The following is a 54088-nucleotide window of genomic DNA, read 5'->3' on the forward strand; positions in this document are numbered from 1 at the left end:
GATCACCGCCGGACTCTACCAGATCGTCGGCGCGCTTGGCGGCTCGATCAGTGCCGAGCACGGTATCGGCCGCACCCGCCATCGCACTTTCTGGGCCGGCCTGGCGCCTGCCCATCGCCGGCTCATCACGGCCCTCAAAACGACGATCGACCCTCAGGGATCGATGAATCCCGGCTGCCTGCTGCCACCGACGGAGACCTTTCCATGAAGCAAAGACTGGCCGCTATCGGCACGGTGGAGGCGCTGCCGCATCGCGTCGCCGCATTCCTCAGCCGCGAGATCGAATCCGGCGAGCTCAATCCGGGCACGCGGCTGCCAACCGAGCAGCAGCTCTCGGAAAAATTCGGCGTCAGCCGCAACGTGGTGCGCGAGGCGATCGCTCAACTCAGGGCCGATGGCATGATCGAAGCCCGGCAAGGCGTCGGCGCCTTCGTGCTGGCGCCGGAGCAGCGCGCGTCGATCCGCATCGATGGCGAGGCGCTGAAAGCGACCGGGAATATGGAGCGGCTGTTTGAGCTGCGTTGCATACTGGAAGCCGAGTCAGCCGCGCTCGCCGCCGAGCGGCGTGGGCAGGAGCACCTCGATGCGATCAAGGCGGCGCTCGACCGGATGAGCGGCGAGGAGCGCTGGCAAGAGGGTAGCATCGACGCCGATCTTTTGTTCCATCGCGAAATCGCGCGGGCAACCGGCAACAATTACATCCACACCTTTATCTCTTTCGTTTGCGAGCAGATCCGCCGCTCGATCCACTACGCGCGTCTCACCAATCCGCTGCACGACCTGGTCGAAGTCAATGTCGGGGAGCATGTGCGCATCTACGAGGCGCTGGTCGCGGGCGATCCCACGGCCGCCGAGGCGGCGATGCGCGCCCACATCATCGGCGCCGCCGACCGCGTCGGCGTCAAGCTGCCGGCATCGCGCGCCGCGCACAGCACAGGGAGATAGCCATGCCGGTCGGAGGCGCATATGCGATTTCAGACGTCTGCCTGCTCGTCGAAAACATCGAGCGGACGGTTGAATTTTACGTCGAGAAACTCGGCTTTCGCCTGCGGCGTCGCGCCGAGGGCTTTGCCGACTTCCATGGCGAGGGCGTCACACTGGCGGCGTGGGAGATCGACCACATCAACCGGCACACCGGCGTCTCGAAATTGAGGTCGCCGCGCCAGGCGCACAAGGTCTGCGTGGCGGTCAGGCTAGACGCGCCCGGCGAGATCGACCGGCTCCATGGCGAACTGGCAGCCAAGGGCGTGCCCTTCTACGGCCCGCCGGAGGATTATGTCTGGAATGCGCGCTGCGCCTATTTCACCGATCCCGACGACACGCTTTGGGAACTATACGCCTGGCTCGACGGCGGCCCCGGCGACTACCACGACGAACAGCCGTAGACGACGCCGCGCCACGGGAACGGCGCGCAATGAAGAGACGAGAACGTCTTGCAACAGGAGCGAAAAATGAGTGGGAACAGAGACTACGACATGAACCGCCGCAGCTTCGTGAAAGCCGGCTTCGCCGCCGTCGCGGCAGCTTCGGCCGGAATGCAGCTCGTGCTGACGCCCGGCGCCAGGGCTGCCGGAAAGGTCGTCATCCAGTATGATTGGTTGATGTCCAACGGACAGATCGGCGACATCGCCGCCGTCGCCAACGGCTATTTCAAGGACGTGGGCCTCGAGGTGGAATTCAGCCCCGGCGGCCCCAATGCGGCGACGGTGCCGCCGGTGATTTCGGGCGCCGCACAACTCGGCCAGTTTTCCGAAACACCGCAGCTCTACGCGGCGCGTGCCAGCGGCGTGCCGGTGAAGATCATCGCCTGCGGTTTCCGCACCGGTCCCTATGCCTTCACCTCGAAGCCTGCCAAGCCGATCCGCGGCGTGGCCGATCTCAAGGGAAAGAAGATCGGCATCCAGCCGACGGCGCGCTTCGTCATCGATGAGATCCTGGCCAAGAACGGCATTGATCCGTCCGAGGTCACCGTCGTCAATGTCGGCTTCGACAAGGCACCGCTGATGCGCGGCGACGTCGACGCGATTGGCGGATGGATCACCAACACCCAGGCACTGAGCGTCGTCGGCGACGACAGGATCGATCTTCTGGTGCGCGATCTCGGGCTGAACTCCTATGCCGACGTCTATTTCGCTACCGACACGGCGATCGAACAGGATGCGGAAACGCTGGCGAAATTCATCGGCGCCGTCGCCAAGGGCTGGGGCTGGGTGCACGCCAATCCGCAGGAAGCAGTCAAGAAGATGGTCGAGGCCTATCCGGAAATGGACCTCGGCTGGGAGCAGAAGACGATCAATCTGGTGCTGAAACTTTCCTTCGACGGTGCAACCGCCAAGGACGGATGGGGAACCTTCGATCCCGCCTCGATCGAGGAGCAGCTGGCACTGCTGGACAAGGTCGGCCAATACCCGAACGGCCGGCCCGCGGCAGCCGATGTCTACACCACCAAGATACTCGAATTGTCGGCCGCCGACCGACCCAAGCTCGACGCGCCCGCCGCTTGATGGCGAACGCGATCGAAGCCCGCAGGCTGGATGTCGGCTATGGCGGCCGGCAGCCGATGGTGAAAGTGCTCTCCGGTCTCGACCTGTCGGTCGAGGTCGGCTCCTTCCTGTCGATCCTTGGGCCTTCGGGATGCGGCAAGTCGACCCTGCTCCGGGTAGTCGCGGACCTGCTCGATCCGCTCGGCGGCTCGATCAGCGTGCTTGGCGACACACCGCATGCGGTCCGTTCGCGGCGCGACGTCGGTTTCGTCTTCCAGGACTCGACCCTGCTGCCCTGGCGCACCGTGCGCGACAACGTCCGCCTGCCGCTCGATATCGGACAGGGACGCCTGACCCGGACAATCGACGACCGAACCGACGAGCTGCTTGATCTGATGGGGCTAGCCGGGTTCGGTGAGCGTCTGCCGCACCAATTGTCCGGCGGCCAGCGCCAGCGCGTGGCGATCGCCCGGGCGCTGCTCGGGCAACCCAGGCTGCTTTTGATGGACGAGCCTTTCGGCGCGCTGGACGAGATCACCCGCGACCGCCTCAACGACGAGCTTTTGTCGTTGTGGCGGCGCACCGGCACGACCATTCTTTTCGTTACTCATTCGATCGCCGAAGCCGCCTATCTCGGAGAACGGGTCATCGTTCTCGCCGCCAATCCGGGCCGCCTGGCCAGGGACCTGGACATGCTGCCGTTCAAGCAGGCGGGCAACCGCTGTTCGCGCGAGGATCCGGCGATCGTTGCCGCGATGGCCGAACTGCGCGGCGCGCTGGAACAGGCCTCATGAGGCAGGCGCCCTTGCCATCGGCGCTGGCCGTCGCCCTGCCCGTTTTTGGCGCGGCTTCGATCCTGCTCGCCTGGCAGTTCCTGCTGCCATGGCTCGGCGTGCCGGCCTATATCGTACCGACGCCGGCGGCCATATCAGGCGTGTTCCGGAAGAGTCTTGCTTTGCTGCTCAGCAATCTCTGGCCGACGCTGATCGAGGCGCTGGCGGGATTTGTCATCGGCAATCTTGCCGGTGTGCTGCTGGCGGTGCTGTTCGTGCACAACCGCATCCTGCAGGCCGCCTATTTTCCGATCGTGCTGTTCTTCAACACCATTCCCATCCTGGCGCTGTCGCCGATCATCATCCTGATCTTCGGGCTCGGCATGACGCCGAAGATCGTGATCGCTGCGGTGATCTGCTTCTTCCCGACGCTGGTCAACATGATCCGCGGGCTGGACTCGGCCAGCGACAACGAGCACGAACTGTTCCGGGTGCTATCGGCTACGCGCTGGGAGATCTTCTGGAGCCTGCGCCTGCCGAGAGCATTGCCGATGCTGTTCTCCTCGCTGAGAATTGCTTCGGCCACGGCCGTGATCGGCGCCATTGTCGGCGAGTGGATCGGGTCGGATAAGGGCCTCGGCGCGCTCATCATCCAGGCGACCTTCAACTATCAGTCGGACCGGCTCTATGCGGCGATCGTGCTGTCGTCGTCCTTGTCGATCGCGATGTTCTCTATCGTGGTTCTGCTGGAGCGACGTGCCATCCGCTATTGATCATGCCGTCGAGCGGCCATCCGCCAGGTTCGCTGTGCGCGGGCTGTAATTTATTTTTGAATTCCATTTGACTGAATAAATCTTCGGTGCCAGTCTGGCTTCTCTCGAGGGCGCAAGGCATGGCACTGCGGGGAACCAATCAGGAGTTCGGGCGGCCGTATAACCGGCGCATCGTGCTCGAATCGATCCGCCTTCATGGCCCGATCGCCCGTGGCGACATTGCCAGGCGGGTCGGGCTCACGGTGCAGACGGTGTCGACCATCGTTCGCGAGTTGGAAGAACACGGTTACGTGCTGTCGCTGCGCGAAGAGCCCAAGGGCCGCGGCCTGCCGCCGGCAACGCTGCGCATCAATCCGGAAGGCGGCTATGCGGTCGGCATCCATGTCACCCCGCTGGGCATCAATGCCGCCCTGATCAACCTGAGCGGCGACGTCATCGAGAGCACCTACCGCGAAGCCCCAAATGCAACGCCCGACCACGCTTTCGAGCTGATCGGCGCTATGGTGCTCGAATTGACCGCATTGCGGCCCGGTGGTCGCGTTCTTGGCATCGGCATGGCGCTGCCCGGACCGTTCGGCGTGGAGTCCATGAGCTTTGTCGGGCCGACCACCATGACCGGCTGGAAAGATGTGGCGCTGCGCGAACGACTGGCCGCCTCGACCGGGCTGCCGGCCTTTTTCGAAACCGACATGGCGGCGGCTGCTATCGGCGAGCGCCTCTACGGCCTCGGCACGGCATATTCCGAATATTACTACCTCTATTTCGGCGTTGGGCTCGGCGGCGTCATGGTGCATGACGGGGCCGCATTGCGCGGCGCCTGGGGAAACGCCGGTGAAATCGGCCACATTCCCGCGGTGCCGGGCGGCGAGCCCTGTCCGTGCGGCAATCGCGGCTGCCTCGAACGGTATCTCTCGCTCGAGGCGCTGCGGCGCCGCAACATCGCCGACGCCGACTGGGTGAGCGAGATCGCGCCGATCTTCCGCAACGCCGTCACCATCATCGAAAACCTGTTCGATCCCGAAACCATCATCCTCGGCGGGCTGGCGTCCACCGACCTGCTCGAAAGGCTTGCCGGCGCGGCTGCGCACCTGCCCAATTCGGTCTCGGCGCGAAGCGACCGCACGACGCCCCGCGTCAGCGTCGCGCGCGGCGGCCAGCATGCGGTCTTGCGCGGCGCCGCCGCGCTTGCCGTCTCAGGAGTGCTGTCGCCACGCTTCGGCCAGATCTTCACCGCCGAACGCGAACGCGGGCGAGATCTCCTGCATAACAAGGGGATCGCAGCATGAGCGAACCGCTGCTGGTGCTCGATAGCGTAGCCAAGAATTACGGCGCCATCGAAGCGCTGAAAGGCATCAGCTTTTCGATCGGCAAGGGCGAAGTGGTGGCGCTTCTGGGTGACAACGGCGCCGGCAAATCGACGCTGGTCAAGATCATTGCCGGCGGCCTGGAGCCGACCTCCGGCCGCATGCTGTTCGAGGGCAAGGAATTCCTCGCCAAATCTCCCGCCGAGGCCAAGGCTGCGGGGATCGAGACGGTCTACCAGGACCTGTCGCTTTGCACCAATGTCGACGTGGTCGCCAATTTCTTCATGGGCCGCGAGATCACCAGGAAGGTTCTCGGCATTCCGGTGCTCGACGAGCGCGCCATGGAGCAGGTGGTGCAAAAGGCGCTGGCCAGCGCCGGCACCCGCATTCCCTCGCTTCGCACCAATGTCGAGCATCTTTCCGGCGGCCAGCGGCAGGCCATCGAGCTTAACCGGTTCGTGCATTTTGGCGGCAAGCTAGTGCTTCTCGACGAGCCGTTCGCGGCGCTCGGTGTCGAGCAAACGCGGCGCGGCCTCGACATGATCCGCCAGGTGGCGAGCCAGGGCATCGGCGTCGTCATCATCACCCATATCATGCAGCAGGCCTTCCAGGTCGCCGACCGGATCGTGGTGATCCGGCAAGGCGTCGTGGCTGGCGATGTCGCACGCAACAAAACAAGTCCCGACGCGGTGATCAACATGATCACCGGAGAGACGCTCGCCGGTGCCGGACCGGCGAGCTGAGGGACAAATGAGGGGTCCGGCGCAAGAGGAGCGAACGACATGAAGAAAATACTTCTTTCCGTCTTCGGTATCCTGGCACTGGCCTTTGCCACGCTCACGCCGGCATTCGCCCAGTCCAAGGGCACCGTCTACTACATGGTGCCGACATTGCTCGATGAGTTCCAGACCGGCTCGGTGAGCGCGCTGGAATTGTTCCTGAAGCAGGTCGGCTACGAGATGAAGACGCTGAACGCCGACAACAAGACCGACGCGCAGCAATCGCAGATGAACGACGTCATCGCGCTGAAGCCGGCGGCCATCATCCTTGCCGCCGTCGATTTCAATGCGCTGAAACCGTCGATCGAGGCGGCCCGTGCCGCCGGCATCCCGGTCGTCGAGTTCGACCGCCAGATCACCTCGACCCCGTCCGACTTCACCTCGGTGGCCGGAACCGTCGAGATCGGCTACGTCGCCGCCGATCAGGCGCAAAAACTCCTGACCGCGAAGAACGGCTCGGTGAAGGGCAAGATCCTGCAGGTGCTCGGCGATCCGGGCGATCCCTATACGCTCGACATCCAGAAGGGTTTCGAGGAGAAAATGAAGGCGTTCCCGGACGTCAAGATCATCTCGCTGCCGGCCATGCAATGGGCAGCGGATGCAGCCGGGACCATCGTGAACGACCAGCTGCTCGCCAACCCCGACATCGATCTGATCTTCAGCCATGCCGCGCATCTTTCGGTCGCCGCCGTCGCCTCGCTCGAGGCCGCCGGCAAGAAACCGGGCGACGTCATGCTGATGAGCTCGAACGGCGCTCCGGTCGGCCTCGACCTGATCCGCAAGGGCTGGCTCAATGTCGAAGTCGAGCAGCCGCTCTACGCCCAGGCCGCGGCGGTCGCCATGTTCATGGACAAGGTGGTCAACAAGCAGGAGATCAAGCCCGGCGAATACGACGTGCTTGGCCTGAAATCGACCCTGACCAAGGAAGCGTGGGGGCCGAACATCAAGATCCCCGGCGCTGCGATCACCAAGGAAAATGTCGATAACCCGGCCTTCTGGGGCAACATGAAGCCGCCGACCGAAACCATAAAGCCGGTCGAATAGCGAACTCGCCGGAAGCTCCGGGCCATGCCGGCCCGGAGCCCAGCCCTGCAGCCCCGGCGCGTTCAAACGGACGCGCACGGGAACGTTGCAGCAATTTTCAACCGCGCCTGATAGTCCGAAGACCGAGTGGTTTTTTCGGGGCCATGCGCCAACCGGATCCGCAGATGAACCCCCGCACGCGCCAAACCCTCGAGTTCATCCTCGACAATCTCGTCTGGTTCATGCTGGTCTTCGTGCTGGTGGTCTTTTCCATCCTCATCCCGAACTATTTTCAGCTCGGCATCTTCGCCAACATCATCGAGGCGTCGAGCGTGCTCGGCGTGATGTCGATCGGCTTGGCGCTGGTCATCATCGCCGGCCATATGGACCTGTCGGTCGAATCGGTGGCGGCGCTCAGCGCCATGGCGGTCGGCATCCTGTTCTGCTCGTCGGGCATCGGCCTTGGCATCCAGTTGCAGCCGCAATGGCTGATGGTTCCGGTTTCGCTGCTCATCGCGCTTGCCGTCGGCGGCCTCATCGGCGCCTTCAACGGCTATCTGGTGGTCAGGGTGAAGATGAGCGCCTTCATCATCACACTGGCCTCCTACATCTGGGTGCGCGGCCTGGTGCTGGTCATCTCCGGCGGCCGCTCGGCGCAGGACCTTGCGCCGGCGATCCGCTGGTTCGGCATCCAGCGCCTGGGCGGCCTGCCGCTGACTGCCTGGATCGCCATTGCGTGTTTCGTGGTGTTCTCGCTGATCATGGCCAAGACGCCCTTCGGCAGGCACCTGGTCATGATCGGCGGCAACGAGACGGCGACCTTTCGCGCCGGCATCCGCGTCAACCGCAACCTTGTCATAGCCTTCGTTCTCGCCGGCGCCATCGCCGGCCTTGCCGGCTGGCTGCTGGCGATCCGCACCTCCGGCGCAACCGCCAATCTCGGCGTCGGCCTGTTGTTCAATGCCTTCGCCGCGGTCGTCATCGGCGGCGTCAGCCTGAAAGGCGGCGTCGGCACCTTACCCGGCGTCTATGCCGGCGTGCTGCTGCTCTCCGCCATCAACACGGCGATCAATCTGATGGGCCTGCCGGCCAACTTCACCCAGGTGATCCACGGCCTGCTGGTGCTCGCCGCCGTGCTGCTCGACGCGTTCAAGCAAACAATCCGCCAGAGGCTCGCATGAGCAGCCTACCGCAAACCGGGAGACTTTTTGGCAAGGTGGCGCTGGTCATCGGCGCCGCCCGCGGCATTGGAAAGGCGATCGCGCAGCGCTTTGCCGAGGAAGACGCAAAGGTGGTGCTGGCCGATACCGAGACCGAAGCCGGACAAGCAACGGCAGATGAGGTCGGCGCCCACTTCATTCGCACCGACATTTCGCAGATGGCCGATGCGGAAGCCGCCGTGGCGCTGGCCCTCGACCGTCACGGCCGGCTCGACATCATGGTGCAGAATGCCGGCATCTATCCCTGGCAATTGCTGGAAAACACCAGTCCCGACGACTGGGACCGGGTCATGGCAGTGAACTTGCGCGGCAGCTTCATCGCCGCGCGCGCCGCACTGGTGCCGATGAAGGCGCAGCACTTTGGCCGCATGCTGTTCACCTCCTCGATCACCGGCCCGCATGTCACCAGCCCCGGCCACGGCCATTATTCTGCGACCAAGGCCGGCATCAACGGGCTGATCCGTTCGGCTGCGCTCGAATTTTCGGGCTACGGCATTACAGTCAACGGCGTCGAGCCCGGCAACATCCTCACCGAAGGCATAGAGCAGCATCGCGGTGCGGCCTTCATCAAGAACATGGAAGACGCCATCCCGCTCGGCCGCCTCGGCAGCCCGCGCGACGTGGCCAACGCCTTCCTGTTCCTGGCCTCGGATGACGCCAGCTACATCACCGGCACGACCATCATCGTCGACGGCGGGCAGCTTTTGCCCGAGGGCAAGGATTTCCGGCTGCTGCCGCCATGATCCTCGATTTCGGCGGCGGTTTCTTCCTGCGCCGGGCGACCGCCGCCGATCATGCAGCGCTTGCGATGATCTGTCTCAAGACCGGCGATGCCGGCAAGGACGCCAGCGGCCGCGAGGACGACCCGGACCTGCTCGGCCTCCTCTACACCATTCCCTATCAGGTCCTCGAACCCGAGCTGGCCTTCATTGTCGATAGTCCCGCAGGTGCGGCCGGCTATCTGCTTGGTGCAGTCGAAACAGCCGCTTTCAATGCCAGCCTGGCATCAGACTGGTATCCCGACCTGCAGCGACGTGTCGCCGACCCGGGATCCGACAGCTCACACTGGCGCGGCAGCGATTGGGCGCGGCACAGGATCCATCATCCCGCTTTCGCTGTCCCGCCTGCACTGGCGGCCTACCCGTCGCACGGCCACATCGACCTGTTGCCGCAAGCGCGCGGGAAAGGCATCGGCAGGCGCGCGATGGCCTTCCTCGAGCAGCGCCTTGCCGCGAGAGGCTCGACCGGCATCCACCTCGAAGTCATGCCGGAGAACGATGATGCGGTAAGGTTCTACAAGGCGATCGGATTTGAGGTGGTGCAGGTGCCGAAGCGTTGTGTTTATGTGGCGAAACGGCTTGCTCATGCTCCGGCGATTGCAGGCTGAGCTGCGGCAAGCAATCGCTCAGGTTACCGGGAGGCTTATAGAACTACGATGCTGCCGTTCTGCAGCAGCCAGCTGCCCCGCGTGAACACCTTTGCCGCGGGAACGAAACCTTCGTCGGGACCACGTGTTCCACCACCAAAAAAGTCCGCAGCATCAACACGGTGCGGGCTAATTCGAGTGTTAGCGGAGCGTCTACTAGTCCAGCGGGAGCGGAAGGGGAACATCCGTAACCGTTCCCCCGGCCACAATCGAGAGCACATAAAGCAGATAAATGGCTAACACCAACAGCGCAAGGAATGAACCGCTGGCAAAGACTCCCGCAACCGTGGCGTCGGGATAAGGTTCAACTTTTTCTTTCTTGAAGATTTCTTCTTCGTTACGGGTTGTCACAACCCGTTCGCCTGGAAGCCGGTTTTTTTCAGCCTCCTTCGATATCTTATCCGCGAGATCTCCTGCGATCACAGGATCATTCGGAAGATGACTCGTAAGCCACCCAGGAATATTTTCGCTTCCGCCCATGCCCATATGCAAGTAAGATTTAGCTTTCTTTTGTGCTCCCTTAAATTACTGTAAGTTTTAACTTTCGGCAATCGTTTGCCGCATAGCGAGGCATCAGACCAGACTTAAGTCCCAACAGAAAGACCGTTTGAATCAGACTAAAGTCCTAGTAGACTCATCCGCGTCACCCGAACCGTGAAGCATTTGCGAGCGGAGATACGGTAACGACAACGAAACCATTGGTTGTGTTGAGGCTGGTGCTTGCCTGCGGACAACTCAGTATCGAGGGTCCATGTGCACTACGGGGGACCTTAGCGTCGACAAACCACGTGCGTGTTAGCCAATCTCGATACCATCACCCTCGACACGCCTGCCTTGGCTCTGCGACCTCTTCAGCAGTGAATGTGACGCCTCGATCAGCCGGCGCGATAAGGGCGATCGTGTAGCGAAGTTCCTCAATCAGCGCGGTTCCGTGTTCAGTGGTCTGACGAGCATGTGCTACTGGGATGTTATCGGGCTCCCGAGGGAATTCTTTCACGTCCGACCTCCAGGCCGTGCCGACATTATCGCGAAGGGTCAACGCCCGGCATTGACTCTGTATCCGGGCAACCAAAGAAGCCTGCCGCGTCTTTTCGATGCGGCCGGGCGATCAGAGATTGCGCCGGACGGGTCAGCTTTGGGGCGATGGAGTGTAGCCCGGTGCATGCAGATTGGCGAAATGATAAAGGATACCAGATGGTTGCGTCTACCAATCGCCAGTTGGACGAGTCGCCTGCAGTGCAGGCGTATGAGCCTGACGTGGCACGAACATGCCTGGTTGAAACACGTGGCGGAAAATGGTGGGCGATGACGGGCTCGAACCGCCGACATCTTCGGTGTAAACGAAGCGCTCTACCAACTGAGCTAATCGCCCGCTCCGGGCCGGACCTTTAAGCAGTTAGGACCGGCTTCGCAAGGCCAAATGAGCGGCCAGCGGCTTGGCCGGGAGCCGGTTTCGGCAACAAAGTTCTGCTTGTCAAAAAACCTTCTGCTGTTTGCTGTTATGCTGTCCGGGTCCGCTTGACACCCGGTGGCTTACCCCTTATCCACCGCCCCAACGACGAACACGGCTGACACGTGCTCGTCCATGCGCGGGTGTAGCTCAGTTGGTTAGAGTGCCGGCCTGTCACGCCGGAGGTCGCGGGTTCGAGCCCCGTCACTCGCGCCATTTCTCCTTGGGGTCACGTCCCCTTGATGTCGGAGAAATGTCGACGTTGATTTGTCAAAACCATCTTCTTTCGTGACCCAGTCCAGGTTCATTGCTTCGAATGGCATCGATCCTTATCCATCGACCTGCCAGCCTGTTGTGGTCCAGCCTGAAGACGATAATCTCTCGGACAGGCGCCGAGTCTAACCCATTCGCTGCCGCTTACAGTCTCATCCCGCAGCGACGGGCTCACCCCCTCGCCAGCAGCGCCTCGACTTCCGGCAGCGTCGGCATGGACGGGGCGGTGCCTGGACGCGTCACCGAGATGCCGGCGACGGCGCAGGCGAAGCGCACCGCCTGCAAGGGTTCCATCCCTCTCGACAGCGCGGCAGCCAGGCCGCCATTGAAGGCGTCGCCCGCGCCGGTGGTCTCGATGACCGGGCCGGCGGCGACCGCCGCGACATGCTCGGAACGATCGGCCGCATGCAGCAGCGCACCCTTTTCGCCGAGCGTCACGATGACCGCGCCAACGCCTTTCTCCAGCAGGCTGTCGGCAGCACGGCGGGCATCGTCGATGGAGGACACCTTTATGCCGGTCAGTTCCTCGGCCTCAGTCTCGTTCGGCGTGACATAGTCGCAAAGCGTGTAGATACGGTCCGGAAGCTTAGCCGCCGGCGCCGGGTTGAGGATGGTGGTCACCCCTGCCCCGCGCGCGATCTCCAGCGCCCGCAGCGCCGCCTCGATCGGCTGTTCGAGCTGGGTGACGAAGACGCCGGCCGCGCGGATCAGGCCGGCATTTGCCTCGATATCGACGGGCGAGATCAGCATCGCCGCACCGGGGCTGACGATGATGGCGTTGTTGCCGCTCGTCTCCTCGATGAAGATGTAGGCGGCACCGGTGTAGCTTTCCGGCGTGTCGATGACGGCGCTCTTTACGCCTGCATGCGCCCAAGTCTGCCTCGCCATGTCAGCGAAAGGGTCGACGCCGAGCCGGGTCAGGAAGGTGACGTCGGCGCCGAGCCGGCCGGCCGCCACTGCCTGGTTCGAGCCCTTGCCGCCAGGGCCGAGCGTAAAGGACGTGCCCAGGATCGTCTCGCCCATGCGCGGCTGGCGGGCGGCGCGGTAGGCGGTGTCGGCGACGAAGACGCCTAATATGACAACCGGCTTCGTGACGATCGGTTTCGCCGGCATGCCGCTACTCCGCATCCGGCGGCACGATACCCTTTCGGAAGCCAAAACAGCCATAGAAGCGGCGCTCGCCGGTCTGGATGACGCAATAGGCCTTCTTGGCGCGTTCGTAGAAGGCGTAGCGCTCGACCGAGATCATCGGCCAGGCCTTGCCCTCGGCGGCATCGATCTCTTTTTGCACTTCCTGCTGCACGGCGGGAATGTCGTCCGGCTTGCCGACGATCTCCATGCGCGCGGCCGCGTCATCGACGAAGGTGTCCAGCGGATAGAGCGAAAGCACCGCCTTGACCACGTCGGCCGCCGATGCATCGATGCGCAGCAGCCGCCCAAGCACAGTCTGGCGCGCCACCGAATCGGACGGGAAATTGGTGTCGGCGATAATCAGATCGTCGCCGTGGCCCATCGCCCGCAGCGCCTGCAGCACATCGGCATTGAGCAGGGGATTGATTCCTTTGAGCATGGTATTCCTCGCGAAGTTTGCTGGGGCGAAATCAGAGACGCTTGCCGGTCTCTGCGTCGAAGAGATGCACCTGGTCGAGCCGCGGTTTCAGGTGCAGTGTGTCGCCCGGCTTGAAGTCGTGGCGTTCACGGAACAGCGCCACCATCTCGCCCTCGCCGAAGCGCAGGAACACCAAAGTCTCGGAACCGGTCGGCTCGACCACCGAAATCTTCGCCGGAACACCATCGGGATGGATTTCGAGATGCTCGGGCCGCACGCCGTAGACGACATTGCGGCCATCTTCCACGGCACTGTTCGCCGCAATCGGGAACCGCGTCCCGGCGATCTCGACGACGGGCTTGTCGCCCTTGCGCACGACGCCCTTGAGCAGGTTCATCGAGGGCGAGCCGATGAAGCCGGCGACAAACAGGTTGGCCGGCCGGTCGAACAATTCCAGCGGCGCGCCGACCTGTTCGATGCGACCGTCGCGCATCACCACGATCTTGTCGGCCATGGTCATGGCCTCGATCTGGTCGTGGGTGACGTAGATGGTGGTGGTCTTCAGCCGCTGGTGCAGTTCCTTGATCTCGGTGCGCATCTGGACACGCAGCTTGGCATCGAGATTGGAGAGCGGCTCGTCGAACAGGAACACCTGCGGGTTACGCACGATGGCGCGGCCCATGGCGACGCGCTGGCGCTGGCCGCCGGAGAGCTGGCGCGGATAGCGCTTGAGGTAGGGGTTGAGGTCGAGGATGTCGGCGGCGCGCTTGACCCGCTCAGTGACCACCGCCGGGTCGGTTTTGCGCAGCTTGAGAGCAAAGGCCATGTTCTGCTCGACCGTCTTGTGCGGATAGAGCGCGTAGTTCTGGAACACCATGGCGATGTCGCGCTTGGCCGGCGGCAGATGGTTGACGACGCGCTCGCCGATGGCAATGGTGCCGCCGGAGACGGTTTCCAGCCCAGCCACCATCCTCAGCAGCGTGGACTTGCCGCAGCCGGAAGGCCCGACCAGCACCACGAACTGCCCGTCGGCGATGTCGACGCTGACATCGTGCAGAACCTTGACGGTTCCGAACGCCTTGGCAACATTGCGGATCGCGACTTGAGCCATTATTCCCCCTTCAGTTGCCGTGAAGCTAAACAACGCAAACGGCGAGGGCAAGTCAGTCTCTTATAGATAAAAAACCCATTCACGTTGACACCGCACTTCGTTGTGCGAATAGTGACAATTGCCCGGCTTATGACCCTGTTCCGGGCGCACCGGTACGCTTGTCCGGTACTGAATGCCAAGCGTCGCGGGAGGGAGAATTCGGGCCGCTATTTACGGGAGTCGCTGTCGTTGGGAACATAATCGGCGCTCCACCATCTGAACCAATTCACAATTGACCTTCTGGGAGGAACGAGATGAAAGTCAGCCTTTATAACCAACTTGTCCGCGCCGGGGCCACCCGCCGCGACGTGCTGAAGGGAGCGGCCAGCATGGCCGCCCTCGCCACGGCCTCAAGCGCCGGACTTGGTGCCCTGTCGCGCCCGGCTGCGGCCGCCGACGATCTGCGCGCGCAGATCCTGCAGATCCCGGGCGTCGGCAAGGGTCAGCCGACCGATGCCGACTTCCAGCAGGTCGGCGAGCTTTGCCTGGGAGCCACCAAGGCCAATGTCAAGGAAGGCGAATTCGCCGGTGTCGAACTCACCTTCATGGGCCTCAACAATCAGAACCTGCACAATGTGCTGTTTCGCGGTTTCCTGAAGCCGTGGGAGACCTATACCGGCGCCAAGATCAACTGGATCGACCTGGCGCAGGCTGACTACAACGCCCGCCTGCAGCAGTCGATTGCGACCGGCACCGTCGATTTCGACATCATCGAAATGGGAGCACCGTTCGAAGGCGACGTCTGCGGCAAGGGTCTCACCTCCGAGATGCCGGACTGGGTCAAGGACCAGATCGACATGAAGGATGTCGTGGCCTATCTGCAGCCGCCGGTGGGCACATGGGACGGCAAGCAATATCGCGTGACCGTTGACGGCGACGCACATAATTTCAACTACCGCACCGACGTGTTCGCCGATGCCGACCTCGCCAAGGCCTGGAAGGACGGCGGCGGAGAAGGCGAATGGGGCGTGCCGAAGACCTGGCAGCAGGTGCAGGCGGTGACGAAATTCCTCAAGGGCAAGCAGGTGAAGGGCCAGGATGTCTTTGGCTATCTCGATGCGCCCAAGCCCTGGGGCGGTTTCGGCTTTTATTTCCTCGGCAGCCGCGCCAGCGCCTACGCCAAGCATCCCGATGACAAGGCCTGGCTGTTCGATGCCGACACGATGAAGCCGCGTGTCAACAATCCGGCATGGGTGCGGGCGATCCAGGACGTCATCGATGCCCTGCCCTCCGAACCTGCCGACCAGATCAACGCCGACCCGAACACCACCGCCTTCCAGCAATTCCTGGCAGGCACCGGTTCGATGGTCACCTGGTGGGGCGACGTCGGTTCGAACGTCAAGACCAACGATTCCTCGGTGGTCGGCGACATCACCGGCTTCTCGATCCTGCCGGGCTCGGACGATGTCTACAACTCCAAGACCGGCCAGTGGGACAAGCTCGCCAGCGGTCCGAACCATGCGCCGAACTGCGCCTATCTCGGCTGGGGCGTCTATGTCATGGCCCGCGTCGACAGCGACGAAAAGAAGAAGAAGGCGGCATGGTCTGCCGCTGCCCATCTCGGCGGCAAGGACCTGTCGCTCTGGTGCGCGGCCTATCCGTCGGGTTTCCAGCCCTATCGCAACTCGCATTTCAACATTCCGGAATGGGTGGCGGCGGGCTACGACGAGGCGTTCATCACCTCGTATCTGAAGTCGGAAGCCGACAGCTACAACCATCCCAACGCGGCGATCGAGCCGCGCATCCCCGGCATCTTCCAATACTACAGCGCCGCCGAGGACATTTTGGCCAACACCTTTGCCGGCAAGATGAAGGCGCAGGAAGGCGCCGACGCCATCGCAGCCGCCTGGGAGAAGCTGACCGACCAGATCGGCCGCGACAACCAGATCAAGCTCTACAAGGCCTCGCTCGGCATGTAGGCTGAGATCGTGAAACTTGGTCCGGCGGCGCACAGCCGCCGGACCTCCCCGTGACCGACTTGGCCTCGACCGGCTCGGCCGGTCATCGAGCCTCCTGTGAACGGGCAAGACGCGTGGCTGACCGGACCCTGGCTGACCAGACTTTGTCGACAAGTGAATGGCCGGCAGGCGCCGTGCCATCCGACCTGATACCGCGGAGCCGCAAACGGCTTGGCTGGGCGCTGATGGCTGCTGCAACGCTCGGCCTTCTGGCGGTGATTGCGCTGCAGATCCTTTACAAGAGCGATGTCGACGCTATCGGCTTCGAGACTTGGCGGCCGGTGGTCTACGCCTATGTGCTGTGGGGTGTCGCGCTTGGCATCGGCCAGGTGCTGACGCGCGGCGAGGACGGCCAGCGCGCGCTGTTCCTGCTGCCGGCGCTGCTGTTCACCATTGCCATGGTGATCTTCCCGACGCTGTTCGGCTTCTACATCGCGCTGACCGACTGGAACCTCAGTTCCTTCAGCGGAAGGCAGTTCAACGGGCTCGACAATTTCTGGCAGATGCTGAACGACGCCTATTATCGCAACGCGCTGTTCAATATGGTGCTCTACGTGCTGGCGGTGTTCGTCGAATATGTCATCGCCTTCGGCCTGGCGCTGCTGCTCAACGCGCAGATTAGGGCACGAAAATTCTTCCGCGTCGTGTTTCTCATGCCCCTGATGCTGTCGCCGGTCGCGGTTTCGTGGATGATCGGCAAGTCGCTGATGGAATACCGCTTCGGGCCCGCCGCGACGCTGGCGCGGCATCTCGGCTGGGAAAACCCGGCCTTCTTCTCCAACCCGATCACCGCCCGCATCTCGATCATGGTGCTCGATGCCTGGACTTTCATCCCGTTCATGATGATCATGCTGCTCGCCGGCCTGCAGGCGATGTCGCGCGAGGTGCTCGAGGCGGCGCGTGTCGATGGCGCCACCGCCTGGCAGACTTTCTGGCAAGTCACCTTCCCGCTGATGCTGCCGGTGTCGGTGACGGCGGTCATCCTGCGCATCATCTTCAAGCTGAAGCTTGCCGACATCATCATCACCGTCACCTCCGGCGGCCCGGGCGGCGCGACCGATTCGGTGTCCAGTTTCATCTACCGCGAATATCGCGACCGCTCGAACGTCGGCTACGGCACGATGCTGGCGATGGCCTATTTGATCATCATCATCGTGTTCGTGACCTGGCTGCTGAAATTCGCCACCCGCTTCGTGCGCAACGTCAACTGATCGGGCCGGCAAGATGAGCGTTCAAACCACCGACTATGCCGCCTCCGAAATCCGCTCGCCGGCGAGCTTCGTCGCCAACCGCGTCTTCATCTACGGCGCCCTCATCTTCTGGGCTTTCATCTGCCTGTTCCCGATTTATTGGACGATAACCACCTCGTTCAAGACCGCGGTCGACGTCACCCAGGGCCATCTGATCCCGTTCGTCGATTTCCAGCCCGATTGGAAAGGCTGGCGTTCGCTCGGCCTGTCGCCGGACTCGATCTTTCGGACGTCGACGGTGCGCGACGAATTCATCAAGCGCTTCATGAATTCGGTCATCACCTCGGTCGGCGCGTCGACCCTCGCCATCGTCATCGGCAGCCTCGCCGCCTACGGGCTGACCCGCTACCGCTACAAATTCGCCTGGTTCAGGAACGAGGACATCTCCTTCTTCTTCCTGTCGCAGCTGATCCTGCCGCCGGTGGTGCTGGCCCTGCCGTTCCTCGTGCTCTACCGGGAAGTCGGCCTGCTCGACACACGCGTCGGGCTGATCCTGCTCTACACGCTGATGGTGCTGCCGATCGTCATCTGGATCATGCGCGACCAGTTCAACTCCATCCCGGTGGAGTTGGAGGAGGCAGCACTCGTCGACGGCCTATCGATCTGGGGCGCCTTCTTGCGCATCGTCATGCCGATCGCGCTGCCCGGCATGGTCGCGGCCTTCATCCTGGCGATGGTGCTGTGCTGGAACGAGTATTTCTTCGCCGCGCTCCTGACCTCGACCGATGCCAAGACCATTCCTGTCATGGTGGCGAGCCAGACCGGCTCACAAGGCATCAACTGGTGGTCGATGGCAGCGCTTGCCACCGCCGCCATCACACCGCTCGCCGTCATCGGCATCGCGCTCGAGCGCTACCTGATCATGGGCATGACAGCGGGCGCGGTGAAATAACTGCGCCAGCTCTCCCTTCTCCCCTTGTTTGTGGGAGAAGGGAAAACCGCGCTAACCCGAAAGTGTTGCCCGCAAATGCTCGAGGATCATGGCAACCCCTTTTTGCCCCAATTCCGCCGAGGCTTCGGGCGCACTTGCCGTGTACCAGCCGGTGTTGTCGGCGAAGCGGCCGGCATCCACCGCTTCCGGGCACAACGCCAGCATCAGTGACGTCTCGCCGATGCCGGCATGGTCGAACGGATACTGGCTGTGCATTGAGGCCGGCATCAGCGGATGCACCTGCACCCAGTTGAAGAAATTGATGCCCTCGGCGTGCTCGGCATAATAGTCGGCCATCGCCGCAGAGCCCCACCAGCCTTCGCCGCGTTCTTTCTCCAGGAAGCGGAAGATCGCCTGCCGGCCGGCGGCCTTGAAGGCGAGATCGGTTGGCATGCCGGCGGCAAAATTTTCGGTCTGGTGGTGAATGATGGCATGGATGTTGCGGAAGCCAATGCGCAGCAGGCTGTAGAACAGTTCTTCCGCAAATGGCGCCAGCACATTGCCGCCGACCTGCACCGAGCCGCTGCCTTCCGGCGCTGCAACCGTATAGCTCGCCGCGCCGTAATAGAAGGGCGGCAGCATGACGATGTCGGCTTCTTTTTCAAACAGTTCCAGGCTCTTGACCACCGCCAGCGTGTCCATGCCGACGGCCATGTGCTCGCCATGATATTCGAGCACACCGAGCGGCAACACGACCGGCCGGTTCTCGGCGATCGCCTTGCGGATCTGGTGCGGCAGCATCAATTCGTAGCGCATGACACCTACTCCATATTGGTGTGGCGAGCGCGCATCGCTTCCGGCGAGACGCCGGTCAGATCCCTGAGCTTCAGCACCATCACTTCGAAGAGGACGAACAGCGCGCCTTCGAAAACCGAGCCCATCGGCAGGACGGATGTCTTTTCCGGGCCCTGGTCGTCGGCCATGGTCTGAGCAGGAATAAGCAGTGTGACGTCGGCCAGCTTTGCGGCAGTGCTGTCGGCTTGCGCGGTGAGCAGCAGGACGGCGGCACCGGCCTCGCGCGCGACCCGCATCAAGGTCAGCACGGTCGAGGTCTCGCCCGGGCCGGAGCTGGCGAGGAAGACATCGCCCGCGCCCAGCGGCGGCGTGGTCATGTCGCCGACGACCGACACCGGCAAGCCGAGATGATAGAGCCGCATGGTAAAACCCTTGACCTGCAGCGCCTCGCGGCCGCAGCCATAGGTGACGATCTTTTTAGCGCCGGCCAAGCTGGCGCAAGCCGCGTCGATGCGGCTTTCGTCGATGCGCTCCAGCACGGTGCCAAGTTCGTTCAGCGCAATCCCAAACAGGTTTTCGCCGGCGTCCGTCATGACATTTGCACCAGCTTGCAGGTGCCGGAGAACCACTTGAATATCTCAGTCACATCTGCCCCGAACGGCTTGTTTTCACTCATGCTATCACCGCGAAAATCGGTGTCCAACGACACGCAGTGCTTTTGATGCGCCGCAGCCGTGATAGTGTCATGGCAAATCGCAAAAACGAGGAAACGGCAGCATATGAAGACACGGCATTTCGACCGCATCGGCAATGGCGGCATCAACTTCACCGAGCTCGGCTTCGGCACCGCGCCGCTCGGCAATCTCTACCGCGCCGTCTCCGACGAGGATGCCAATGCCACTCTGGAGACGGCATGGCGGGTCGGCTGCCGCTACTTCGACACCGCGCCGCTTTATGGGCTGGGCCTTGCCGAAACGCGGCTCAATCCGTTCCTGCGTTCGAAGAAGCGCGACGACTACGTGCTGTCCAGCAAAATCGGGCGCATCATGCGCGCCTGCCCGCCGGAACAGCGCACCGGCATCGGCAAATTCTTCGACACCCCATCGCGCCGCGAGGTCTACGATTACAGCTATGACGGCGTCATGCGCTCCTTCGAAGCCTCGCTGGAACGGCTCGGCGTCGACCGCATCGACATCCTCTTCGTGCACGATGTCGACATCTTCACCCATGGCAGCAAGGAAGCCTCGGACCAGCGCATCCAGGAATTCATGAGCTCCGGCTACTACGGATTGCTGGCATTGCGCGACCAGGGCGTGATCAAGGCGTTCGGCGGCGGCATCAACGAGTGGCCGGTTGCCCAGACGCTGGCCGAGCGCGGCGATTTCGATCTGTTCCTGCTTGCCGGGCGTTACACGCTGCTGGAGCAGGAAGCGCTGCAGTCTTTCCTGCCGCTATGCCAGCAACGCGGCATCGGCATCGTTCTCGGCGGGCCGTACAATTCCGGCATCCTGGCAACCGGGCCGAAGCCCGGCGCCTACTACAATTATTCGGAGGCGCCGCAGGACATCATCGACCGCGTTACCCGCATCGAGGCCGTCTGCAAGCGCCACGGCGTGCGCCTGATCGAGGCGGCGCTGCAGTTCCCGCTGCTGCATCCTTCCGTCGTCTCGGTAATCCCCGGCGGCCAGCGGCCGGGCGAAGTCGAAAGCAATCGCTCGCTGCTCGACGCGAAGCTGCCATCGGCGCTGTGGGCCGATCTCAAGAACGAAGGCTTGATGCGCACTGACGCGCCGACGGCATAGCGCCGCCCTTTCCAACAGAAAAGAAAAACCGGATATGCCGGCTTTTCTTTTCTCTGAAAGACTTAAGGAGGCGCTTAGTTGACAGCGTCCTTGAGGCCCTTGCCGGCCGAGAACTTCGGCACGGTGCGCGCCGGGATCTTCACTTCCGCACCGGTCTGCGGATTGCGGCCGGTCGACGCGGCGCGTTTTGACACGGTGAAATTTCCGAAGCCGACAAGCCGGACATCGCCGCCCTTTTTCAGTTCGCCGGTGATGACGGAAAACACCGCATCAACCGCCGACTGCGCGTCACCCTTCGAAATACTCGCGGCATCGGCGACAGCGGATACCAGTTCGTTCTTGTTCATAAAAATTCCCTTCCATGAGAAAACCGGAACACTCGACTCAATCCGGCAGGAAACGGACTTTAGAAAGAAGCGCTCCGGCAACCAAGTCGAAAAGCGTCAAGAAAGTCGAAAAAAGCCCGGAAATCCGGGGTTCTTCACATGAAAAAGCCGGGCTCAAGGCCCGGCTCTCTCTTTGTGCATTGCAACTTTAGCAAGAGCTAATGCGCTAGCGATTTACCAGCCTCGTCTCCGACATCGACCACGGCCGGCGCATTAACGGGTTCGACCCACTGGATGGGTTCCGGCATGCGCACCAGCGCATGGCGCAACACTTCGCCAACGCGTGAGACCGGAATGATTTCCATGCCGCTCTTCACGTTTTCCGGAATCTCCGCCAGATCCTTGGCGTTCTCTTCCGGGATCAGCACCTTCTTGATGCCGCCGCGGAGTGCGGCAAGCAGCTTTTCCTTAAGGCCGCCGATCGGCAGCACCCTGCCGCGCAGCGTGATCTCGCCGGTCATCGCCACATCGGCCCTGACCGGGATACCGGTCAGCACCGAGACAATCGCCGTCGCCATCGCCACGCCAGCCGACGGTCCGTCCTTCGGGGTTGCACCCTCTGGCACGTGGACGTGGATATCGCGCTTGTCGAACAGCGGCGGCTCGACGCCGAAATCGATGGCCCGCGAGCGGACGTAAGAGGCCGCCGCAGAGATCGATTCCTTCATCACGTCGCGCAGATTGCCGGTCACGGTCATGCGGCCCTTGCCGGGCATCATGACGCCTTCCACCGTCAACAGCTCGCCGCCGACTTCCGTCCAGGCGAGCCCGGTGACCACGCCGACCTGATCGTCGCTCTCGACCTGGCCGAAGCGGAAGCGCGGAACACCAAGGTAATCGGCAAGATTGTCCGCCGTGATGTTGATCGTCTTCTTCTTCGTCTTCAGGATCTCGGTCACCGCCTTGCGCCCGAGCTTCATCAGCTCGCGCTCCAGGCTCCTGACGCCCGCTTCACGGGTGTAGGTCTGGATGATGCCGCGGATCGCGTCCTCGCCGACGGAGAACTCCTTCGGCTGCAACGCGTGGTCGCGGATCACCTTGGGCATCAGGTGACGCTTGGCGATTTCGATCTTCTCGTCCTCGGTGTAGCCGGCGATACGGATGATCTCCATGCGGTCCATCAAGGGCGCAGGGATGTTCAGCGTGTTCGCCGTCGTCACGAACATCACGCTCGACAGGTCGTATTCGACCTCGAGGTAATGGTCCATGAACGTCGAGTTCTGCTCGGGATCGAGCACCTCGAGCAAAGCCGATGACGGATCGCCGCGGAAATCCTGGCCCATCTTGTCGATCTCGTCGAGCAGGAAGAGCGGGTTGGATTTCTTCGCCTTCTTCATCGACTGGATGACCTTGCCGGGCATCGAGCCGATATAGGTGCGGCGGTGACCACGGATCTCGGCTTCGTCGCGCACGCCGCCCAGCGCCATGCGGATGAACTCGCGGCCGGTCGCCTTGGCGATCGACTTGCCGAGCGACGTCTTGCCGACGCCGGGAGGTCCGACGAGGCACAGGATCGGCCCCTTCAGCTTCTTCTGGCGGCTTTGCACGGCGAGGTATTCGACGATGCGGTCCTTGACCTTGTCGAGGCCGAAATGATCCGTATCGAGCACGTTCTGGGCAAAGGCCAGATCCTGCTTGACCTTGGAGTTCCTGCCCCACGGGATCGACAGCAGCCAGTCGAGATAGTTGCGCACGACGGTCGATTCAGCCGACATCGGCGACATCGTCCGCAGCTTCTTCAGTTCGGCTTCCGCCTTTTCGCGGGCCTCCTTGGAGAGCTTGGTCTTCTTGATGCGCGCCTCGATCTCGGCGGCCTCGTCGCGGCCGTCCTCGCCCTCGCCGAGCTCCTTCTGGATCGCCTTCATCTGCTCGTTGAGGTAGTATTCACGCTGCGTCTTCTCCATCTGGCGCTTGACGCGCGAGCGGATGCGCTTCTCCACCTGGAGCACCGAGATTTCGGCTTCCATGAAGCCCATCGCCTTCTCCAGCCGTTCCTTGACGGACAGCGTGGCGAGCATCTCCTGCTTCTCGGGGATCTTGATGGCAAGATGCGAAGCGACCGTGTCGGCGAGCTTGGAATAGTCGTCGATCTGGCTGGCGGCACCTACCACTTCGGGCGAGATCTTCTTGTTCAGCTTGACGTAGTTCTCGAAGTCGGTGACCACGGAACGCGCCAGCGCCTCGACCTCGACCTCTTCCTCATCCGGTTCGACCAGCGCAGCAGCACGGGCCTCATGGAAGTCGGGACGGTCGGTGAACGCGACGATTTTCGCGCGCGAGGCGCCTTCGACCAGCACCTTCACGGTGCCGTCCGGCAGTTTCAGCAATTGCAGCACATTGGCGAGCGTGCCGATGTCAAAGATGGCATCGGGCTCCGGATCGTCGTCGGCGGCATTCATCTGGGTCGCGAGCAGGATCTGCTTTTCCTGACCCATCACTTCTTCCAGCGCTTTGATCGACTTTTCACGCCCGACAAAGAGCGGAACGATCATGTGCGGGAACACCACGATGTCGCGCAGTGGGAGGACTGCAAAGACGCCGTCGCTGGGAGCCTTGGATAATTTGGCCATTGTCCAACCTTTCATGTCGCGGCCGTCAATCGGCCAACCGCGAATCTCATATTAACGACCGGGGATCGTTCCGCCTACCACCGTTTGTGACGGGAGTTTTACAGCACAGAATTCGGCACCACGGCCTTCTGCCATTAGTTGGAGGCACAGGGGGTAAAGATCAAGGGTCAACACGGTCCGTCCCTCCAATCCGCGGCCATTACGCGGCGCCATACGCGGTGTGCGACAGCAAAACGGCGCCCTGCGGCGCCGTTTCAGAAAAATCCATTGCCGGCTCACGTCAGGCGCTGACGTTGCCCTTCTTTTCCTTCTGCTCGGAATAGATGTAGAGCGGCCTGGCGTTGCCTGACACCACCTCTTCCGAAATAACCACTTCGCGCACGCCTTCTAGTGCCGGCAGCTCGAACATGGTGTCCAGCAGGATCGCTTCCATGATCGAACGCAGGCCGCGTGCGCCGGTCTTGCGCTCGATGGCGCGCTTGGCGATCGCCGAGAGCGCGTTCTCGTGGAAGGTCAGGTCGACATTTTCCATCTCGAACAGCCGCTGATACTGCTTGACCAGCGCGTTCTTCGGCTCGGTCAGGATCTGGATCAGTGCCGGCTCGTCGAGATCCTCCAGCGTGGCCAAGACAGGCAGACGGCCGACGAACTCGGGAATGAGGCCGAACTTCAAGAGATCCTCAGGCTCGACCAGGCGGAAAACATCGCCGGTGCGGCGATCCTCGGGCGAAGCGACGATGGCGCCGAAACCGATCGAGGTCTTCCTGCCGCGATCCGAGATGATCTTGTCCAGGCCGGCGAAAGCGCCGCCGCAGATGAACAGGATGTTGGCGGTGTCGACCTGCAGAAATTCCTGCTGCGGATGCTTCCTGCCGCCCTGCGGCGGCACGGAGGCAACGGTGCCTTCCATGATCTTCAAAAGTGCCTGCTGCACGCCCTCGCCCGACACGTCGCGGGTGATCGAGGGATTGTCCGACTTGCGCGAGATCTTGTCGATCTCGTCGATATAGACGATGCCGCGCTGGGCGCGCTCGACATTGTAGTCGGCCGACTGCAACAGCTTCAGGATGATGTTCTCGACATCCTCGCCGACATAGCCGGCCTCGGTCAGCGTCGTCGCGTCGGCCATGGTGAAGGGGACGTCGATGATACGGGCCAGCGTCTGCGCCAGCAGCGTCTTGCCGCAACCGGTCGGGCCGATGAGCAGGATGTTCGACTTCGCCAGCTCGACGTCGTTGTTCTTGCCGGCATGGGCGAGGCGCTTGTAGTGGTTGTGGACGGCCACCGACAGTACGCGCTTGGCGTAGGGCTGGCCGATGACGTAGTCGTCGAGAACTTTTAGGATTTCCTGCGGGGTCGGCACGCCCTCGCGCGACTTCACCATCGAGGTCTTGTTCTCCTCGCGGATGATGTCCATGCACAGTTCGACGCATTCGTCGCAGATGAACACCGTCGGCCCGGCGATCAGCTTGCGCACTTCGTGCTGGCTTTTGCCGCAAAACGAGCAATAAAGCGTGTTCTTGGAATCACCGCTGTTGTTGCCGACCTTGCTCATTTTCCTGTCCTTTCATGGCCGCCCGCCGATGGTCTGGTTGAAAGGGCGTATATTCAATCTATCGCGGGAATCCGCTGCCGCCAGTGCCCCGGCTCCCGCAACGCATTCCGTACGAAACACAAATCGGAAAACGGGGCAATGATTCGAACAACCCCACGCGCAAAGCTAAGCCGTCGAAAATCAACATAGCCTTAACGTAGGCAATTGCACCCGTCGAGGGAACAGCCAATTGTGGCCGAAATGCCGCAAGCTGCGCCAAAAGCGCGTGATCCCGCCACTCATTGCCACCGCGGGGCCACCGCGGACCTATAAGGCAATACCTTCGACCGGCTCACGTGACGAAATGACCTTGTCGATGAGGCCGAAATCCCTGGCCTCGTCGGCAGTCATGAAATGGTCACGGTCGAGCGTTTTTTCAATCTCATCGTAGCTCTTGCCGGTGTGCTTGACGTAAACCTCATTGAGGCGGCGCTTCAGCTTGATGATGTCCTGGGCATGACGCTCGATGTCGGAGGCCTGGCCCTGGAAGCCGCCGGAAGGCTGGTGGACCATGATGCGGGCGTTCGGCGTGGCAAAGCGCATGCCCTTCTCGCCTGCGGTGAGAAGCAGCGAGCCCATCGATGCGGCCTGGCCGATGCACAGCGTCGACACAGCGGGCTTGATGAACTGCATGGTGTCGTAGATCGCCATGCCGGAGGTGACGACGCCGCCGGGTGAGTTGATATAGAGGTTGATTTCCTTCTTCGGATTCTCCGCCTCGAGGAACAGCAGCTGCGCGCAGACCAGCGTCGCCATGCCGTCCTCGACCGGACCGGTGATGAAAATGATGCGCTCCTTGAGGAGCCGCGAGAAAATGTCGTAGGCCCGCTCGCCGCGATTGGTCTGTTCGACCACCATCGGAACGAGGTTCATGTAGGTTTCGACGGGGTTCTTCATGGACTATCCCTTTTTGAGGATGGGATTCCGGCGCCGGAGATTTGCAATCGGGCAGAATCGGTTCTGGATCGTTATTGTGTAAATAGGATGCCGGCTCACCCTAGCGCAAGGCCGCCTCTCCTAGCCATCCGGTTAAGTCGAATCAAGGTTTCCAAACCAGTTTCGCCTGTCGCCGTGCCGGCAGCCCCTCTCCTGCGGTGGGAAGGGGCGCTCATGTCTGGCCGTTGTTTAGCAGTTTCTTAACCGCATCGCTTAACGAAAAGTGGTGAAACCGCTTTTTCCGGCCGCGGCTTGCCCTACAATCCAACGTTGAACCCGCTTCACGCAGTTCAAATAAGGGGGAGTGCGATGATCAGGAAAACTGCTTCCTTGGCCCTTACCGGCATCACCGTTCTCGGCATGGCGTCCGAGGCGGCTGCCGGCGGACGCGCGGTCGAATGCTACGAGCAGGTCAACCGGCCGGCCGTCTACGACACGCTCTACGAGGACGTGCTCGTCAGCCCAGCCGGCCAGCAGGTGGAATACGAGGCGCCAATCTACGGGACGCGCGAGCGCGTGGTCCAGATCGCGCCGGCGCGCGTCAGCTACGAGATCGTGCCCGCCATCACCCGCACCATCCACCGCTCCGTGAGGGTCGATAACAGCGGCTATTCCTGGGAATGGCGCATCATCAATGGCCGCAAGGTGCTGTGCAAGGTCAGGCACAGGGCGCGCTATGAACGCGTGGCCGAAATCGTCGTGGTTGAGCCGGAACGCCGGCGGCGCGTTGTCCTCCCCGCCGAATACGAGAGCGTCGCCGGAGAGGTGCTGGTGCGGCCGGAGCAGCGGCGCATCATCGACATTCCGGCGTCCTACCAGACAGTGGCTCGCCGCGTGGTGGTCAGGGAGGGCTCGTCGAGCTGGCGGCGCGTGCATATTCCGAGGCATTGCCGATACTAGGCGCTCAGGCCGCCTCGGCCCTGAGCCATTTCTTCAGGCCGTCGACATCGCCATTGCCGACGCAGGCCGCAACCCTTCTGCCAACTGCCGCGCCGAACTTGTAGCCGTGGCCGGAGCAGGCCGAGATAACCAGGCATTTGCCTTTCCGGTGGGCCAGGAACTTCTCGTCGGCGGTGAAGGTGTAGGCGCAGGTGACCACTTCGGTGACCTTGTATTCCGCGATGCGGGCAATCGGCGGCGAAAACAGGTTGCGGATCGCCTCACCCTCGCCCGGCACCGGCTGGCGGTTCCAGTCGGCATCGCTGGTCGGCACCCTGTGCAGGCCCGAGCCGAATTTCATGCTGGCGCCACCTGTCGGCGGGATTGCATAGCCGTCGACGCTGCCGCCGATGTCGAGGACAACGGGTGCAGCCTGCCAAGCTGCTTTCAGATCCGCCGGCGGTTCGACATAGGCGAGCGCGGTGCGCCAGGTTTTCAGTTGGCCATCCAGCTCCGGGAACAGTTTTAGCACCCAGGCGCCGGCAGCGACGATGATCCGGTCGGCCTGCATCGTTTCGCCGCTCGCAAGCACGACATGTCCGGCGTCGGCGTCGATCTCGACCACCTTGCTGTTTTCGTAGACATTGGCGCCATTCGCGCGCAGCCACGTGGCGAGGCCCCAGGCGATCTTGCGGCAGTGCAACGCGCCACCGTCCGGCGAAAAATACGCATAGCGGAACGAACCGGGCTGCGGGAACGGCCAGCGTTCGACCGCGGCGTCCGGTTCGAACAATTCGAACGGATAATTCCCGGCTTCCATGCCTTCGCGGTATTCCTCCGCCTCATCTCCCGGCTCCCGCGAAATACAGATGAAGCCGCGCGGATCGAGATGGCTTTCGCCGAGATCGGCCCACATCTCGTCCCATGCTTCGTAGGCTTCGGTGATCAGCCGGCCGTAGCCCGTTCCGGCCCGGTAGGCGCGGCGGATAATGCGATGATGGTCGCCCGACGCTGCAAGCGGATTGGGAATCGGTCCCTGCTCGACGATCGAGACGAGGTGACCGGCCTTGACCAGAGACCACGCTGTGGAAAGCCCGGCAATGCCCGCACCGACCACGATCACATTCATGAAACCGTCCTTCCGCAACCGCTTCGGCGGCTCACCTCTCGGGAGGGCCAACATACGGTCTGGCACCAGACTGGCAAGCCGCGCTAATGATCTGGCATGACCGAATTGAAGCCGCCCTACCTTGCCTTTGATCCAGCCACGCGTCGCCTGCGGCTCGATCCGCACGAGCCGGCTTTTTTCCAGGACCCTTACGAAGCTTACACCTTCCTGCACGGCGCATCGAACGCCTTCGTCTGGGAAGAATTTGGTTTCTGGTGCTTTGGCGGCTTCGACGACGTCAACCGTCTGTTGCGCGATCGCCGCTTCGGCCGGCAGAACCCGGCCGGCATTCCGGACAGCCGGGGCATCGGCCAGGACCGCACGCATCTCAGCGCCTTCGACGGCGTCGAGGCCAATTCGATGCTGGAGCTGGAGCCGCCCGTCCACACACGGCTCAGAACGCTGGTCAACCGCGCCTTCGTCTCGCGCCAGGTTGAGCGGCTCAGGCCGCGCGTCGAGGCGCTGGCCAACGAACTGATTGACCGTTTCGAACCAGGAGGAGTCGACCTGCTGCCGGCGTTCGCCGCTCCCTTGCCGATTACCATCATTGCGGAAATGCTCGGCGTGCCGGTCGACATGGGGCCGCAGCTGCTCGACTGGTCGCATCGGATGGTCGCCATGTATATGCATGGCCGCACCCGCGAGACCGAAGAGACGGCCAATCGCGCCGCGCGCGACTTTTCCGATTTTCTGCGCGGCTACGTCGCCGAGCGGCGAAAGAGGCCGGGCGAGGATCTTCTGTCGCTGCTGATTGCGGCACAGGAGGACGGCCAGAAACTGTCGGAGGACGAACTGGTGTCCTCGGCAATCCTTTTGCTCAATGCCGGTCATGAGGCAACTGTCCACCAGACCGGCAATGCGGTGCGCTCGATCCTTGCGCAAGGCGGCGACCCGCGCCGCTTCTTCGCCTCACTGGAAGCAACAGCCGCGACGGTCGAAGAGTGCCTGCGCTTCGACGCGCCGCTGCACATGTTCACGCGCTACGCCTATCAGGAGGTCGAGGCCGGGCCGGGGATCATCGTCCAGCCGGGCGAGACGATCGGGATGTTGCTCGGCATGGCCAATCGCGACCCTACTGCGTTTGCCGAGCCCCTCGCCTTCAGGCCGGACCGTGCCGACCAGAAGAACGTATCGTTCGGCGCCGGCATCCATTTCTGCATCGGCGCGCCGCTCGCCCGGCTCGAACTGCAGGTGTCGCTGAAAACCCTGTTCGAGCGCTTGCCGCGGCTCCATCTCGCCGAACAGCCACGCTTCCGCGACAGCTATCATTTCCACGGGCTGGAAACGCTCGCGGTACGCTTTTGAGCATTCGATCCGGCAGGCTCAGCCGCAGGGTGATCAAAGCTTGATCACATACTCCTTGCGAGTCGTTTCAAGCACTTCCCAGCTGCCCTTGAAGCCCGGCCTCAGCACGAAACTATCGCCGGCCCCGACAGTGCGCGCATCGCCGCCGTCTTCGGCGATCACCGAGACCCCTGAAAGGATGTGGCAGAACTCCCACTCATCATATTCGATGCGCCATTTGCCTGGCGTCGCTTCCCATATGCCGGCATAGAGGCCGCCGTCCTGCTCCTCAACATTCCAGGTGCGGAATTTCGGATCGCCCGAAATCAGGCGATCCGGCGCCGGTGCGCCAAGCTCCGGTTCGACCTTGTCGACGCCGACGGAAAGAAATTTCGGCCTGGTCATGGCGATCAAACCTTGGCGAGAGCCTGTTCCAGATCGGCGACGATGTCGTCGACATCCTCGATACCGACCGAAAGCCTGACCGTGTCCGGCCCTGCCCCGGCGTTGATCTTCTGCTCGTCGGAAAGCTGGCGATGCGTGGTCGATGCCGGGTGGATGACCAGCGACTTGGTGTCGCCAACATTGGCCAGGTGCGAGAACAGTTCGAGCGCTTCGACGAATTTGATGCCCGCCGCGTAGCCGCCCTTCAACCCGAAGGTGAACACCGCGCCGGCGCCAAGCGGCGAGTACTTCTTCTGCAACGCGTTGTTCTTGTCACTGGGCAGGCCGGGATAGGACACCCAGGCGACCTTGGGGTGGTTGGAGAGCCATCCGGCGACCGCCGCCGCGTTGTCGCAATGGCGCTGCATCCTGAGCGGCAAGGTTTCCAGGCCAGTCAGGATCAGGAACGCGTTGAACGGCGAAATCGCGGCGCCGATATCGCGCAGGCCGAGCACGCGGGCGGCAATGGCGAAAGCGAAATTGCCGAAGGTTTCGTGCAGGACGAGGCCGCCATATTCAGGGCGCGGCTCCGAAAGCATCGGATATTTGCCCGACTTCGACCAGTCGAAGGTGCCGCCGTCGACGATGGCGCCGCCGATCGAATTGCCGTGGCCGCCGATGAACTTGGTCAGCGAATGCACGACGATGTCGGCGCCATGTTCGATCGGCCGCAGCAGATAGGGCGAGGCTAGCGTGTTGTCGACGATCAGCGGCAGGCCGTGCTTACGGGCAATGTCGCCGATCTTCTCGATATCGACGAAGACGCCGCCCGGATTGGCCAGGCTTTCGATGAAGATCGCCTTGGTCCTGTCGTCGATCTGGCTCTCGAAGGTCGACATGTCATTGGTGTCGGCCCAGCGCACCTGCCAACCGAAATTCTTGAAGGCGTGGCCGAACTGGTTGATCGAGCCGCCGTAAAGCTTTGTCGCTGAAACGAAATTGTCGCCGGGCTGCATCAGGTTGTGGAAGACCAGCACCTGCGCGGCATGGCCGGAGGCGACGGCAAGGCCTGCCGTGCCGCCTTCGAGTGCCGCGATGCGCTCTTCCAGCACCGCTTGGGTCGGGTTCATGATGCGGGTGTAGATGTTGCCGAACGCCTTCAGCCCGAACAGCGAGGCGGCATGGTCGGCATCGTCGAAGACGAAGGAGGTCGTCTGGTAGATCGGCGTCGCTCGCGCCCCTGTCGCCGGATCCGGCTTAGCGCCGGCATGGACGGCGAGCGTATTGAAACCGGGCGTGCGGGCCATCGAAAACCTCCCTCAATGGTGAATGGTGAATGGTGAATGGTGAATGGCAAAGTCGGCCAGCCCCACCCTCATTGCAAGCGGCTCATATGCCGCCTTGCCCGCCTTTCAGAAAAATCCTTCTATTCACCATTCACCATTCACCATTCACTACCTACTTCTGGCGAACGCCGAAACTCTGGAACCCCGGGCGCATCAGCGGCTTCTTCGAGGACAGCACGCCTGAATTGACGCCGGTCCAGCCGATCTCGCCGGACAGCTTGCCATATTCGATCTTGGGGCAACGGTTCATCACCACCTTAATGCCGGCGGCTTCGGCGCGCGCGGCCGCCTCGTCATGGCGTATGCCAAGCTGCATCCAGATGACCTTCGGCAGCGGATCGAGCCGCAACACCTCGTCGACAATGCCCGGCACGGCAACGGAAGCGCGAAAGACGTCGACCATATCGACCGGCTCGGGAACATCAGCAAGCCTGGCATAGGTCATCCGGCCGAGGATTTCCTTGCCGGCCTGGCCGGGATTGATCGGGAACACCGAAAACCCCTTGCCGAGCAGATATTTCAGCACGAAATAGCTCGGCCGAACGTCATTGGCCGACGCGCCGACCATGGCGATGGTCTTCACCGAATTGAGGATGCCGGCGATATAGGCGTTGTCGTAGGCGTCGTGGTTCATGCCTCGTCCTCATACAGCGCTTCGGCGAGAAAACCATCTGGATCGTTGCAAAAATTGCGCATCATGCGGAAATGGTCGGTATCGCTAAAATCGGTGGGGTCGAGCCCGGACCGGCTGATGCGGAACAGCCGCGCGCCGGGACAGGCCATCAGCAGCGGCGAATGCGTCGCCATGATCACCTGTGCCGTGCCGGACTGGTCCATCCGCCGCAGCATCTTGAGAAGTTCGATCTGCCGCGTCGGCGACAAGGCGCTTTCGGGCTCGTCCAGGATGTAAATGCCTTGCCGGCGGCAGCGCTCCTCGAAGAACCTGATGAAGCCCTCGCCATGCGACCAGGACAGGAAGTCGGGCGGCGCCTCATGTGCGTCGATGGCAGCCTGATCGAGATAGCGGGCGACCGAATAGAAGGATTCGGCGCGAAAGAACCAGCCTGCGGTGACCTTCGGCAGCCAGTGGCCACGCAACGTTGCCGCCAGCGCCGCGCCGCTCTTGTCGATGGCTCGGGAGTGGTCGACCGGCATGTAGCCCTTGCCGCCGCCAGCTTCATCGTAGCCGGCCAGCGCGCCGATCGCTTCGAGCAATGTCGATTTGCCGGTGCCGTTCTCGCCGACGATGATGGTGATCGGCGTGGTGAATTCGAGCTCGAATTCGTGGCCGTGAAAGATCGGCAGGTTCCAGGGATATTTTTCCCAATCGACGACCCGGCCGGGCTCGATCAGGATACGCTTGAGATAGGGCGCCTTCAGCCGCGTCAGTTGCTTGCGATGAGCCAGAGGGAACCTCGTCAAGCCGGCAGCGAAATCGATCCGTCTTCCGCGATCGGAAAAGCCGGATTGTGCGCCACTTCCCAGACATGCCCGTCGGCATCGGCGAAATAGCCATACCAGCCGCCCCAGAAGGCGCGTTGCGCCGGCTTGACGATACGGCCGCCGGCCGTCTCGGCCAGCGCCAGCACTGCATCGACCTCGGCGTCGGAGCGGGTGTTGTAGGCAAGGTAAACGGCCGACGGCGCTTTGCCGAAGGTCACGCCTGAATCCTCCTCGGCGCTTGGGCGCGGAAACAGGGCAAGGATGGCGCCGCCCATCTGGAAGAAGGCAACGCCGTCGGTGATCCCAGCGCGGCGGGTCAGGCCCATCGCCTCATAAAAGCGCGTGGCGCGGTCGAGATCGTCCGTGGCGATGGTGATGATGGAGATGCGCGGTTCCATATCCGCCTCCTATTCCTCCGGCCATTCCGGCTTGCGCTTGCCGATGAAGGCGCCAATGCCCTCTTCCGCATCGCGCGCCAGCATGTTCTCGACCATGACGCGCCCAGTGTAATCATAGGCCTCGGCCAGCCCCATTTCCGCCTGCTCGTAGAAGGCTTCCTTGCCGATCTTGACGACCAAGGAGGATTTGGACGCAATGGTTTGCGCGTATTTGGTGACGATCTGATTCAGATATTCGCGCGGCACGACGCGGTTGACCAAGCCGAATTCCTTGGCGGTTGCCGCATCGATCGTCTCGCCGGTCAAAAGCATCTCCATGGCGTGCTTGCGCGAGACATTGCGCGACAGCGCCACCATCGGTGTCGAACAGAACAGTCCGATATTGACGCCAGGCGTGCAGAAGGTCGCCTCGTGCGAGGCGATGGCGAGGTCGCAGCTGGCGACCAGCTGCGACCCGGCCGCCGTCGCCAGTCCGTCGACTTCGGCGATCACCGGCTTGGGATGGCGAACGATCGCCTGCATCAGTGAAGCGCAGGCGGAAAACGTCTTTTCGAAGAAGGCCCTGCCGCGATCGGCATCGGCGCGATGCGTGCTCAACTCCTTGAGGTCGTGCCCGGCGCAGAACACTTTGCCGGCCGCCCCAAGGACGATGACGCGGACGGACTTGTCGGCCTTGGCGCGGTCGAGTTCCGTCATCAGCGCCGCCATCACTGCAAGCGAAAGAGCATTGGCCGGCGGATTGGCGAGCGTAAGGCGCAGCACGCCCTTATCCAGCCGGGCGGCGACCGGCCCTTCGGCAACGGCAGGCTTGATGGCGACGATTTCGGCCATGATCGTTCCTCCGCGATTCCGGATCGGTGATGGACTAATCTAGTATGCGGGTCTCGCTTCGTCCAACACCCCGCTTCTGCAATAATGAATGGCTGTTGCCAGAAACGGCACGCTACGCTCATACAGGCAGGCGCAAACGAGAGACCGACATGCCTGCTCAAAGCAATCTCAAGCCGGTGCTGACGGCTGCCGAAATCAACGCGCTGATGGCGACCGTTTTCCCGCAACTCAACGACCAGTTCACCTTCTATGAGGCGTTGGAGGTGTTTCCAGGCGGCTGTATCGTGCGGCTCAATGCAGACGAGCGCCATTTGCGTCCCGGCGGCACCGTCTCGGGTTCGTCGCTGTTCACGCTGGCCGACATAGGCGGCTATGTCTGCGTGCTCTCGCATGCCGGGCCGGATGCGCTTTCGGTCACCACCAGTCTCAACATCAATTTTGTCCGGAAGGCCGAGGCCGGGCCGATCGACGGCTATTGCCGCATCCTCAAGCTCGGCAAGAGCCTGATGGTGTTCGATATCGACATCGTCGCCGGCCCGGAGGGACACACGGTAGCGCACGCAACGGGCACCTATTCGATCCCGCCAAAGCGGATTGGCGATGTGGTAAAATAACACCTTATTCTCAAGCCATTGTTTTTGTTTGCTTTTACCCCAGAGATGGCTTTTCACGCGCCTTGACGTAGTCGCCGCTCTCTCCTATAAGCCCTCACGGAACAGCGGCCCGCAAAGGCCGCCGTTTTGTTATTGGCGACGGCAAGTGCCTTTCGCCAATCCAAGCAACAAGAAACGCCTTCTTTGAAGGTCCGAACCGAAAGCAACAATCCATGGCAACCTTTTCGCAGAAGCCTGCGGATGTGGTGAAGAAGTGGGTGCTGATCGACGCCGAGGGTCTCGTCGTCGGCCGTCTCGCCACTGTCATCGCCAATCATCTTCGCGGCAAGCACAAGCCCACCTTCACCCCGCACGTCGACGACGGCGACAACGTCATCGTCATCAATGCCGACAAAGTGGTGTTCACCGGCAAGAAGTTCACCGACAAGGTCTATTACTGGCACACCGGCCACCCCGGCGGCGTCAAGGAGCGCACCGCGCGCCAGCTGCTCGAGGGCCGCTTTCCCGAGCGTGTCGTGGAGAAGGCCGTTGAACGCATGATCCCGCGTGGCCCGCTCGGCCGTCGCCAGATGAAAAATCTCCGCGTCTATGCAGGCACGGAACATCCGCATGTCGCCCAGCAGCCCGTCGTCCTCGACGTGGCCAAGCTGAACGCCAAGAACAAGAAGGTTTCGTAAAATGGCTGAGCTTTCCTCGCTCGCAGAACTCGGAACTGCCACCGGCAACACCAACACCCAGCCGGCAGCACCCGTCCATGTCCAGAAGCTCGACAAATCGGGCCGCGCCTATGCTACCGGCAAGCGCAAGAACGCCATCGCCCGTGTCTGGGTGAAGCCCGGCTCCGGCAAGATCGTCGTCAACGACAAGGTGTTCGCCGAATATTTCGCGCGTCCGGTGCTGCAGATGATCCTCAACCAGCCGATCATCGCCGCCAACCGCGCCGGCCAGTACGACATCGTTGCCACCGTCATCGGCGGCGGCCTCTCCGGTCAGGCCGGTGCCGTGCGCCACGGCATCTCCAAGGCGCTGACCTATTACGAGCCGGCGCTGCGCGCCGTGCTCAAGAAGGGTGGCTTCCTGACCCGCGACAGCCGCGTCGTCGAGCGCAAGAAATACGGCAAGGCGAAGGCCCGCCGGAGCTTCCAGTTCTCCAAACGCTAAGCACTGCGCAATTACACACTATCAAAAGGCCGCCTCCGGGCGGCCTTTCTTTTCGTGCAGAGCCATCACCCATCGGGCGCGGCTCGTACGCATGCTGGCGGACTTCAGACTTTGATGAAGTCAATGAACGCCCGCAGCGGCGCCGGCACGAGGCGCCGGCCGGGATAATAAAGGAACGGCCCGGAGAAGCTCTGCCACCACGGTTCAAGCACCGGTTCGAGCGCCCCGCTCTCGAAGTGAGGGCGCAGCCAATCCTCGAACAGGCTGACGATGCCTGTGCCGGCGATGGCTGCATCGACCTTGAGGTCGGTCGCCCCGCCCAGTGTCACGAGAAGCGGCCCACTTGGGTCGACCCGCACCACCTCGCCGTCGCGCTCGAATTCCCACGGCGGCATCGCACGGTTGGCGAAGCGGCCGCGCAGGCAGGCGTGGCCGAGCAGATCGCGCGGGTGCTGCGGGCGGCCGTGACGATCCAGGTAGGCAGGGCTGGCGGCGGTGGCGAAGCGCTGCACTCGCGGTCCTATCGGCACGGCGATCATGTCCTGCTCCAGCCGCTCGTCATAGCGGATGCCGGCGTCGCAGCCCGCCGCCAGCACATCGACAAAGCTCTCCTCGGCGACCACCTCCAGCCGGATGCCGGGATAGGCGGCAAGGAACCGCGGGACGATGCTGGGCAGGACCAGCCGCGCCGCGCTGACCGGCACGTTGAGGCGCAGCGAGCCGGCCGGCCTGTCGCGAAAGCCGTTCACCACGTCCAGCGCTGATTGCACCTCGGTCAAGGCTGGACCGAGCCGCGCCAGCAGACCTTCGCCGGCTTCCGTCAGGACGACGCTGCGGGTCGTCCGGTTGAGCAGCCTGACACCGAGCTGCGTCTCCAGGCGGCGCACCGCCTCGCTCAAGCCGGACGCACTGCCGCCGCTGGCGCGTGCCGCATCCCGAAAACCTTTGGCGCGCGCTACGGCCACGAAGGCGTTCAGATCCCCGAGATCAATCTGCATTGTTCGTCATTCCGCACAGCCCGTGCGAATTGTACCCAATTATCACGAGATCGGACAGCGTCTATCTGTGCACCATCCCTGAAGGAGAAAGACCATGTCCAGCGTCGACCAGTCCGGTACATTCATCCTCGGCGACCGCAAGGTGAGACGGCTCGGCTACGGCGCCATGCAGCTCGCAGGGCCCGGCGTCTTCGGCCCACCAAAGGACCACGATGCGGCATTGGCCGTGCTGCGCGAGGCCGTTGCGCAAGGCGTCAATCACATCGACACCAGCGACTTCTATGGCCCGCACGTCACCAACTTGTTGATCCGCGAAGCGCTCGCACCCTATCGCGACGACCTCGTTATCGTCACCAAGATCGGCGCCCGGCGCGGCCGGGACGGAGCATGGCTGCCGGCCTTCTCGGCCGAAGAGCTGACCAAGGCGGTGCACGACAATCTGCGCAATCTCGGGCTCGACGTGCTGGAGGTGGTCAACCTTCGGGTCATGTTCGACGCGCATGGCCCCTCCGAAGGGTCGATCGAGGCGCCGCTTGCGGCACTCGCCGAGCTTCAGCGACAGGGCCTCGTGCGTCACATCGGGCTGAGCAACGTCACCGCTGCGCAGATCTCCGAAGGCCGCAGGGTTTGCAAGATCGTCTGCGTGCAGAACCAGTACAATCTGGCGCATCGGGGCGACGATGCGTTGATCGACGACCTGGCCCGCGACGGCATCGCCTATGTGCCGTTCTTCCCGCTTGGCGGCTTCAACCCGCTGCAGTCGTCGACCTTGTCCAAGGTCGCCGCACGCCTCGGCGCCACGCCCATGCAGGTCGCGCTCGCCTGGCTGCTTCGCCGCGCGCCCAACATTCTTCTGATCCCCGGCACGTCTTCAGATGCGCATCTCAGGGAGAACCTCGCCGCGGGCGATCTCGCGCTGCCGGAAGATGCGCTCGAGGCGCTGGAGGGCGTGGCGATGGCGGCCTGAGAGTGCGGTAGATCACCGAAAGCGGTCACGAGCTAATCTCCCCAAGTGGGTTCCCGTGCCGGGGAGATGGCCGGCTGGACAGAAAGGGCGCGAAGGCGCGCGACCTTGCAGGCGGACAGCCGAGGCGCTGAAGGACAGTCGCATTTTTCTACCGCCACGCCACATTTTGTTCTTGCTTTGTGCCGGCAGCTATGCTACTAATCTCGGTATGGTGCTGATTGCGCCGACGACCCGCCCATCGTGGCGGGTTTTCTGTTTCTGGGTTCCTTCGAAAGTTTTAGCGCTGCCGGCCTGGGGCCGGCGCGACAGCGCTCCCCTCTGCCTGCCGGGCATCTTCCGCACAAGGGGGGAGATCGCAAATTCTCGTCGCGCCGGTCTAGTTGATGCTGGCCGTGTTGGCCGGCTCGGCAGGTCGCTTCTCATCGGCATAGGGCACGCGAAAACCGTTCGCCGCCAGCCAGCCGATCGCGGCCTTCGGTTCGTCGGTCTGGATGATGGTGGCGCCGCGCTCGACCCAAAAGCCGTAGGTCTCGCGCGGCAGGCTGGCCGCGACCGCCAGCTCGTCGCCGCGGCCGCCGGCGAGGAAGCCACCTGGCTTGTTGACGATGGCATAGGTGTCGGCCCAGATGTGCCAGTCGCCCCTCACCGCCAGCGCGCGCATGTGCGGGCTGAACAGCGGACCACCGGTCTCGGTCAGCGTCTCTGATCCTGCGCGCCAGTTGATCATCTCGACCGCGCGCACTGGGAAGGCCCGGCTGACTTTCTCGGCAAACATGGGGTCGCGAACCGCATCATCGGCGATGATCGGCATGAACTGGAAGCCGCTGCCGATCGCGTCCATGGCAGCCTTGACCGTGGCGATCCGCTCCGCATTCCACAGGTTCTCCTTGACGATCACCTGTTCGGCCATGCCGAGGTCGCGCGCAACCGCGACCATGCCGACGAGGCTTTCGGTATCGAGCTTGTTGTCGAGATTGATGAGGATCCTGTCCCTGGTCGTCATCAACATCTCGCGCAACGTCGAGACCGTCTCGCCCGTAACGGCGCCGGTGCCTTCGATCACCAACCGGCACGTCTTGAGTTCGGCCAGCGTGCGGTTGACCGCCTCACCCTTGCAATTCGTCGTGCGGTCGAGCCAGCTGTCATGCATGACGACGAACTGTCCGTCCTTCGAGCGTCTGATATCGACCTCGACGATTTCGGCGCCCATTGCGATCGACGCCTCGACGGCGGCGATCGAGTTTTCGGGATAGAGCGTCTTGCCGGATTGCATGCCACCGGCACGGTGCGCAGCCACCATCACATGATCGCGCCATTGGTTGGCGTGCTCGAAGCGGTCGAGAATCTGCCTGGCGCGCGTTTCGCCTGCCGATGCATGGCCAAGGGAGACCGCCAGCGCCGCGGAAAGCAGAAGGCTCAGCCAAATCGTTCGCATGAGAATCGCTCCGTACCGGGATCGCACCCCGGTTAAGCGATGCCCGTGACAGGCAGGTGAACGAAGCCGGCTTGCAAAATGCCGGAAAACCAGGTCAGCGCCGGCCGAAGCAGCCGTTGGCGGCTACTTTCGGTTGCTTGCCAGGCAATCTCCTGGCCAGCCATGCGGAGCGCGTCTGGCAAGCAAGAATTTGTGACCGGGCTCGAATGGCCTCGGTTCTCCGAAGGAGTCGCAATTCTGAGAATTATGTCCAATAAGGTTGCGCGTCGACGCACAGGAGATCGCTTCATGCCGCCAAGGACCATCGATCATGCCTTCACGACCCGCTCCAGGACGGGCGCGTCGTTCGAGCCGACCTATGCCGGCGCGCTGTCGTTCATGCGGCGCAAATATTCGAAGGACGTGAAGGACGCCGATGCGGTGGTGTGGGGCATTCCCTTCGACGCTGCGGTCACCAATCGGCCGGGCGCCCGTTTCGGACCGCAGGCGATCCGCCGCGCCTCGGCCATCCTCGACAACGATCCGCAATATCCGTTTTCGCGCGACCTGTTCGAACAGCTTGCTGTGATCGATTATGGCGACTGCCTGCTCGACAGCGGCAATCACCAGAAGACGCCTGCCACGATCGAACGCGAAGCGGCGAAGATCCTGAAATCCGGCGCGTTTCTGCTGTCACTCGGCGGCGATCACTTCGTCACCTGGCCGCTGCTCAAGGCGCATGCCGCCATCCACGGCCCGCTGGCCCTGGTGCAGTTCGACGCACATCAGGACACTTGGCCCGACGACGGCAAGCGCATCGACCACGGCTCCTTCGTCGGCCGTGCGGTCAAGGAGGGCATCATCGACCCCGACCGGTCGATCCAGATCGGCATCCGCACCCATGCGCCCGACACGTTCGGCATCAAGATCCTGTATGGCCATGAAGTGGAGGAAATGCGAGCATCCGACATCGCCTATGCCATCGTCGACCGTACGGGCGGCAAGAAGACCTATGTCACTTTCGACATCGATTGCCTGGATCCGGCTTTTGCGCCCGGCACCGGAACGCCGGTCGCGGGAGGCCCGTCTTCGGCAAAGATCCTGTCGGTGCTGCGCCAGATCAACCAGGTCGATATCGTCGGCGCCGACGTCGTCGAGGTTGCGCCAGCCTATGATCACGCCGATATAACGGCAATTGCCGGCTCGATGGTGGCCATGCACTATCTCGGGCTGCTGGCGGAACGAAAGGCCCGGCTCGAGGAAATGAACCAGGGCAATCACAGCGTTGCCGGATTGAATCAGGCAAGCGGCATATAGCTTTGAGACAACAGGAATTTTGACAGGCAATGAAACCGAAAATCTTCATCGACGGCGAGCACGGCACCACCGGCCTGCAGATCAGGGCGCTGCTTGCCGAGCGCGGCGACCTGGAAATCATCTCGATCCCGACCGAGCGCCGCAAGGAAACGGCAGCGCGCGCCGAGTTCCTCAATGCCGCCGATGTCGCGATCCTCTGCCTACCGGACGCGGCCGCGAAGGAAAGCGTTTCGTTGATCGCCAACGACACCACCAAGGTGATCGACGCCTCGACGGCGCATCGCGTTGCCGAAGGTTGGGAATATGGTTTCGCCGAAATGGACAAGGACCAGGCGAGGAAGATCGCTTCGGCGAAGCGCGTCGCCAATCCGGGCTGCTGGCCGCAAGGACCGATCGCGACGCTGCGGCCGCTGGTTGCGGCGGGGCTGTTGCCGGCCGATTTTCCGGTCACCGTCAACGGCATTTCCGGCTATTCCGGCGGCGGCCGGCCGATGATCGAGGATTATGTCGCCAAGGGCGAGGATGCGCCGGAATTCCTGCCCTACGGGCTGACGCTGCAGCACAAGCACGTGCCTGAGCTCAGGACCTATGCCAAGCTTTCGCACGATCCGATCATGCAGCCGGCGGTCGGCAATTTCGCGCAAGGCATGATCACCGTGGTGCCGCTGCAACTCGGCGGCCTCGACCATGTGCCGACCGGCGCCGAGCTTCACGCGGCGATCGCCGATCATTTCGCTTCCATCGATGGCGGCGTGGTCGAGGTGGCGCCGTATCTGCATCAGGAACGCATGCCTGGCATCGATCCGGAGATCTACAACGGCACCAACAGGATGAAGCTCTACGTCTTTGCCAATGACGACAGGGCGCAGGCGCTGCTGCTTGCCGTCTACGACAATCTCGGCAAAGGCGCCTCGGGTGCCGCCGTGCAGAACATGGATCTGATGCTCGGCCTCTGAATGGACGTGCCGGCATTTCCGAAGCGCTGGAAGGTCGGCGCGCCCGAACCCGTCGCCGAAACGTTCAGCAGCCGCATCTGGAAGGTTGCTCGCGAGGACGGCTCACCGGCAATCGTCAAGGACCTAAAGCCTTTCGACGATGTCGAGGACGAGTTGCGTGGCGAGCATTTCCTCGCCTGGCGACGCGGCGAAGGCGCGGTGCGGCTGCTCGGCAGCGACGGCCACCGCATGCTGCTCGAATACGCCGGCGAAACCTTGCTGTCACAGATCATTGCGGATCAGGACGACAATGCCGCCACCACCATCGCGGCGGAGGTGATGGCCAAGCTGCATTCGCCTTCGACGCACCCTGCCCCGCCGGACCTTCAGCCGCTGCGGACACGGTTTTCCAGCCTGTTCAAAATGGCGAAGGCCGATCGTGCCGCCGGCGAAAGGAGCCTGTATGTCCAAGCTGCCGAAATCGCGGAACGGCTGTTGTCCAATCCGCATGACGCGCGACCGCTGCATGGCGATCTGCATCACGACAACATCATGCACGGTCCACGTGGCTGGCTGGCGATCGATCCGAAGGGCGTTCTCGGCGACCCGGGCTTCGATGCCGCCAACATGTTCTACAACCCACTCGACCGAGACGATCTTTGCCTCGATCCGCGGCGGATCACCCATATGGCGCAAGTCTTTGCCGCAACGCTCGGCCAGACGGCGCCCGCCATACTGGACCACGCCATTGCCTATGGCTGCCTGTCGGCTGCATGGCACCATGAAGATCGCAATGCGGTCGACGAAAACCGCGAGCTGGCGATTGCCGCGGCAATCCGGCGGGTGCGGCTCAGCCTCTGAGAGCAATCTCGTGGGGCAGCGGGTAAGCGCCCTTGGTACCGCGCCAATGCGCGGCGGCGAAGCCCAGCAGAACCAGCGCGAATGCCTGATGCGTCAGGGCCATGTGCAGCGGCACCTGCATCAATAGGGTGCCGATGCCGATCGACGCCTGCACCACGACAATCAGGAACAGCAGCGTCGCGCGCCGGGCATGCGTCGTGCCCGGCAGGCGCCGGCGTGTCGCGATCATGTGCCAAAGCGCGACCGCGAAGATCGTGTAGGCGCCGACCCGGTGGACGAATTGCACCGTCTTCGGGTTTTCGAAGAAATTGCGCCATGCCGGCTCGAGCAGCAGCAGGTCGCCGGGGACCAGCTTGCCGTCCATCAGCGGCCAGGTGTTGTAGCTCAAGCCGGCATCGAGCCCTGCGACCAGCCCGCCGAGATAGATCTGGACCAGCGCCAGCAGCACCAGAAAGCCGGCCACACGTTGCGTCGAGCGGCCGGCGGCAGGTTCCGAGTGCGGCGCCAGCCCACGCGCGACCACCATGGTCGCCGTGAAGATCAGCGCCGCCAGCGTCAGATGCGTCGCCAGCCGATATTGGCTGACCGAAACCCGGTCAACCAACCCGGACGCCACCATCCACCAGCCTATCGCGCCCTGCAGCCCACCGAGCAGGAGGATGCCCGACAATTTCGTGCCGAGGCCGCGCTCGATGCGGCGCGTCGCCCAGAAGAACAGCAACGGCAGGGCGAAGACCACGCCGACACTACGCGCCAGGACGCGGTGCACCCATTCCCACCAGAAGATCGATTTGAACGCCTCGATGCTCATGCCCTTGTTGAGTTCGGCATATTGCGGGATCTGCTGGTAACGCAGGAACTCCTCCTGCCACTCGGCATCATTGAGCGGCGGGATGACGCCGTGCATCGGCTGCCATTCGGTGATCGAAAGGCCGGAATTGGTGAGCCTTGTAGCGCCACCGACCAGTACCAACGCAAACAGCACCAGGAGCACGACATAGAGCCAACCGCGTACCAGCGCGCGGTTGCGAAGGTCGCGATCGCGGGCGGCGAAAGGCGCGGCATCGGATATGGCAGCAGCCATGGGTTTGTCCCGGCAGTTGAGGTCGCGGATTGGTGAACCATCGCAACCCGGCTTGCAAGGCCGGGCGGCGCGGCACGCCGTCGCGCCGTTTCTGGCGGGTTGCGCGCATCGGCTGTTCGGCCTAAGCGATAGCGATCAACGAGATCGCGCCATGCCCATTCGCCTGAAAAAGCTGATCGGAAGCTTCCTGCTGGTAGTGCTGGTCATCGTCTATGCGCTGGTCGCATCGATCGTGGCGGTTGCCCAACTGGCGCAGTCCGGGCCGCTGGCGCACTTCATCTTCTTCCTGCTCAGCGGGCTTTTGTGGGTGCTGCCGGCGATGGGCATCATCAAATGGCTGATCCTGGAGCCGCGCCCGAAGAGCCGAGGCAACAGTTAGATCGTCACCACCGTCTTGCCGGCATTGGCCAGCGGCGTCGTCACGCCCGACAACATTGTTCGGATGTGGGCGACGCTCTGATAGCGGCCATTGACCGAAATGCGCGGCAGGGCATGCAGGAACCCGGCATGCTCGGCGCGGAGTATGCCGTGGCGGGTCGTCACCGCCGAGGCATAGCCGGCATCGCGGACAAGGCTCACTTCGCGACGGCCGACGGCGCCGGCATAACCGTAGGGATAGGCGAAATGGCGCGGCTCCTCGCCGAGTTTGGCCTGCAATATGCGCTTGACGTCGCCGATCTCATGTCGCGCATCGCTCTCGGAAAGCCGCTTCAGATTGCAGTGGTTGACGCTATGCGCGCCGATCGTCACCAGCGGGTGCTCGGCCATGGTGCGGATCTCGTCCCAGTTCATCAGCGTGCTCGGGCGCGGACCGCCCAACTCGATGCCGTTCGAGCGCGCCAGATCGCGCAACACCGCACGCTGGTCCTGCTCGCGCACCTTCAGCGTCAGATGAGCGTGCAGGCGCGCATTGGCCTGGACCTTTTTTCCCGGACTCGAGCAGTCGATCGTCACCGGGCCATCCGGCGTCGTCAGCGTCAGGCGATCGCGCGCATTGACGATGTCCTCGACCATGTCCCACCACAAATCGGCAGCGCCGTCGATCAGTCCCGGCGCGACGTAGATGGTGATCGGCGCGCCGTGCTTCTCCAGCACCGGCAGCGCCTCGGTCATGTTGTCTCGATAGGCGTCGTCGGCGGTGATCGTCGCGAACTGGCTGTCCTTGTCGCCAGCCTCGATGCGCTCGATCGCTTCGTCCAGCGTGACGAAACTGTAGCCGTTCGCCTTCATGTCGGCGATCACGGTGTCGAGAAACCCAGGCGCGATGTTCAAGTGGCGGTTGACGCCGTTCGGCTTTTCCGGTGTCGCGGTGACCCGATGCAGCATCAGGATGGCGCCGAGGCCGCCGATAAACGGCTTGGCCAGCGGCGCGAGACCGGAATAGCGGGCGAGATTGAGCGCCAGTTTGCGGATTGCCTCGCCCCCGTCGATCATTCATTCACCTTTTGCGCCTAAGCTCATCAAGCATGGAATGCGCCTGCGCGGACCCCCAATCGCGACGAATACGCCCTAAGGATTGAGGTATGGTTGACGCCACCGCGTCATTTGACGGCAATCGGCTGGCAAGCAGCGAGGCGTCGCCGTGTGCCTTGCCGGCCGGCAAAGCCGGTCTGTCAACCTCGGTCGCCGACAGTGCGGCGCTGGCGGCGTACGCCGAATTCTGCCGTTCGGCGCTTTTTGCCCCGGCGCAGAGCGCAGGCTGGATCCTGAACTGGGCCGCACATACCGGCGCCGACGTTGTCGTTGCGACGCTGCGCGCCGACGACAGGCCGGTTTTCTCGCTGGCGCTGGAGGTCACTCGCAGTGGAGCGTTCCGCGTCGCCCGCTTCATGGGCGGCCGCCATGCCAACGGCAATTTTGCCGCCGCCGACCCGCAATGGCTGGCGAGTGCCGATAGCGCGGCGATCCGTACTATGCTGGCTGCGATTGCCAAGGCGCGGCGCGACATCGATCTTGTCGCGCTAGAGCGGCTGCTGCCCGATTTCGACGGCGTACACAACCCGCTCTCCGCCTTGCCGCATTTTTCGAGCCCCAATCTGTCGCTGGCCGCTGGTCTTGCAGGAGGGTTTGATGCACTGCTCACCCGGGTGAGTGGCAAGCGCAGGCGCAAGAAGCATCGCTCGCAGGCGCGCAAGTTCGAGGCCGTCGGCAGCTGTCGCCGCATCGAGGCGAAGACTGCGGACGAGGTGAACAGGCTGCTCGACGCCTTTTTCGAGATGAAGGAATTCCGCTTCCGCAAGATGGGCATCGCCAATGTTTTCGGTGAGGCGGAGGTGCGCGCTTTTTTCCGCTCGCTGTTTACCGACGCGCTCCAAGAGGAAGATCCGTCCTTCGTGCTGCATGGGCTGGAAGTCGCCGGCAAGCTTCGTGCAGTCACCGGATCGAGCCGCTCGGGCAAGCGGCTGATCTGCGAATTCGGGGCGATCGCCGAGGATGACCTCGCACATACCAGCCCCGGCGACTTCCTGTTCTTCGAGAACATCCAGGAAGCCTGCGAGGCGGGTTTTGAAATCTATGATTTCTCAGTCGGCGACGAACCCTACAAGCGATTGTGGTGCGACCTCGAAACGCAGCATTTCGAGGTGCTGGTTCCGCTGACGCTGAAGGGTCGGGGGCTGGCGCTTGTGCTCAGGCATGGCGCGCGCGCGAAGGCCTTCATCAAGCACAGGCCGACAGTCTGGAAGCTGACCAAGCTGCTGCGCCGCAAGGCCGCGGGGCAGACAGTGCCGGCCGCGGGCGAAGACGACAGCTGATTTCGATTTGAGAAAACTGCCTCAGGCGGCCGAGCGCCGTCCCGGCATTGGCCCCGGCGCGACATGACCGATCGGCGTGACCAGCGTCAGGTCGGGATAGCCGCTCTCGATGAGCGCGACCGCGGCCTGCGTCACCTCGTCGTCCGGCTCCAGCATGGAGAGCAAGACCTCGGTCCCCTCGCCCACCAGGCGGCTGATGCCTTGCGCGTCGGCCGGTCCGCATTCGACCACGACCAGATCATAGGCGGTGGTCAGCGACTGCATGATGATCGGCAGCCGGTCGGCGGCGCGCATGGCGCGGACCGGATCGGCTGTGCCGACGGGAATAACGTGGCAGTCCGAATAGAGATCGGGGTGGATCACATCGCTGAACTGCGCTTGCGAGGCGAGCAGATCGGTGATGCCCGGAAACAGCCCGCTGTCCAGCATCGGCCGCGAGGCGGCACCCGAAGCGGTGAGATCAAGCAGCAGCACGCGTAGCCCGGCGTCGGAGACTGCGCGCGCCACCAGCACCGCCGAGGCGGTCGCCTCGTCGCCTTCTGGCGACACGAATATGGCGCGGGCGGCACCGGTGGCGATCAGTTTTTCCGCGGCCTTGTCGATGTCGACCTCGCCGAGGGTAGAACGTGCCGGTTCAATGTCTCCAGCAGCCATCTCAGAGTACTCCGGTTCGATTTTCTCGGCAGCCGCTTCCGCCACCGCGACGGGTTCCGGCTCCACTTTGGTTTCGATAATCTTGTCGTCGTCGGTCTCATCGATCTCGACGACTGCCGGTTCGGGCCGGGCAACCGGCGGGCCGGGCTCGGCCATTACGCGGTCGGCCTGGACAGCCGGCATCGCAACCTGCTCGATGCGCTCGAAATGGGCACCGGCGGCCGGACGCATGGCGCGGCCGGAAAACAGTTCCTGCAGCAGCGTGACGATCGCCATGATGAGCAACGAGCCGACAAAGGCCGCACTGACAATCGGACCAATCTTGGGGAAATAGGGTTCGGTCGGCACCTGGGCCTCCGAAAAAACGCGAGCGTCGACAGGCAGGTAGTTGCGATCCTTGCGTGCGGCCGCCTGGAGATAGCTGGACGAATAGAGATCGAGCTGCTGACGCTTGGTCGCGGCATCACGCTGCAGCGCATCGAGTTCCACCTGCTCTTCGCCGGCGCGGGCGGACGCCGCCTTCAGCGTGTTGACGTCGGCCATGAGTTGAGCCTCTCGCGCCTTCGCCGTCTCGGCCTGCGCCATCAGACCCTTCATGATCTTTTCCGCTTCGTTGCGGATCTGGCGGTCGAGATCGGCGAGCTGCGACTTCAGCGCGCGGATGCGCGGATGGTTGTCGAGCAAGGTGGTGGAAAGGTCGGCGATGTTGTTCTTGAGTTCGACTTGCCGCTCGCGCAGGCGCTGGATCAGTTCGGAAGACAACACCTCCGGAACGGCATCCAGCGAGCCGCCATTACGCAACGCCCTGCGCACGCTGTCGGCGGTCGCGTCCGCCGAAGCGCGGTTGGCGCGCACCCGTGACAGTTCGCTCGACAATTCGGACAGCTGCTGGGTGGCAAGCACCGAATTGTTGTTGCCCATCAAAAGATCGGACTGCGCACGGAATGCGGCAACCTTGGCTTCCGCCTCCTTCACCCGATTCTGCAGATCCGCGATTTCCGGCGCCAGAAAGTCGGTGGCGGCAGAATTCGATTCGAGCTTGGCATTGCCCTTGGAGGCGATATAGGCGTTTGCAATGGCGTTCGGGATCGCGGCGGCAAGCTTTGGATCCTCCGACGAGAACTCGATTGCTATCGCGCGGGTTTTTTCGACGCCATAGACGTTGAGCTTCTCATGCATTGCGTCCAGCACGCGCTCTTCCAGCGGGATCTCGAAGGGATCGCTTTTCAAGCCAACGAGGACAAGGGTGCGGCTCAGCGCCGACATCTTCAGCGCCTCGTCGAATTCGGGCAATTTCGCGAGGTTGAGCTTCGCCGCCACCTGTTTGAGGATGTCGGGGGACGAAATTATCTGGACCTCGGTGGCCACAGCCTCTTCGTCGGGAATCGACCGCTCGTTGCCGTTGGTACCGGCCGGCCGCGTGAACTCCGATTCTCGAGGCCCGATCTCCAGCTTGGCTGCCGCCTTGTATTCGGGCGTTGCAAGCCAGGCGAGCGCAAAGGCCAGGCCGGTTACCACCAGCGCGACGACAACGATGCGCAGCCAGTTTCGCGTCAGGCTGGCGAAAAGCTGCCTGAGATCGACGTCGACATCTGCGGCCGCGGATTGAACGGACATGCATCCCTGCTCCGGTACTGAGTCAGCATGCACCGTAAACAACTATGGTAACTCAGCCGTTAATATCGCGGTAAGAACCTGTTAGGCTCTACTAACAAGCCGCAAACAAGAGGCTGAAAACCATCTGCATTGGTCGATCGGCCCCGCATCGGCCGTGCGCCTTTACCGGCCATTAACCCTAACAGGATGATAACCGAGCTCGATCGTTAAGGTTTGCCGCAGAGTCGCCGGCTATTCAAAGGTACGTGTCCGCTCATGAAAAGCACTGCTCCCCTTTTCCGCGCGCTGCTTGCCGTATCGATGCTTTCGGGCTGCTCCAGCTACCGGCCGACGCCGGCCGCATTCCATGAAGTGCTCGACCAGCCCTATCGCCTCGGTGCCGGCGACCGCGTCCGCGTCACCGTGTTCGAGCAGGAAGGATTGACGAACACCTACAGCGTCGACCAGTCCGGCTATCTCTCGCTGCCGCTCGTCGGCAACGTGCCGGCGCGCGGCCATACCGCCCAGCAGCTCGAGGGCGAGATCGCCGAGAAACTGCGCCAGGGCTATTTGCGGGATCCCGACGTTTCGGTCGAAATCGATCGCTACCGACCGATCTTCGTCATGGGTGAAGTGGGCGCGGCGGGCCAGTATTCCTACGTTCCGGGCCTGACCGTGCAGAAAGCCGTCGCAATCGCCGGCGGGTTCACGCCGCGCGCCAACCAGGAAAGCGTCGACATTACCCGCGACATCAACGGCAAAGTGATAACTGGACGCGTGGTGACCTCCGACCCGCTGTTGCCCGGGGATACAGTCTACGTTCGCGAACGCCTGTTTTGATGTGCTGACCAAGTGGCGGACACACTCAGGATCGTCCACTGCTTTCGCTCACCGGTCGGAGGCATCTTCCGGCACGTGCGCGACCTGACCGAGGCTCAGGTCGCCGCCGGCCATGCCGTCGGCATCGTCTGCGATTCGACGACTGGGGGCGATTTCGAGGAACGGCTGTTCGAACAGATGAAAGGCAGCCTGGCGCTCGGTATTCACCGCACGCCGATGCAGCGGCATGTCGGGCCGGGCGATCTCGCCTCGGCCCGGCGCACCTATAGGATCATAAAAGAATTGCGGCCGGACGTGCTGCACGGGCATGGCGCCAAAGGTGGCGCCTATGCCCGTCTGTTCGGCTCATTGTTGCGGGTATCCAGGTCTCGCGTAGCCCGCCTTTATTCGCCGCATGGCGGCTCGCTCCACTATGACGAGACCACCGCCATGGGGAAGCTGTTCTTCGCGCTCGAGCGCTTCATGGCTCGCTTCACCGATTGCCTGTTGTTTGTTTCCGATTATGAGCGGCGGACTTATCGCAGGAAGGTCGGCGAGCCGCCCATTCCGAACGCTCTCGTCCACAACGGCCTGCGCGCCGCCGAGTTCGAGCCGGTGCGGACCGAGCACAATGCGGTTGACCTCCTCTATATCGGCATGATGCGAGACCTCAAAGGCCCGGACATCTTCATCGATGCGCTGGGGATAGCCGCAACGGGGCTCGGCCGCCCATTGAAAGCGCTGATGGTCGGCGATGGCGACGACCTGCCGCGCTATCGCGCCCAGGTGAATCAGAGCGGCCTGGACGTCGGTTTCCTGCCGCCGATGCCAGCCCGGCTCGCCTTCGCGCTGGCCAAGCTGGTCGTCGTTCCCTCGCGTGCGGAAGCCATGCCCTACATCGTTCTGGAAGCACTCGCCGCCGGCAAGCCGATCATTGCGACGTCGGTCGGGGGCATACCGGAAATCTTCGACACCGGCTCGCCTTCCCTGATCCGGCCCGACCCACGCGAACTTGGCGACAAGATAAGCACTGCACTGGCCGATCTCGACGCCTACAAGGGCCTGATGCCCGGCGCCGCCAACCTCAAGGCACGCTTCGGCGCCGATGTAATGGCCGCTGAAATCGAAAAAGCTTATTTCGCCGCGCTCAAACAATAGAGCAACTGGTTCCACTCGGCTGCAAAACGCCCTTGGTGAAAGCGTCTCCAAAGCCATCTGTTGTTTCAAGGGTTTCTTAGCTCTCTTTTGCTATTCACGTGAGGGAAACCTACGGACGCCCCATGAACGAAATCGATCCCGCGCGCCGTTTTTCGCTAGACGCGGTGCGCAAATTCGACGCCCCTGCCGAGAACAACACGGCCGGCGGCATGAACGACGTCGCCCGCCAGGTCGCCTCGCAATACCGGCGCGATACGATGTCGCCGATCATGGTGAGCGGCGTCCTGCGCATGGTTGAATTCGCGCTGCTGTTGGTGTCAGGTCTGGCCGTCTATTTCTATTACGTCGGCTTTTTCAACTATCTTGCCTGGCAGTACTCACTGACGATCGCCGCCACCTCGTTCCTCGCGGTCGTTCTGCTCGACGTCACCGACTGCTACCAGATCGTCGCGCTGATGCGGCCGATCGCCAATTTCGGCCGGCTCCTGCTCGTCTGGGCCGGAACCTTCGCCTTGATGGCGCTCACCGCCTTCACCATGAAAATGTCGGAAGACTATTCGCGCCTGCTCTTCGGCACGTGGTTCATCGTCGGTTTCGTGCTGATACTGGGTCTCCGCCTGGTGATGTCGAAGCTGATTCGGCGATGGGCGCGCGACGGGCGGATGGAGCGCCGCGCCGTCATCGTCGGCGGCGGCAAGGCGGCAGAGGTGCTGATCCGCTCGGTCGAAAAGCAGCCCTACAACGACATTCGCATTTGCGGCATCTTCGACGACCGCGGCGACAAGCGGTCGCCGCCGGTTGTCGCCGGTTATCCCAAGCTCGGCACAATTTCCGAACTCATCGAATTTGCCCGCATCGCGCGCATCGACATGCTGATCGTGTCGCTGCCGCTGACCGCGGAATCGCGCGTGCTGCAACTATTGAAGAAGCTGTGGGTGCTGCCGGTCGACATCCGGCTGTCGGCGCATTCGAACGCACTGCAGTTCAGGCCGCGTGCCTATTCCTACATCGGCTCGGTGCCGATGCTCGATATCTTCGACAAGCCGATCAACGACTGGGATTCGGTCGCCAAGCGCGCCTTCGACATTGTCTTTTCGATCATCGGCATCATCGTGTTCTCGCCGGTGATGCTGGCGACCGCAATCGCGATCAAACTCGACAGCAAGGGGCCGGTGCTGTTCCACCAGAAACGACACGGCTTCAACAACGAGATCATCGAGGTCTACAAGTTCCGGTCGATGTACACCGACAAGGCCGACCCGACGGCGAAGCAGACCGTGACCAAGAACGATCCACGCGTCACCCGCGTCGGCCGCTTCATCCGCAAGACCTCGATCGACGAATTGCCGCAGTTCTTCAATTCGCTGTTCGGTTCGCTGTCGCTGGTCGGGCCGCGCCCGCACGCCATTGCCGCGCAGTCGCACAACCTCCTCTACAATGAAGTGGTCGACGGCTATTTCGCCCGCCACAAGGTCAAGCCCGGTGTGACCGGCTGGGCGCAGATCAATGGCTGGCGCGGCGAGATGGACACCAACGAGAAGATTCGCATGCGGACGGAATACGACCTCTATTACATCGAGAACTGGTCGCTCTTGTTCGACCTCAGAATCCTGTTCCTGACGCCGATCTGTCTACTCAATACGGAAAACGCGTATTGAGCGCGACGGCCTACGAATTGCCGGCGGCGGCGGTCAACGCCAAGCTGATCGCACTGATTGCGTCGGGGGCGGTTTTCCTCGGCGTCTTCCTGTCCGGCTTCGTCATTGCCGAGCCCGCGCCGTACGACCTCTATATGATCGGGCTGATCGTGGTGTGGCCCTTGTTCGGCATGCGCATACAGCGCGCGGCGGTGCCGCTGCTGGTGCTGCTGGTTATCATGAACATCGGCGGTATGATCTCGATGACGCAGATGTCGGACCTCGCCGGCACGCCGCTCTATCTAGCCGTCTCGCTGTTCCTGGCCTTCACGGCCGTGTTCTTTGCTTCGGTAACGGCCGTCCAGCCCAGTCTCTACCGGGTGATCTTCGTCGCTTATGTGATGTCGGCGGTGCTGACCTCGCTGGTCGGCATAGCCGGCTATTTCCATGCCTTTCCAGGAGCGGAGATCTTCACCAAATACGACCGCGCCGCCGGCGCCTTCCAGGACCCGAACGTGTTCGGGCCTTTCCTGGTGCTGCCGGGCATCTACCTGCTCTATCTGCTGCTTACCGGCTCGGTCGCGCGCATGCCGCTATTGGCGGTGCCGCTGCTGATCATCACCGCCGGCATCTTCTTTTCCTTTTCGCGCGGCGCCTGGGGCATGTTCGCCGTTTCAGCGATCCTGCTGACCGGTGCCTTGTTCCTGCAGAGCGCCAGCGGCAAGTTCCGGCTGCGCGTCGTCGTCATGACCATCGCCGCCGTCGGACTGCTGGTCATCGCAACGATCGTCATCCTGCAACTGCCGGGCGTCGCGGAGATGTTCTCGAACCGCGCACAGCTCGAACAAAGCTACGACACCGCCCGCCTCGGCCGCTTCGCCCGCTACACGATCGGCTTTCAGATGGCACTGGAGCATCCGTTCGGCATCGGCCCGCTCGTCTTCGGCAAGATGTTCGGCGAGGACACGCACGACATCTGGCTGAAGATGCTGATGGATTACGGCTGGCTCGGCTTCGTGTCGTTCCTGACGCTGACGTGCTGGACGATCGCCGCCGGCTTCCGAATTCTGCTGCGCGACCGGCCCTGGCAGCCTTATCTTCTATGCGCCTACGTCGCCTTCATCGGCAATATCGGGCTCGGCACCTTCATCGACATCGACCACTGGCGCCATGTCTACCTGCTGCTCGGCCTGATCTGGGGTGCCATCGCGCTCGAATACCGCCACCAGTGGCAGTTGCGGGCGGCGCAGCGACCGGCAATCCCCGTTGCTGTTGCTTCAGGCAGGACAGCAACCGAATTCGGTTGACCGGAGCCTGTCTATCACGATACATCGCGACCGGTCCGGAGTGTAGCGCAGCCCGGTAGCGCACTTGACTGGGGGTCAAGGGGTCGTCGGTTCGAATCCGGCCACTCCGACCATTAAAATCCAAAGGCTTAGCCAGTTTCCCCCCAAACTGGCTATGCAGTCAGTAGCCGCATGGCACCGCCCAGCCGATGGGCCGCGGACGCGGTTTTCGGCGGCCTTGATGTTGCGCGGACTGGGCCAGGAGGCGATGGCGCCCGGCTTTCAGACGATCACCGATTGCATGACCGAGGCCGGCTCGACGTGGGGAGATCATGCGGTCCCTCAGTCGGCTGATCGCGGCCGACAAGAGGCGGCCGGCGCCGGCACTTACAATTTTACGCCCAGGTACAAAGATCATATTAGCCAGAGCGAACACAACGATTTCCGCGTTGATGCCGCAACGAAAGCTGCTTGCCCACGTTGCCATTGATCCGAAGCTCCACCAGGAGGACCATATGGCCGACGACAAGAGCACGCGCGACCGAGACCGCCTGGGGTCCAGCCAGGACTATGACTTGGAGCATTTCGCGCGGCAGAATGGCATCGCCGTGGACCAGGTCCCCGAACTGATCCGGGCCAATGACAACGACCGCGCGGGCGTTGCGGAAGCCACCAAGGCCCTCCGGCGGGCGGCCGGCCGGAGCCGATCGGACGGCAAGGGAGATCCGCCAGGAAA

54 protein-coding genes and 3 tRNA genes (2 of these 57 running past the window's edge) are annotated in these 54088 nt (G+C 62.8%); 34 read left to right on the forward strand and 23 right to left on the reverse strand.

The window, feature by feature from the left end; genetic code table 11:
• From NKI95_RS05445 to NKI95_RS05500, 12 genes are all read left to right on the forward strand, one after another.
• Positions 1-208, forward strand: the 3' portion of a protein-coding gene (locus NKI95_RS05445; protein ID WP_352714740.1) for an FAD-binding oxidoreductase. 1229 nt of this gene lie to the left of the window's left edge; 208 of the gene's 1437 nt are visible here — the last part of the coding sequence; its start codon lies beyond the left edge, outside the window; its stop codon occupies positions 206-208.
• The gene (locus tag NKI95_RS05450; protein ID WP_352714741.1) at positions 205-945 is read left to right on the forward strand and encodes a FadR/GntR family transcriptional regulator; all 741 of its coding nucleotides are present in this window, start codon (positions 205-207) and stop codon (positions 943-945) included. The genes NKI95_RS05445 and NKI95_RS05450 overlap by 4 nt, the downstream gene beginning before the upstream one ends.
• Before the next feature lie 2 nt (positions 946-947).
• Entirely contained in the window at positions 948-1385 is a 438-nt protein-coding gene (locus NKI95_RS05455) for a VOC family protein (RefSeq protein WP_023717347.1), read from the forward strand.
• Positions 1386-1475: 90 nt separating this feature from the next.
• Positions 1476-2504, forward strand: a complete 1029-nt coding sequence (locus NKI95_RS05460) for an ABC transporter substrate-binding protein (RefSeq protein ID WP_352715220.1) — start codon at positions 1476-1478, stop codon at positions 2502-2504.
• On the forward strand, positions 2504-3277 hold the full coding sequence (locus tag NKI95_RS05465) for an ABC transporter ATP-binding protein (protein ID WP_352714742.1): 774 nt from the start codon (positions 2504-2506) through the stop codon (positions 3275-3277). The genes NKI95_RS05460 and NKI95_RS05465 overlap by 1 nt, the downstream gene beginning before the upstream one ends.
• Positions 3274-4029, forward strand: a complete 756-nt coding sequence (locus NKI95_RS05470; RefSeq protein WP_352714744.1) for an ABC transporter permease — start codon at positions 3274-3276, stop codon at positions 4027-4029. The genes NKI95_RS05465 and NKI95_RS05470 overlap by 4 nt, the downstream gene beginning before the upstream one ends.
• 119 nt (positions 4030-4148) lie before the next feature.
• Entirely contained in the window at positions 4149-5315 is a 1167-nt protein-coding gene (locus NKI95_RS05475) for an ROK family transcriptional regulator (protein WP_352465582.1), read from the forward strand.
• The gene (locus NKI95_RS05480) at positions 5312-6076 is read left to right on the forward strand and encodes an ATP-binding cassette domain-containing protein (protein ID WP_352714746.1); all 765 of its coding nucleotides are present in this window, start codon (positions 5312-5314) and stop codon (positions 6074-6076) included. Before NKI95_RS05475 ends, NKI95_RS05480 begins: the two co-directional genes overlap by 4 nt.
• Before the next feature lie 39 nt (positions 6077-6115).
• Positions 6116-7156 carry a sugar ABC transporter substrate-binding protein gene (locus tag NKI95_RS05485; RefSeq protein ID WP_292663104.1) on the forward strand — a complete coding sequence of 347 codons (1041 nt, stop codon included), beginning with the start codon at positions 6116-6118 and terminating at the stop codon, positions 7154-7156.
• Between the two features lie 164 nt (positions 7157-7320).
• The gene (locus NKI95_RS05490; RefSeq protein ID WP_031193507.1) at positions 7321-8316 is read left to right on the forward strand and encodes an ABC transporter permease; all 996 of its coding nucleotides are present in this window, start codon (positions 7321-7323) and stop codon (positions 8314-8316) included.
• Positions 8313-9098 carry an SDR family oxidoreductase gene (locus NKI95_RS05495; RefSeq protein ID WP_352714748.1) on the forward strand — a complete coding sequence of 262 codons (786 nt, stop codon included), beginning with the start codon at positions 8313-8315 and terminating at the stop codon, positions 9096-9098. The genes NKI95_RS05490 and NKI95_RS05495 overlap by 4 nt, the downstream gene beginning before the upstream one ends.
• Positions 9095-9742 carry a GNAT family N-acetyltransferase gene (locus NKI95_RS05500; RefSeq protein ID WP_352714750.1) on the forward strand — a complete coding sequence of 216 codons (648 nt, stop codon included), beginning with the start codon at positions 9095-9097 and terminating at the stop codon, positions 9740-9742. The genes NKI95_RS05495 and NKI95_RS05500 overlap by 4 nt, the downstream gene beginning before the upstream one ends.
• A 195-nt stretch (positions 9743-9937) precedes the next feature.
• On the opposite strand, the gene NKI95_RS05505 is transcribed toward NKI95_RS05500, so the two are convergent.
• Both NKI95_RS05505 and NKI95_RS05510 read right to left on the reverse strand, forming a co-directional pair.
• Positions 9938-10261 carry a hypothetical protein gene (locus NKI95_RS05505; protein WP_352714752.1) on the reverse strand — a complete coding sequence of 108 codons (324 nt, stop codon included), beginning with the start codon at positions 10259-10261 and terminating at the stop codon, positions 9938-9940.
• Between the two features lie 816 nt (positions 10262-11077).
• A tRNA-Val gene (locus NKI95_RS05510) sits at positions 11078-11153 on the reverse strand.
• A 217-nt stretch (positions 11154-11370) separates the two neighbouring features.
• Between NKI95_RS05510 and NKI95_RS05515 the strand changes: the two genes are divergently transcribed.
• Positions 11371-11447: transfer RNA gene (locus NKI95_RS05515), tRNA-Asp, on the forward strand.
• Between the two features lie 228 nt (positions 11448-11675).
• Here the strand turns inward: NKI95_RS05515 and rbsK are convergent.
• The 3 genes from rbsK to NKI95_RS05530 are packed head-to-tail and all read right to left on the reverse strand — an operon-like array spanning position 11676 to position 14164.
• Positions 11676-12617: a ribokinase gene (gene rbsK / locus NKI95_RS05520; protein WP_352714754.1), complete on the reverse strand. Its 942-nt coding sequence runs from the start codon at positions 12615-12617 to the stop codon at positions 11676-11678.
• Positions 12618-12621: 4 nt separating this feature from the next.
• Entirely contained in the window at positions 12622-13074 is a 453-nt protein-coding gene (locus NKI95_RS05525) for an RbsD/FucU family protein (protein WP_352714756.1), read from the reverse strand.
• Between the two features lie 31 nt (positions 13075-13105).
• Entirely contained in the window at positions 13106-14164 is a 1059-nt protein-coding gene (locus NKI95_RS05530) for an ABC transporter ATP-binding protein (RefSeq protein ID WP_352714758.1), read from the reverse strand.
• A 293-nt stretch (positions 14165-14457) separates the two neighbouring features.
• Between NKI95_RS05530 and NKI95_RS05535 the strand changes: the two genes are divergently transcribed.
• The 3 genes from NKI95_RS05535 to NKI95_RS05545 all read left to right on the forward strand — a co-directional run bounded on the left by NKI95_RS05535 (position 14458) and on the right by NKI95_RS05545 (position 18303).
• Entirely contained in the window at positions 14458-16122 is a 1665-nt protein-coding gene (locus NKI95_RS05535) for an ABC transporter substrate-binding protein (RefSeq protein ID WP_352714760.1), read from the forward strand.
• Between the two features lie 128 nt (positions 16123-16250).
• Positions 16251-17372 (forward strand): carbohydrate ABC transporter permease, encoded by a 1122-nt coding sequence (locus NKI95_RS05540; RefSeq protein WP_352715223.1) that lies wholly within the window; start codon positions 16251-16253, stop codon positions 17370-17372.
• A 13-nt stretch (positions 17373-17385) separates the two neighbouring features.
• On the forward strand, positions 17386-18303 hold the full coding sequence (locus NKI95_RS05545) for a carbohydrate ABC transporter permease (RefSeq protein ID WP_352449354.1): 918 nt from the start codon (positions 17386-17388) through the stop codon (positions 18301-18303).
• 51 nt (positions 18304-18354) lie between these two features.
• On the opposite strand, the gene NKI95_RS05550 is transcribed toward NKI95_RS05545, so the two are convergent.
• Positions 18355-19098: a creatininase family protein gene (locus tag NKI95_RS05550; RefSeq protein WP_352714761.1), complete on the reverse strand. Its 744-nt coding sequence runs from the start codon at positions 19096-19098 to the stop codon at positions 18355-18357.
• A 5-nt stretch (positions 19099-19103) separates the two neighbouring features.
• A complete protein-coding gene (hxlB, locus tag NKI95_RS05555; RefSeq protein WP_352714763.1) occupies positions 19104-19670 on the reverse strand; it encodes a 6-phospho-3-hexuloisomerase in 567 nt (188 codons plus the stop codon).
• Positions 19671-19856: 186 nt separating this feature from the next.
• Here hxlB and NKI95_RS05560 point away from each other — a divergent pair, with 186 nt between their 5' ends.
• A complete protein-coding gene (locus tag NKI95_RS05560; RefSeq protein WP_352714765.1) occupies positions 19857-20879 on the forward strand; it encodes an aldo/keto reductase in 1023 nt (340 codons plus the stop codon).
• Between the two features lie 74 nt (positions 20880-20953).
• Here the strand turns inward: NKI95_RS05560 and NKI95_RS05565 are convergent, their stop codons facing one another.
• The 4 genes from NKI95_RS05565 to clpP form a co-directional block, all read right to left on the reverse strand.
• Complete coding sequence (locus NKI95_RS05565; protein WP_006201846.1) at positions 20954-21226, reverse strand: HU family DNA-binding protein; 273 nt, start codon at positions 21224-21226, stop codon at positions 20954-20956.
• Between the two features lie 197 nt (positions 21227-21423).
• The gene (gene lon / locus NKI95_RS05570; protein WP_352491903.1) at positions 21424-23835 is read right to left on the reverse strand and encodes an endopeptidase La; all 2412 of its coding nucleotides are present in this window, start codon (positions 23833-23835) and stop codon (positions 21424-21426) included.
• A 280-nt stretch (positions 23836-24115) separates the two neighbouring features.
• The gene (gene clpX / locus NKI95_RS05575; protein ID WP_006332719.1) at positions 24116-25390 is read right to left on the reverse strand and encodes an ATP-dependent Clp protease ATP-binding subunit ClpX; all 1275 of its coding nucleotides are present in this window, start codon (positions 25388-25390) and stop codon (positions 24116-24118) included.
• 306 nt (positions 25391-25696) lie between these two features.
• The gene (gene clpP, locus NKI95_RS05580) at positions 25697-26326 is read right to left on the reverse strand and encodes an ATP-dependent Clp endopeptidase proteolytic subunit ClpP (protein ID WP_352516802.1); all 630 of its coding nucleotides are present in this window, start codon (positions 26324-26326) and stop codon (positions 25697-25699) included.
• Between the two features lie 348 nt (positions 26327-26674).
• On the opposite strand from clpP, the gene NKI95_RS05585 reads away from it, so the two are divergent.
• Positions 26675-27265 carry a hypothetical protein gene (locus tag NKI95_RS05585; protein WP_352714767.1) on the forward strand — a complete coding sequence of 197 codons (591 nt, stop codon included), beginning with the start codon at positions 26675-26677 and terminating at the stop codon, positions 27263-27265.
• A gap of 4 nt (positions 27266-27269) precedes the next feature.
• Here the strand turns inward: NKI95_RS05585 and NKI95_RS05590 are convergent, their stop codons facing one another.
• Positions 27270-28373 (reverse strand): NAD(P)/FAD-dependent oxidoreductase, encoded by a 1104-nt coding sequence (locus NKI95_RS05590; RefSeq protein ID WP_352714769.1) that lies wholly within the window; start codon positions 28371-28373, stop codon positions 27270-27272.
• 96 nt (positions 28374-28469) lie between these two features.
• Here NKI95_RS05590 and NKI95_RS05595 point away from each other — a divergent pair, with 96 nt between their 5' ends.
• Entirely contained in the window at positions 28470-29717 is a 1248-nt protein-coding gene (locus NKI95_RS05595) for a cytochrome P450 (RefSeq protein WP_352714771.1), read from the forward strand.
• Positions 29718-29750: 33 nt separating this feature from the next.
• Here the strand turns inward: NKI95_RS05595 and NKI95_RS05600 are convergent, their stop codons facing one another.
• From NKI95_RS05600 to NKI95_RS05625, 6 genes are all read right to left on the reverse strand, one after another.
• A complete protein-coding gene (locus NKI95_RS05600) occupies positions 29751-30101 on the reverse strand; it encodes a cupin domain-containing protein (protein WP_352714773.1) in 351 nt (116 codons plus the stop codon).
• Between the two features lie 5 nt (positions 30102-30106).
• On the reverse strand, positions 30107-31387 hold the full coding sequence (locus tag NKI95_RS05605; RefSeq protein WP_352714775.1) for an O-acetylhomoserine aminocarboxypropyltransferase: 1281 nt from the start codon (positions 31385-31387) through the stop codon (positions 30107-30109).
• A 151-nt stretch (positions 31388-31538) separates the two neighbouring features.
• A complete protein-coding gene (locus NKI95_RS05610) occupies positions 31539-32060 on the reverse strand; it encodes a CoA-binding protein (RefSeq protein ID WP_352714777.1) in 522 nt (173 codons plus the stop codon).
• On the reverse strand, positions 32057-32833 hold the full coding sequence (locus tag NKI95_RS05615; protein ID WP_352715225.1) for an AAA family ATPase: 777 nt from the start codon (positions 32831-32833) through the stop codon (positions 32057-32059). The genes NKI95_RS05610 and NKI95_RS05615 overlap by 4 nt, the downstream gene beginning before the upstream one ends.
• A gap of 11 nt (positions 32834-32844) precedes the next feature.
• Positions 32845-33267, reverse strand: coding sequence for a VOC family protein (locus NKI95_RS05620; protein WP_352714778.1), 423 nt, complete (start codon positions 33265-33267; stop codon positions 32845-32847).
• A gap of 9 nt (positions 33268-33276) precedes the next feature.
• Positions 33277-34098 carry an enoyl-CoA hydratase gene (locus tag NKI95_RS05625; protein ID WP_352714780.1) on the reverse strand — a complete coding sequence of 274 codons (822 nt, stop codon included), beginning with the start codon at positions 34096-34098 and terminating at the stop codon, positions 33277-33279.
• 149 nt (positions 34099-34247) lie between these two features.
• On the opposite strand from NKI95_RS05625, the gene NKI95_RS05630 reads away from it, so the two are divergent.
• The 3 genes from NKI95_RS05630 to rpsI all read left to right on the forward strand — a co-directional run bounded on the left by NKI95_RS05630 (position 34248) and on the right by rpsI (position 35873).
• The gene (locus NKI95_RS05630) at positions 34248-34712 is read left to right on the forward strand and encodes a PaaI family thioesterase (RefSeq protein WP_352714782.1); all 465 of its coding nucleotides are present in this window, start codon (positions 34248-34250) and stop codon (positions 34710-34712) included.
• 212 nt (positions 34713-34924) lie between these two features.
• Positions 34925-35389, forward strand: coding sequence for a 50S ribosomal protein L13 (gene rplM / locus NKI95_RS05635; protein WP_023674645.1), 465 nt, complete (start codon positions 34925-34927; stop codon positions 35387-35389).
• Between the two features lies 1 nt (position 35390).
• On the forward strand, positions 35391-35873 hold the full coding sequence (gene rpsI / locus NKI95_RS05640) for a 30S ribosomal protein S9 (protein WP_023717316.1): 483 nt from the start codon (positions 35391-35393) through the stop codon (positions 35871-35873).
• 104 nt (positions 35874-35977) lie between these two features.
• On the opposite strand, the gene NKI95_RS05645 is transcribed toward rpsI, so the two are convergent.
• Positions 35978-36871 carry a LysR family transcriptional regulator gene (locus tag NKI95_RS05645; protein WP_352714783.1) on the reverse strand — a complete coding sequence of 298 codons (894 nt, stop codon included), beginning with the start codon at positions 36869-36871 and terminating at the stop codon, positions 35978-35980.
• 94 nt (positions 36872-36965) lie between these two features.
• Between NKI95_RS05645 and NKI95_RS05650 the strand changes: the two genes are divergently transcribed.
• Positions 36966-37838 carry an aldo/keto reductase family oxidoreductase gene (locus NKI95_RS05650; RefSeq protein ID WP_352714785.1) on the forward strand — a complete coding sequence of 291 codons (873 nt, stop codon included), beginning with the start codon at positions 36966-36968 and terminating at the stop codon, positions 37836-37838.
• 376 nt (positions 37839-38214) lie between these two features.
• Here the strand turns inward: NKI95_RS05650 and NKI95_RS05655 are convergent, their stop codons facing one another.
• Positions 38215-39273, reverse strand: coding sequence for a glycerophosphodiester phosphodiesterase family protein (locus NKI95_RS05655; RefSeq protein ID WP_352714787.1), 1059 nt, complete (start codon positions 39271-39273; stop codon positions 38215-38217).
• A gap of 288 nt (positions 39274-39561) precedes the next feature.
• Here NKI95_RS05655 and speB point away from each other — a divergent pair, with 288 nt between their 5' ends.
• Genes speB through NKI95_RS05670 form a run of 3 tightly spaced genes read left to right on the forward strand, consistent with a single transcriptional unit; the run spans position 39562 to position 42365 of the window.
• Positions 39562-40569, forward strand: a complete 1008-nt coding sequence (gene speB / locus NKI95_RS05660) for an agmatinase (protein WP_292654214.1) — start codon at positions 39562-39564, stop codon at positions 40567-40569.
• 29 nt (positions 40570-40598) lie between these two features.
• Entirely contained in the window at positions 40599-41525 is a 927-nt protein-coding gene (gene argC, locus NKI95_RS05665; protein WP_352714789.1) for an N-acetyl-gamma-glutamyl-phosphate reductase, read from the forward strand.
• Positions 41526-42365, forward strand: coding sequence for an aminoglycoside phosphotransferase family protein (locus NKI95_RS05670; RefSeq protein WP_352714791.1), 840 nt, complete (start codon positions 41526-41528; stop codon positions 42363-42365). It abuts the gene before it with no gap.
• Here NKI95_RS05670 and NKI95_RS05675 read toward each other — a convergent pair.
• The gene (locus NKI95_RS05675) at positions 42355-43449 is read right to left on the reverse strand and encodes a COX15/CtaA family protein (protein ID WP_352714793.1); all 1095 of its coding nucleotides are present in this window, start codon (positions 43447-43449) and stop codon (positions 42355-42357) included. The genes NKI95_RS05670 and NKI95_RS05675 overlap by 11 nt on opposite strands.
• A 151-nt stretch (positions 43450-43600) precedes the next feature.
• Here NKI95_RS05675 and NKI95_RS05680 point away from each other — a divergent pair, with 151 nt between their 5' ends.
• Positions 43601-43828 carry a DUF2842 domain-containing protein gene (locus tag NKI95_RS05680; protein WP_352715228.1) on the forward strand — a complete coding sequence of 76 codons (228 nt, stop codon included), beginning with the start codon at positions 43601-43603 and terminating at the stop codon, positions 43826-43828.
• Here NKI95_RS05680 and NKI95_RS05685 read toward each other — a convergent pair.
• A complete protein-coding gene (locus NKI95_RS05685) occupies positions 43825-44883 on the reverse strand; it encodes a polysaccharide deacetylase family protein (RefSeq protein ID WP_352714795.1) in 1059 nt (352 codons plus the stop codon). The two genes, NKI95_RS05680 and NKI95_RS05685, sit on opposite strands and share 4 nt — an antisense overlap.
• A gap of 89 nt (positions 44884-44972) precedes the next feature.
• Between NKI95_RS05685 and NKI95_RS05690 the strand changes: the two genes are divergently transcribed.
• On the forward strand, positions 44973-46202 hold the full coding sequence (locus NKI95_RS05690) for a GNAT family N-acetyltransferase (RefSeq protein WP_352714797.1): 1230 nt from the start codon (positions 44973-44975) through the stop codon (positions 46200-46202).
• Positions 46203-46223: 21 nt separating this feature from the next.
• Here NKI95_RS05690 and NKI95_RS05695 read toward each other — a convergent pair whose 3' ends face one another.
• Positions 46224-48473 carry a GumC family protein gene (locus NKI95_RS05695; protein ID WP_352714799.1) on the reverse strand — a complete coding sequence of 750 codons (2250 nt, stop codon included), beginning with the start codon at positions 48471-48473 and terminating at the stop codon, positions 46224-46226.
• A gap of 255 nt (positions 48474-48728) precedes the next feature.
• On the opposite strand from NKI95_RS05695, the gene NKI95_RS05700 reads away from it, so the two are divergent.
• From NKI95_RS05700 to NKI95_RS05725, 6 genes are all read left to right on the forward strand, one after another.
• Positions 48729-49292, forward strand: a complete 564-nt coding sequence (locus NKI95_RS05700; RefSeq protein ID WP_254817578.1) for a polysaccharide biosynthesis/export family protein — start codon at positions 48729-48731, stop codon at positions 49290-49292.
• 12 nt (positions 49293-49304) lie between these two features.
• Complete coding sequence (locus NKI95_RS05705) at positions 49305-50429, forward strand: glycosyltransferase family 4 protein (RefSeq protein ID WP_352714801.1); 1125 nt, start codon at positions 49305-49307, stop codon at positions 50427-50429.
• 122 nt (positions 50430-50551) lie between these two features.
• Positions 50552-52087 (forward strand): undecaprenyl-phosphate glucose phosphotransferase, encoded by a 1536-nt coding sequence (locus tag NKI95_RS05710; protein ID WP_352714803.1) that lies wholly within the window; start codon positions 50552-50554, stop codon positions 52085-52087.
• Entirely contained in the window at positions 52084-53373 is a 1290-nt protein-coding gene (locus NKI95_RS05715; RefSeq protein WP_352714805.1) for an O-antigen ligase family protein, read from the forward strand. The genes NKI95_RS05710 and NKI95_RS05715 overlap by 4 nt, the downstream gene beginning before the upstream one ends.
• Positions 53374-53409: 36 nt before the next feature.
• A tRNA-Pro gene (locus NKI95_RS05720) sits at positions 53410-53486 on the forward strand.
• A 381-nt stretch (positions 53487-53867) separates the two neighbouring features.
• Positions 53868-54088, forward strand: the 5' portion of a protein-coding gene (locus NKI95_RS05725; protein ID WP_352714807.1) for a hypothetical protein. It continues 49 nt past the right edge of the window; 221 of the gene's 270 nt are visible here — the first part of the coding sequence; it begins with the start codon at positions 53868-53870; the stop codon falls past the right edge of the window.

The sequence above is a fragment of the Mesorhizobium sp. M0306 genome, from assembly GCF_040321655.1.
Lineage (GTDB): Bacteria > Pseudomonadota > Alphaproteobacteria > Rhizobiales > Rhizobiaceae > Mesorhizobium.

What these genes read in the sequence shown, in the direction of transcription:
- NKI95_RS05690 (WP_352714797.1), top strand. Translation starts at nt 44,973, where the DNA reads ATGGTTGACGCCACCGCGTCATTTGACGGCAATCGGCTGGCAAGCAGC.
- NKI95_RS05480 (WP_352714746.1), top strand. Translation starts at nt 5,312, where the DNA reads ATGAGCGAACCGCTGCTGGTGCTCGATAGCGTAGCCAAGAATTACGGC.
- NKI95_RS05535 (WP_352714760.1), top strand. Translation starts at nt 14,458, where the DNA reads ATGAAAGTCAGCCTTTATAACCAACTTGTCCGCGCCGGGGCCACCCGC.
- NKI95_RS05490 (WP_031193507.1), top strand. Translation starts at nt 7,321, where the DNA reads ATGAACCCCCGCACGCGCCAAACCCTCGAGTTCATCCTCGACAATCTC.
- NKI95_RS05670 (WP_352714791.1), top strand. Translation starts at nt 41,526, where the DNA reads ATGGACGTGCCGGCATTTCCGAAGCGCTGGAAGGTCGGCGCGCCCGAA.
- rplM (WP_023674645.1), top strand. Translation starts at nt 34,925, where the DNA reads ATGGCAACCTTTTCGCAGAAGCCTGCGGATGTGGTGAAGAAGTGGGTG.
- NKI95_RS05530 (WP_352714758.1), bottom strand. Translation starts at nt 14,164, where the DNA reads ATGGCTCAAGTCGCGATCCGCAATGTTGCCAAGGCGTTCGGAACCGTC.
- hxlB (WP_352714763.1), bottom strand. Translation starts at nt 19,670, where the DNA reads ATGACGGACGCCGGCGAAAACCTGTTTGGGATTGCGCTGAACGAACTT.
- NKI95_RS05505 (WP_352714752.1), bottom strand. Translation starts at nt 10,261, where the DNA reads ATGGGCGGAAGCGAAAATATTCCTGGGTGGCTTACGAGTCATCTTCCG.
- NKI95_RS05605 (WP_352714775.1), bottom strand. Translation starts at nt 31,387, where the DNA reads ATGGCCCGCACGCCCGGTTTCAATACGCTCGCCGTCCATGCCGGCGCT.
- NKI95_RS05465 (WP_352714742.1), top strand. Translation starts at nt 2,504, where the DNA reads ATGGCGAACGCGATCGAAGCCCGCAGGCTGGATGTCGGCTATGGCGGC.
- NKI95_RS05610 (WP_352714777.1), bottom strand. Translation starts at nt 32,060, where the DNA reads ATGAACCACGACGCCTACGACAACGCCTATATCGCCGGCATCCTCAAT.
- NKI95_RS05560 (WP_352714765.1), top strand. Translation starts at nt 19,857, where the DNA reads ATGAAGACACGGCATTTCGACCGCATCGGCAATGGCGGCATCAACTTC.
- NKI95_RS05680 (WP_352715228.1), top strand. Translation starts at nt 43,601, where the DNA reads ATGCCCATTCGCCTGAAAAAGCTGATCGGAAGCTTCCTGCTGGTAGTG.
- NKI95_RS05700 (WP_254817578.1), top strand. Translation starts at nt 48,729, where the DNA reads ATGAAAAGCACTGCTCCCCTTTTCCGCGCGCTGCTTGCCGTATCGATG.
- NKI95_RS05525 (WP_352714756.1), bottom strand. Translation starts at nt 13,074, where the DNA reads ATGCTCAAAGGAATCAATCCCCTGCTCAATGCCGATGTGCTGCAGGCG.
- NKI95_RS05545 (WP_352449354.1), top strand. Translation starts at nt 17,386, where the DNA reads ATGAGCGTTCAAACCACCGACTATGCCGCCTCCGAAATCCGCTCGCCG.
- NKI95_RS05630 (WP_352714782.1), top strand. Translation starts at nt 34,248, where the DNA reads ATGCCTGCTCAAAGCAATCTCAAGCCGGTGCTGACGGCTGCCGAAATC.
- lon (WP_352491903.1), bottom strand. Translation starts at nt 23,835, where the DNA reads ATGGCCAAATTATCCAAGGCTCCCAGCGACGGCGTCTTTGCAGTCCTC.
- NKI95_RS05455 (WP_023717347.1), top strand. Translation starts at nt 948, where the DNA reads ATGCCGGTCGGAGGCGCATATGCGATTTCAGACGTCTGCCTGCTCGTC.
- NKI95_RS05600 (WP_352714773.1), bottom strand. Translation starts at nt 30,101, where the DNA reads ATGACCAGGCCGAAATTTCTTTCCGTCGGCGTCGACAAGGTCGAACCG.
- NKI95_RS05485 (WP_292663104.1), top strand. Translation starts at nt 6,116, where the DNA reads ATGAAGAAAATACTTCTTTCCGTCTTCGGTATCCTGGCACTGGCCTTT.
- NKI95_RS05550 (WP_352714761.1), bottom strand. Translation starts at nt 19,098, where the DNA reads ATGCGCTACGAATTGATGCTGCCGCACCAGATCCGCAAGGCGATCGCC.
- NKI95_RS05685 (WP_352714795.1), bottom strand. Translation starts at nt 44,883, where the DNA reads ATGATCGACGGGGGCGAGGCAATCCGCAAACTGGCGCTCAATCTCGCC.
- NKI95_RS05645 (WP_352714783.1), bottom strand. Translation starts at nt 36,871, where the DNA reads ATGCAGATTGATCTCGGGGATCTGAACGCCTTCGTGGCCGTAGCGCGC.
- rpsI (WP_023717316.1), top strand. Translation starts at nt 35,391, where the DNA reads ATGGCTGAGCTTTCCTCGCTCGCAGAACTCGGAACTGCCACCGGCAAC.
- NKI95_RS05460 (WP_352715220.1), top strand. Translation starts at nt 1,476, where the DNA reads ATGAACCGCCGCAGCTTCGTGAAAGCCGGCTTCGCCGCCGTCGCGGCA.
- NKI95_RS05500 (WP_352714750.1), top strand. Translation starts at nt 9,095, where the DNA reads ATGATCCTCGATTTCGGCGGCGGTTTCTTCCTGCGCCGGGCGACCGCC.
- argC (WP_352714789.1), top strand. Translation starts at nt 40,599, where the DNA reads ATGAAACCGAAAATCTTCATCGACGGCGAGCACGGCACCACCGGCCTG.
- NKI95_RS05495 (WP_352714748.1), top strand. Translation starts at nt 8,313, where the DNA reads ATGAGCAGCCTACCGCAAACCGGGAGACTTTTTGGCAAGGTGGCGCTG.
- NKI95_RS05590 (WP_352714769.1), bottom strand. Translation starts at nt 28,373, where the DNA reads ATGAATGTGATCGTGGTCGGTGCGGGCATTGCCGGGCTTTCCACAGCG.
- speB (WP_292654214.1), top strand. Translation starts at nt 39,562, where the DNA reads ATGCCGCCAAGGACCATCGATCATGCCTTCACGACCCGCTCCAGGACG.
- NKI95_RS05585 (WP_352714767.1), top strand. Translation starts at nt 26,675, where the DNA reads ATGATCAGGAAAACTGCTTCCTTGGCCCTTACCGGCATCACCGTTCTC.
- NKI95_RS05695 (WP_352714799.1), bottom strand. Translation starts at nt 48,473, where the DNA reads ATGTCCGTTCAATCCGCGGCCGCAGATGTCGACGTCGATCTCAGGCAG.
- clpX (WP_006332719.1), bottom strand. Translation starts at nt 25,390, where the DNA reads ATGAGCAAGGTCGGCAACAACAGCGGTGATTCCAAGAACACGCTTTAT.
- NKI95_RS05655 (WP_352714787.1), bottom strand. Translation starts at nt 39,273, where the DNA reads ATGCGAACGATTTGGCTGAGCCTTCTGCTTTCCGCGGCGCTGGCGGTC.
- NKI95_RS05625 (WP_352714780.1), bottom strand. Translation starts at nt 34,098, where the DNA reads ATGGCCGAAATCGTCGCCATCAAGCCTGCCGTTGCCGAAGGGCCGGTC.
- NKI95_RS05450 (WP_352714741.1), top strand. Translation starts at nt 205, where the DNA reads ATGAAGCAAAGACTGGCCGCTATCGGCACGGTGGAGGCGCTGCCGCAT.
- NKI95_RS05620 (WP_352714778.1), bottom strand. Translation starts at nt 33,267, where the DNA reads ATGGAACCGCGCATCTCCATCATCACCATCGCCACGGACGATCTCGAC.
- clpP (WP_352516802.1), bottom strand. Translation starts at nt 26,326, where the DNA reads ATGAAGAACCCCGTCGAAACCTACATGAACCTCGTTCCGATGGTGGTC.
- NKI95_RS05475 (WP_352465582.1), top strand. Translation starts at nt 4,149, where the DNA reads ATGGCACTGCGGGGAACCAATCAGGAGTTCGGGCGGCCGTATAACCGG.
- NKI95_RS05675 (WP_352714793.1), bottom strand. Translation starts at nt 43,449, where the DNA reads ATGGCTGCTGCCATATCCGATGCCGCGCCTTTCGCCGCCCGCGATCGC.
- NKI95_RS05595 (WP_352714771.1), top strand. Translation starts at nt 28,470, where the DNA reads ATGACCGAATTGAAGCCGCCCTACCTTGCCTTTGATCCAGCCACGCGT.
- NKI95_RS05650 (WP_352714785.1), top strand. Translation starts at nt 36,966, where the DNA reads ATGTCCAGCGTCGACCAGTCCGGTACATTCATCCTCGGCGACCGCAAG.
- rbsK (WP_352714754.1), bottom strand. Translation starts at nt 12,617, where the DNA reads ATGCCGGCGAAACCGATCGTCACGAAGCCGGTTGTCATATTAGGCGTC.
- NKI95_RS05710 (WP_352714803.1), top strand. Translation starts at nt 50,552, where the DNA reads ATGAACGAAATCGATCCCGCGCGCCGTTTTTCGCTAGACGCGGTGCGC.
- NKI95_RS05470 (WP_352714744.1), top strand. Translation starts at nt 3,274, where the DNA reads ATGAGGCAGGCGCCCTTGCCATCGGCGCTGGCCGTCGCCCTGCCCGTT.
- NKI95_RS05565 (WP_006201846.1), bottom strand. Translation starts at nt 21,226, where the DNA reads ATGAACAAGAACGAACTGGTATCCGCTGTCGCCGATGCCGCGAGTATT.